The sequence below is a fragment of the Paenibacillus eucommiae genome (genome assembly GCF_017874215.1).
Classification (GTDB): Bacteria; Bacillota; Bacilli; order Paenibacillales; family NBRC-103111; genus Paenibacillus_AI; species Paenibacillus_AI eucommiae.
On the sequence record NZ_JAGGLB010000004.1, the window covers coordinates 57,672 to 115,342 of the forward strand.

The 57,671-nt window shown below is 46.2% G+C and carries 35 protein-coding genes (2 of these 35 cut by a window edge); 4 read left to right on the forward strand and 31 right to left on the reverse strand.

What is annotated here, in order from left to right; all coding sequences use genetic code 11:
- From J2Z66_RS08260 to J2Z66_RS08295, 8 genes are all read right to left on the reverse strand, one after another.
- Positions 1-250 carry the start of a D-2-hydroxyacid dehydrogenase gene (locus J2Z66_RS08260; RefSeq protein WP_209970918.1) on the reverse strand. 761 nt of this gene lie to the left of the window's left edge, so the window shows 250 of its 1,011 coding nt (coding positions 1-250); the start codon lies at positions 248-250; the stop codon falls past the left edge of the window.
- A gap of 30 nt (positions 251-280) precedes the next feature.
- Positions 281-1,495: a mandelate racemase/muconate lactonizing enzyme family protein gene (locus J2Z66_RS08265; RefSeq protein WP_209970919.1), complete on the reverse strand. Its 1,215-nt coding sequence runs from the start codon at positions 1,493-1,495 to the stop codon at positions 281-283.
- Positions 1,496-1,520: 25 nt separating this feature from the next.
- Positions 1,521-2,339, reverse strand: a complete 819-nt coding sequence (locus J2Z66_RS08270) for an alpha/beta hydrolase family protein (RefSeq protein WP_209970920.1) — start codon at positions 2,337-2,339, stop codon at positions 1,521-1,523.
- Positions 2,340-2,353: 14 nt separating this feature from the next.
- Positions 2,354-3,229 carry a carbohydrate ABC transporter permease gene (locus tag J2Z66_RS08275; protein WP_209970921.1) on the reverse strand — a complete coding sequence of 292 codons (876 nt, stop codon included), beginning with the start codon at positions 3,227-3,229 and terminating at the stop codon, positions 2,354-2,356.
- 12 nt (positions 3,230-3,241) lie between these two features.
- Positions 3,242-4,204 carry an ABC transporter permease gene (locus J2Z66_RS08280; protein WP_209970922.1) on the reverse strand — a complete coding sequence of 321 codons (963 nt, stop codon included), beginning with the start codon at positions 4,202-4,204 and terminating at the stop codon, positions 3,242-3,244.
- Positions 4,205-4,455: 251 nt separating this feature from the next.
- On the reverse strand, positions 4,456-6,063 hold the full coding sequence (locus tag J2Z66_RS43765; RefSeq protein ID WP_209970923.1) for a response regulator transcription factor: 1,608 nt from the start codon (positions 6,061-6,063) through the stop codon (positions 4,456-4,458).
- A 3-nt stretch (positions 6,064-6,066) separates the two neighbouring features.
- Complete coding sequence (locus J2Z66_RS08290; protein ID WP_209970924.1) at positions 6,067-7,842, reverse strand: cache domain-containing sensor histidine kinase; 1,776 nt, start codon at positions 7,840-7,842, stop codon at positions 6,067-6,069.
- Positions 7,843-7,952: 110 nt separating this feature from the next.
- Complete coding sequence (locus J2Z66_RS08295) at positions 7,953-8,831, reverse strand: helix-turn-helix transcriptional regulator (protein ID WP_209970925.1); 879 nt, start codon at positions 8,829-8,831, stop codon at positions 7,953-7,955.
- A gap of 221 nt (positions 8,832-9,052) precedes the next feature.
- Between J2Z66_RS08295 and J2Z66_RS08300 the strand changes: the two genes are divergently transcribed.
- Positions 9,053-9,868, forward strand: coding sequence for a phytanoyl-CoA dioxygenase family protein (locus J2Z66_RS08300; RefSeq protein WP_209970926.1), 816 nt, complete (start codon positions 9,053-9,055; stop codon positions 9,866-9,868).
- 157 nt (positions 9,869-10,025) lie between these two features.
- Here J2Z66_RS08300 and J2Z66_RS08305 read toward each other — a convergent pair whose 3' ends face one another.
- The 7 genes from J2Z66_RS08305 to J2Z66_RS08335 all read right to left on the reverse strand — a co-directional run bounded on the left by J2Z66_RS08305 (position 10,026) and on the right by J2Z66_RS08335 (position 25,301).
- On the reverse strand, positions 10,026-12,077 hold the full coding sequence (locus J2Z66_RS08305; RefSeq protein ID WP_209970927.1) for a putative phage tail protein: 2,052 nt from the start codon (positions 12,075-12,077) through the stop codon (positions 10,026-10,028).
- A gap of 155 nt (positions 12,078-12,232) precedes the next feature.
- A complete protein-coding gene (locus J2Z66_RS08310; protein WP_209970928.1) occupies positions 12,233-16,192 on the reverse strand; it encodes a DUF4838 domain-containing protein in 3,960 nt (1,319 codons plus the stop codon).
- 34 nt (positions 16,193-16,226) lie between these two features.
- On the reverse strand, positions 16,227-19,781 hold the full coding sequence (locus tag J2Z66_RS08315; RefSeq protein WP_209970929.1) for a DUF4838 domain-containing protein: 3,555 nt from the start codon (positions 19,779-19,781) through the stop codon (positions 16,227-16,229).
- 235 nt (positions 19,782-20,016) lie between these two features.
- Positions 20,017-21,588, reverse strand: a complete 1,572-nt coding sequence (locus J2Z66_RS08320) for an extracellular solute-binding protein (protein WP_209970930.1) — start codon at positions 21,586-21,588, stop codon at positions 20,017-20,019.
- 52 nt (positions 21,589-21,640) lie between these two features.
- Positions 21,641-22,516 carry a carbohydrate ABC transporter permease gene (locus J2Z66_RS08325; RefSeq protein ID WP_209970931.1) on the reverse strand — a complete coding sequence of 292 codons (876 nt, stop codon included), beginning with the start codon at positions 22,514-22,516 and terminating at the stop codon, positions 21,641-21,643.
- A 13-nt stretch (positions 22,517-22,529) separates the two neighbouring features.
- The gene (locus J2Z66_RS08330; protein WP_245375394.1) at positions 22,530-23,447 is read right to left on the reverse strand and encodes an ABC transporter permease; all 918 of its coding nucleotides are present in this window, start codon (positions 23,445-23,447) and stop codon (positions 22,530-22,532) included.
- 36 nt (positions 23,448-23,483) lie between these two features.
- Positions 23,484-25,301, reverse strand: coding sequence for an FAD-dependent oxidoreductase (locus J2Z66_RS08335; protein ID WP_209970932.1), 1,818 nt, complete (start codon positions 25,299-25,301; stop codon positions 23,484-23,486).
- A gap of 125 nt (positions 25,302-25,426) precedes the next feature.
- Between J2Z66_RS08335 and J2Z66_RS08340 the strand changes: the two genes are divergently transcribed.
- Complete coding sequence (locus J2Z66_RS08340; protein ID WP_209970933.1) at positions 25,427-26,221, forward strand: helix-turn-helix domain-containing protein; 795 nt, start codon at positions 25,427-25,429, stop codon at positions 26,219-26,221.
- Positions 26,222-26,385: 164 nt separating this feature from the next.
- Here J2Z66_RS08340 and J2Z66_RS08345 read toward each other — a convergent pair whose 3' ends face one another.
- Positions 26,386-26,973 (reverse strand): DNA-3-methyladenine glycosylase, encoded by a 588-nt coding sequence (locus J2Z66_RS08345; protein WP_209970934.1) that lies wholly within the window; start codon positions 26,971-26,973, stop codon positions 26,386-26,388.
- Positions 26,974-27,165: 192 nt separating this feature from the next.
- Between J2Z66_RS08345 and J2Z66_RS08350 the strand changes: the two genes are divergently transcribed.
- Entirely contained in the window at positions 27,166-28,284 is a 1,119-nt protein-coding gene (locus tag J2Z66_RS08350) for a mandelate racemase/muconate lactonizing enzyme family protein (protein WP_209970935.1), read from the forward strand.
- A gap of 68 nt (positions 28,285-28,352) precedes the next feature.
- On the opposite strand, the gene J2Z66_RS08355 is transcribed toward J2Z66_RS08350, so the two are convergent.
- From J2Z66_RS08355 to J2Z66_RS08380, 6 genes are all read right to left on the reverse strand, one after another.
- Complete coding sequence (locus J2Z66_RS08355; protein ID WP_209970936.1) at positions 28,353-29,483, reverse strand: ROK family transcriptional regulator; 1,131 nt, start codon at positions 29,481-29,483, stop codon at positions 28,353-28,355.
- Positions 29,484-29,709: 226 nt separating this feature from the next.
- A complete protein-coding gene (locus tag J2Z66_RS08360; RefSeq protein ID WP_209970937.1) occupies positions 29,710-34,971 on the reverse strand; it encodes a DUF4838 domain-containing protein in 5,262 nt (1,753 codons plus the stop codon).
- 100 nt (positions 34,972-35,071) lie between these two features.
- Positions 35,072-35,890 (reverse strand): amidohydrolase family protein, encoded by an 819-nt coding sequence (locus J2Z66_RS08365; protein ID WP_209970938.1) that lies wholly within the window; start codon positions 35,888-35,890, stop codon positions 35,072-35,074.
- 5 nt (positions 35,891-35,895) lie between these two features.
- Positions 35,896-36,642, reverse strand: a complete 747-nt coding sequence (locus tag J2Z66_RS08370) for an amidohydrolase family protein (protein WP_209970939.1) — start codon at positions 36,640-36,642, stop codon at positions 35,896-35,898.
- 26 nt (positions 36,643-36,668) lie between these two features.
- Positions 36,669-38,471, reverse strand: a complete 1,803-nt coding sequence (locus tag J2Z66_RS08375; RefSeq protein ID WP_209970940.1) for a glycoside hydrolase family 2 TIM barrel-domain containing protein — start codon at positions 38,469-38,471, stop codon at positions 36,669-36,671.
- Positions 38,472-39,301: 830 nt separating this feature from the next.
- Positions 39,302-39,661 carry a winged helix-turn-helix transcriptional regulator gene (locus J2Z66_RS08380; RefSeq protein ID WP_209971173.1) on the reverse strand — a complete coding sequence of 120 codons (360 nt, stop codon included), beginning with the start codon at positions 39,659-39,661 and terminating at the stop codon, positions 39,302-39,304.
- Positions 39,662-39,903: 242 nt separating this feature from the next.
- Here J2Z66_RS08380 and J2Z66_RS08385 point away from each other — a divergent pair, with 242 nt between their 5' ends.
- Positions 39,904-40,860, forward strand: a complete 957-nt coding sequence (locus J2Z66_RS08385) for an aldo/keto reductase family protein (protein WP_209970941.1) — start codon at positions 39,904-39,906, stop codon at positions 40,858-40,860.
- A 654-nt stretch (positions 40,861-41,514) separates the two neighbouring features.
- Here J2Z66_RS08385 and J2Z66_RS08390 read toward each other — a convergent pair.
- The 9 genes from J2Z66_RS08390 to J2Z66_RS08430 all read right to left on the reverse strand — a co-directional run.
- Positions 41,515-42,729 (reverse strand): hypothetical protein, encoded by a 1,215-nt coding sequence (locus J2Z66_RS08390; protein ID WP_209970942.1) that lies wholly within the window; start codon positions 42,727-42,729, stop codon positions 41,515-41,517.
- Positions 42,730-42,809: 80 nt separating this feature from the next.
- A complete protein-coding gene (locus J2Z66_RS08395) occupies positions 42,810-43,568 on the reverse strand; it encodes an SDR family NAD(P)-dependent oxidoreductase (protein WP_209970943.1) in 759 nt (252 codons plus the stop codon).
- A 75-nt stretch (positions 43,569-43,643) separates the two neighbouring features.
- Positions 43,644-44,483 (reverse strand): carbohydrate ABC transporter permease, encoded by an 840-nt coding sequence (locus J2Z66_RS08400; RefSeq protein ID WP_209970944.1) that lies wholly within the window; start codon positions 44,481-44,483, stop codon positions 43,644-43,646.
- 30 nt (positions 44,484-44,513) lie between these two features.
- Positions 44,514-45,458: a carbohydrate ABC transporter permease gene (locus tag J2Z66_RS08405; RefSeq protein ID WP_209970945.1), complete on the reverse strand. Its 945-nt coding sequence runs from the start codon at positions 45,456-45,458 to the stop codon at positions 44,514-44,516.
- A gap of 115 nt (positions 45,459-45,573) precedes the next feature.
- Positions 45,574-47,052, reverse strand: a complete 1,479-nt coding sequence (locus J2Z66_RS08410) for an ABC transporter substrate-binding protein (protein WP_209970946.1) — start codon at positions 47,050-47,052, stop codon at positions 45,574-45,576.
- A 267-nt stretch (positions 47,053-47,319) separates the two neighbouring features.
- A complete protein-coding gene (locus J2Z66_RS08415; RefSeq protein ID WP_209970947.1) occupies positions 47,320-52,692 on the reverse strand; it encodes a DUF4838 domain-containing protein in 5,373 nt (1,790 codons plus the stop codon).
- A 49-nt stretch (positions 52,693-52,741) separates the two neighbouring features.
- A complete protein-coding gene (locus tag J2Z66_RS08420) occupies positions 52,742-55,105 on the reverse strand; it encodes a DUF4838 domain-containing protein (protein ID WP_209970948.1) in 2,364 nt (787 codons plus the stop codon).
- A 271-nt stretch (positions 55,106-55,376) separates the two neighbouring features.
- The gene (locus J2Z66_RS08425; protein ID WP_209970949.1) at positions 55,377-56,144 is read right to left on the reverse strand and encodes an IclR family transcriptional regulator; all 768 of its coding nucleotides are present in this window, start codon (positions 56,142-56,144) and stop codon (positions 55,377-55,379) included.
- A 628-nt stretch (positions 56,145-56,772) separates the two neighbouring features.
- Positions 56,773-57,671: the end of a glycoside hydrolase family 95 protein gene (locus J2Z66_RS08430; RefSeq protein ID WP_209970950.1), read on the reverse strand. It continues 1,438 nt past the right edge of the window; 899 of the gene's 2,337 nt are visible here — the last part of the coding sequence; its start codon lies beyond the right edge, outside the window; the stop codon is at positions 56,773-56,775.

Below are 57,671 nucleotides of genomic sequence, written 5' to 3' on the forward strand. Positions count from 1 at the left end.
CAAGCATACCAATGCCGAGGAGCTGATTGTAGCCGACCGAGCTGATCTGGACCCATTGCAACGATTCAAGATCATGAAAATTATCAGGCGGCGTGCTGCAAAATAAAATATGCTGATCCCGCATCATATCCTTCGGGAGGCTGTCCGGGTCTTCACGAAAGGGTACCCATGTAACGTTGATGCCCTGTATGCTTTTCAGCTTTTCCATTCGTTCCGGCTGAGCCGGCATATTGATAAGCACATTGATCATAGCTGCTTCCCCCATTTTGCTTTCAAAGCTTTATGTCATTAATCTTTTACCCGGTACATCATTAAACTCTCCGCTGCCGGGAATGAAAGGATATTTATTTTTGATTGCATCGGTTAATACAATGCCTAAACCCGGACGTTGAGGCGGCAGTACTTTCCCATTCACCATTCGAAATGAATCCTGTACGATCTCACTATGCAAGCCTGCGTAATCGGGTGGGATTTCCAGCAATAACGTATTGCTGCAAGCAAATCCGAAATGAATATTTTGCATCAAGGAGCCTCCGGCCCCCCAGCTGTGGGTAGCGATTGTCCTGTTCTTCGCTTCCAGCATTCCGGCAATTTCCATACAGGTGCCAAGTCCTCCAGTGAAGGAAGCATCGGGCTGACCAATATCAAAGCAATCCTGATCAATGTATGTTTTCCATTCCCCGCTTCCTGTCAGGCACTCTCCTCCAGCTATGGGAACTGAGGTGCTTTTGCAAAGCTCCGTGTAAGAAGCGGCGTCTGTATAATGCAATGGTTCTTCAAAAAACAGCAGATTATAGGGCTCTAACGCCTTCAATACGATTTTGGCCGTATCCAGTCCCCAAGTGTTTGTCGGGCTGTTCCCCATGTGGCCGTCCATCATGATCTGGACTTCACCACCGACATGATTCCGGATATACTCCATTTTTGCCGCTTCAAATGCTGCGATTTCGTGGCTTGACTCAGGCATGAACCATCCCTTGTTAACATCAAAACTGCCAGCCCCTACCTTGATTCCTTTAAAACCTAGAGATAAATAATGATCCAGCTTCGCCCCCAATCTCTCCAGCGGGTAATTGCTTGGCCCTCCCGTGGCATAGCAAGGCAGCTCCTGATGCTTGAGTCCCCCGAGGAGTTCATACACTGGCAGTCCCTTTGCTTTTCCTTGCAAATCCCATAGTGCAGCTTCGATGCCATTGAGAACTGACAAGCCCAGCCCAACCCTGCACCAAAAGTTGCCGCAATGAAACATCCGGCGCCATAACAAGGGTATGTCTTCAATGGACTGCCCAATAAGAATTGGTTTGAAAAATTCGACGATTGACGGTACACTTTCCGGAAAAAAATATCCGATATACGTTTCACCCAAGCCTGTTAGCTCCGTGTTCGTGTGTATTTCAATAAAAGCAGCGCTTCGCAAAGTACGGCATTCCAAAATAAACGGATCATTCGTACATGGCCCTGTCAATAAAATCGTCCGAACATCAGTAATGATCAAATGCTGCTCCCTCCTTGTTCTGATCCTATGATTTTAGCTGCTCACCCTGATCACTCTGAATACTGGACTGCAATAGAAATTCCGCACCCTTTTCATACCACGAGGTTCCCATTGTATGTCCTTCGTCATCTGTGCAGTAGAAATCTATCTGGGCGTCTTTTTGAGTATCCATTTCGCCCGAATGTTGAGTTCGCTCCGCTAGCTGCAGAGCAAATTTACAACAGCTCCATGTATTCACACGTGTATCATGATTTCCTATTGCAATAAATACCGGCTTATTTATCATTCCATCGATATAATGAGACAAGCGCAGCCGATTTACTAATTCTGTACTCTGGATAGCTGAGAATTCAGCAAGATCATTCCAATCGGTCACAGGTGCAAATGCTCCGCCTTTCACAACTCTTGCATCAGCAGCTAATAATCGCAATGCCATATAGCCGCCCCGGGAAGTACCACTGACGATAATATGGCCTGGCTTCACCAGCTTTTCTTCAATGACTTTATCGATAATGGAGCCTGCCTCTTCCAGAAACGAGAGAAACGGATCCCGCTCCTCCTGAACAGCTTGGCTAAAACCGTGAAGCCCTTCTTCTCCAAGCTCGTTCAAGCGTGCGCCATGACCCGGCAAATCAAAGCTAATGGCATAATGACCGTGCTGAACGAATTTTTGGGCAACAAGACAGAAGGGTTCTTGACAAAGAGAAGTGTTCCAGTCCATCGCAAACGTCAGTAATACATATGGATTTTCATGGATACGCTCCTTATCCGGGCTCATCAAATAATAAGGCAGCGTTCGATTTCCCGTTTGTACAGCATGTTCAGTTACAGATTCGGATCTCAAAGCTTTACCGCCTTTCAACCTTTGATCGCACCAACCATAATGCCCTTCACGAAATATTTCTGCGCAAAAGGGTACACGAGCACAATGGGCAGCGTCGTTACAAGCAGTGCAGCGTTCTTAATGGCTTCCGGGGTTAAGGATCGTTCCGTACCAGTTCCCGTCAATTGCCCCATATTTACATTTTCCATAATAAGCCGCCGCAAAAAAAGCTGAAGCGGAAATTTATCCGGGGAGCGCATGTACATAATGGCATCGATCCAAGAATTCCAGTGACCGATCGCATAGAACAAGCCAATTGTAGCCAGTGCCGGCAGCGATAACGGAAGTATAATGCGGAACAGGATGGTCAGGTCGGGTGCCCCGTCAATTCTTGCGGATTCTTCCAAGGACTCTGGAATGGACATGAAGAAGTTTCTCATCAGCAGGATGTACCACGCACTTACAAGGCTAGGCAATATATAGACCCAGTAACTATCAATCAGCTTGAGGGATGCAGTCAGCAGGTAACTGGGAATGAGCCCACCGCTGAACAGTATCGTTATGACAATGTAAAACACCATTTGATTCCGGCCGGGCAAATATTTTTTGGACAACGGATAAGCAATCAGCACCGTTACCAGGAGATTCAAAGCGGTGCCGATCACTGTACGGCCAAAGCTGACCACAAATGCTCTCACAAGTCCGGAGCCTTCAGAAAAAATGCTTCTATAGGCTTCAAATGTGATGGGATTGCCATCAGCAAACATATAGTTGATATTGGTCTGATTAGTGATAGAGACAAGAGCTACGTATATAAAGGGACCTATGATACTGAGCATCAGTATGACCATCAAGCCATAATTAACATAGTCGAATGCCCTTTCCGACGTGCTCATTCGTTGATAACGCATGGTATTCCTCCTCTACCACAAGCTTCCGGAACCGAATCTTCTAGCGATTTTATTGGTAGCAATAATCAAGAGAAGGGCAATTACCGATTTGGTTAATCCTATCGCTGTACCGAAACCATAGTTTAATCGAACTAATCCTTCTCTGAACACATAAGTATCGATAACATCAGACACATCATAAACCACTGGAGAATACAGCAAATAAATTTGTTCGAAGCCTGCGTTCAAAATGCCCGCTATATTAAGAATAAAGACAATGATGATCATATCTTTAATAGACGGTATCGTGATGTACATGATTTTTTGAAATCTGTTCGCCCCGTCTATCGTAGCGGCTTCATACATCTCCTCGTCAACACCAGCGATCGCCGCCAAGAAAATAATGCTGCTGTAACCAACAGTTTTCCAGATTTCGCTGATCACCAATATCGTACGGAAATACGTACTCGATCCCAACACATACACAGGCTCAATATGAAGAAGATTAAAAAACCACTCCAGGAGACCAGTTGACGGTGACAAGATAATGAACATCAAGCTTGATACAACTACCCAAGACAGGAAATGGGGAAGGTACGATACAGTTTGGGCAATTCTTTTAAACACACTGGATCTGATTTCGTTTAGCAATAATGCCAATATAATCGGGGCGGGAAAGCCAAAAAGCAGCTTGTAACCGCTTATAATAAGGGTATTGAAAAATACTCTTGTGAAATAGTAAGATTCAAAAAACTTTTGAAAATGAGCAAAGCCCACCCAATTTCCAAAAAAAATGCCAGCAATGCCTTGGACGGGTTTGTATTCTTTAAAAGCAAGCAGGATGCCGACGAAGGGAATGTAGTGAAAGACAAAAAAGTAAAGGAGTGCGGGAAGCGACATCAAATAAAATACTTTATATTTCAGCAGGTTGTATACAAAGCCTTTTTTCGTTTTAGTACTATAAGGCGGAATCGCCATCGTTTGATTCTTCATCATTGGGTTATCCACCTTTCCCCACCTTTTGTTGATAATAAAACACGATTAGCTCCACACCGATTTTTTCACGTTTTCAGACATCAATTACTCTTGCTACACTTGATACACTCGTTCCACCTCTTCCCCCTGCCATTTTCACAATATCGGGTGCGGGGCGCTGCCTTCCTCATCCATGCTTTTATTGTAATAACCAGGCGGGGGGCATGCCATGAACTGTTTTGTCATTTCTTGAACTGTCTTGTTATTTCCGATTATTTATTCATAAAGCTCTTCGGGCTTTTGCCTGTTACTTCTTTGAAAGAGCGGCTAAAATGCTCTGTGCTTGTGTACCCTACCTTCTCAGCTATCTCATAAATTTTCAAATGGGTTGTATCCAAATATTCCTTGGCTTTTTCAATGCGAACCTTCACCAAAAACCTCATAAACCTTTCACCTGTTTGCTCCGAGAATAAGCGGCTTAAATGACTTTCACTGACTTGCAGACTTTGAGCTACCTTCGATAAAGTAATCTGCTCCCCATAGTTCCCATAAATATACTGCTTCGCCTGTTTGACCAGGTAACTCTCTCCGTTGTTCTCCTCACAAATCATCTGTAAAATCCGTCTTAACCACTCATTCAATTCGTTCAATGTGCCGTAAGTTTGCAATCGTTTATAATACGCTTCGAACACTTCCATCATCTGCATAAGGATTTGCTTCTTCAAGCTATGGTCATAAAGAACGCTGGCATATACGCCGTAAATCAGCTTAATTTGTTTGAAATCATTAGGATCAGACGTAGTGCTGGTAATTAAAAGTTGTTGAAGCATAGCCTCAAGCTGCTCTTCAAGCGGGTTCTCCAGAAAACCCCTTAATATATGGCTTCCCTTCTCCACCTTATCGTCCAGACGATCCATCTGGTGGGTTACGACCTCGTCAAAGAAAGTAATTGTACTCTTTCCCTTCACAAACTTATATTCCACCGCCTGGCTCGCTTGCTTGTACATATGAATCATATGACGGAATCCCCTCAAGGAAACGTCGCTGATTCCACTTGAAACGGTGACATTCAAATATTGCACCAGCACATGATGGATACGCTTATGTAAATGCCACAGCGTTTCTTTGATTAACTTACTGCTTGGTATCTCATTAAATGAAAAAATAATCACATACTCGCCAGGATGATTGGAGAAAACGTCGCCGATTCTATCTTCGTTCAAAATTTCCTCGATAATGTTCAGCATGGAAAATAACAGCAGCTGTAAGCTATCATCGCCATATTTACGCTCCAGAATATCGAAATCCTCAATTTGAAGTATGCTCATATATAAATTTTTTGGCTTCAGCAGCAAGCCCAATTGGTCAATTTCAAAATCAAGCTTCTCATCATTCAGACTTCTCCCCCAAATTAATTCCTTGAAAAAAGCTGCCCGCAAGCTGGCTTTGTTTTGAGTGACCAGCTTTTGCAATTTTACATGCTGATTCGTTTTTATCCGATAGTCTGTAATATGCTCCTTTACCTTGGCAAACAGCTGCTTAAGCTGCTCGGGATTCATTTCTGTCTTCAGGATATAATCATAAATCCCATAGTTATAAGCCTCCTTGACCAAATGAAAATCATCATAGGAGCTCAGAACAACAATCACGATATCGGACTGATCTGCTCTAACTTCTCTAATCAGCTGCAGTCCATCCATAACAGGCATTCGGATATCTGTCACAATAATGTCAGCCTCAAGGCTTTTGATTTGATCCCAGGCATCCTTCCCATTGCTAAACTCACCCACAAATCGAAATCCGTGTGCGTCCCAATCCAGAAACGATTTAAACGCAATCCGCACCAGCGGCTCATCATCTACAAGTATCACATTTAGCACCGGTTATTCCCCTCCCCGCTCTTCTTCACGAAACAAAGGCAGCCGCACTTTGACCTGCGTCCCCTCTCCCATCACACTCTGCACTTCTACTCCATAACCAGCGCCGTAGCTGATCCGGATCCGGTCATTGACGTTCTTAACCCCGATACTGACATACGAGTTTGTATGCTCTTTTTTCGTAAATAGCTGCTGAATGTCCTCCTCAGACATGCCAACACCGTTGTCTTCCAGGCTGAACGTTATATGATCCGGCTCAAGGATGCCTCTAATGACCAGATGGCCTTTGCCGCTTTTGGGTTCAAGTCCATGAAAGATAGAGTTTTCAATTAATGGCTGCAGAATAAAGTTCGGCATCAGGCAATCCATCATCCGCTCATCAACCAAATACTCCACTTCAATGCTATCGTTGTACCTGACCTGTTGAATATGTATATAGTCTTTAATATTTTCAAGCTCAACAGCTACAGCTACCCTATCTCCCTGTTTGCCGATCGTATTACGCAGCAATCTAATCAGTGCTTCAGTCATCATCGTTACATTATTGGCCTTGGAAAGCATCGCCATCAGCCTGATCGTATTTAATGTATTGTATAAAAAGTGCGGGTTAACCTGGTATTGCAATGCCCTCAATTCTTCCTTCTTCTTTTCCCGTTCCTGCTCGATCGTTCGTTCAAACAGTTCCTTGATCCGCTTCACCATTTTATTAAAATGATTTTTTATCTGACTGATTTCATCCTGCGTAGTTACCTGCAAGGCCGTTTCAAAGTTTCCATTCTCTACTTCCTTCATCGCCTTGTTCAACTGCAGCAGCGGCTTCACGAATCTCTTCGAAAGAAACAGGGAAACCGTACAGATGCCAATTAAACAAGCCAGACATACTATGGCGGTCAAAAAAACAATATATTTAATCTGCCCGGTAACATAAGTGTAGGGAACTGATTCTATGACCCACCAGTTTTTATTTTTAATATGATAATAAGAAATCAGCGATTTCTGGTTGTTATAATCTTGTTCCAGGACGCCTTCATCATTTTTCAGCGCTTGCCCGATATAGCTCTCGCCGCTTAAATCCTTGTCTATTAGCGACTTGTCTGTGTGTGAGACAATCCTTCCGTTATCGTCAACAATAAAAATCTCACTGCTTTTATCCGTATGAAAATTGGCGTAGCTATCGGAAAAGATTTCTTCCGAAAAAGTAACGTACAGCTTGCCTATAGAAAGCAACGGCTTCTTATTCCTCAAATCCTTAAGCACCCGGGAAACTGCGAACAAAGACAAATCGCGTCCATTACTATCGCTGATTCTCTTGCTTCCCTCCCACTGCACGGAGCCGTCCATGATCATTGCATTTTCCAGTCCATTTGTTTTTTTGTACAGATCGACATTGTTGGAAGCTTCATTCCGATAAACGTATTCCCCTCCATTCATGGAAAATATGTTGGCAGAAACAAAGTAGCGCTCGCCATAAAAATAATAGGAAAAGATACTGTTCAATTCCTTGTATACCGCATAGAGCTCTGTGCTATCATCCAGCTTCTTCTCTGCCAGCAACTTCTGGATCCTTTCATTGGTGAATATAAGATACGTATATTTATCCAGCTTTTCAATCCTGTTCTCCACGTTATTGCCAATTTGCTTCACGGTGTTGGACATGACGTTGTTGGTGTTTTTTTTAAGCGTTTTCACAGAAAGCATGTAGGAAAACAAACCAAGCACAAGCAAGGAAATGACACTAATCAATAACAAATACATCAGCAATCGAAACCGAATGCTCTTCATATCATTTCCATAACGGCAGTACATTTCCGGCCTGTCCGCATCCCGTTTCCTCCTTAATCGTTCTTCTATATTACCTGTATCATGTCTATAAACGATTGTCCAGCATTTTCCTATTTGGGGTCTATGGATGAGCTGCCCTGCTGTCTGAATTCGCTTGGCGTGAGACCTGTTTCATTTTTGAAATTGTAACTGAAATAATGAATGCTTGTATAACCCAGCCGCTCCGCGATAGCCTCGATCTTGTCTCCCTTCAGAAGCGCCTGCTTGGCCTGCGAAATTCTCTCCATCATCATATACTGTTTGGGCGATCTGCCGATCTCCTCCTTGAAAATTTTACTGAAATGAATAGGATGATAGCCGCATAGCTCTGCAAGCTCAGCTACAGCCCAATTTCTTTCCGGCTGACTGCGCATGGCTTGCAGGGCAGGACCGATTTTATGGACAGATAGGGGCTGCACTTTCCTTAACATACTTCTTACTATGCAGGTAATAATCTCCATTTGTAAGGCTCTCAGCATGACGGTATACCCGGGCTGCTCCATCCTGTATTCTCTAACCAGCTGCATCAGAACAGGCTCCAGTCCCGCTGCTGTGAAATGATGAGGAATACAGACTTCACCATGTCCAGGAATGTCCAGCGAATAAGAGTCTGCCTGCTTAAGCATATCGTCCAGCCCTCCGTACCTAATTCGGTAAGCCGGATGGACCGGTTCCTCTGCTGCTGCATGCCAGTCAAAGTGCACACTGAAATAGTCAGTCTCGTTAATCGTCCGAAGCTGATGAGCACTTTCCGGTCCATATAAAACACATTCCCCAGGCCGGATGCTGTAACTGTCAGGACCAAGCTGCAGGGCTGCCTCACCCGAAACTACATAGAAGAACTGCCAATCCGGGATTAGCCGGATCCCCCAGTCCGTATCCGCCGCGACCGTTGTCCGGCTGGCAAAGTTGATCATCGGGGTTAAACCCGATAGAAGCCCTATTTTCATCTTCGTGCCCCCTATTTAGCTGCTCAAGCTTTTCAAGCTTTTCAAGCTTCTTAAGCTTTCCTTTCTTATCAAGCTTCCGAAGCGTATGGATCTTCTGAATCCTCTGATTCTTGGAAAAGTGCAACCTGTTGTTTGTTTTCTACACATACATAAGTTCAATCCTTGGCTATGATGAGAGTAATTCATTTAATCATAACATTTGAAATGAGAGGTGCAACAATATGTTGAATGCTTCACAGTTAGCGGAGTTTGAGCTGAATGGATTTTTGAAGGGAGACGTAGTGCTTGGGGACGATGAAGTTGCCAGGCTGCAAGAGGAGCTTGAGCTGGTCATGACAGGAAATTCTGTCAAAAAACCTGTGCTCAATCATAATATGGCGGAAGGCAAGCTCTATGATGACATGAAAATGACAGTTAACGAAAAAGTCGTGCAAATCGTCAACATATGGATGGCTAGCGACGTCTATTTCCAGCATGCTTCTCATCCGGTTATTTGTGAAGAAATTGCCCAGCTGTGCAAAACCGATACGGTCCGCATCTGGCATGACCAAATCCAATATAAGCCACCTCTTTCCGGCGGGCCCACGGGCTGGCATCAGGATCATCCGCTCTGGCCGATCATTCAGCCTGCGGACTTGGTCAGTGCATGGGTCGCACTGGATGATGCTGTCATCGAGAATGGATGCATGTGGATGGTGCCCGGCAGCCATAAATGGGGCAATCACCAGAAGTATTTAGGCCAGACCGCAGATTTCAAGCCAGTGCACAAAGATCCTTCCTTATTGCCTGAAGGTGCTGTGGTTGAAGCGATCCCCTTTGAAATCAAAAAAGGCCAGGTCGGTTATCATCACAGTCTGACCTGGCACGGCAGTCCTCATAACCGCTCCGACATGAAGCGGCGGGCGATAGCTGTTCATTATATGCCGGGGCATACGCGTTACGAGCCAGCCGCTGGCCACGCGATGCTCTCCTATGTAGATGTAAATCCGGGAGATATTCTGAGCGGAGTTCATTTCCCTGTTGTTTATTCCAAATAAGCGTGTCGTGAGTAAGTGACCGATCTATCTGTTCGGCAAGTATTTCCTGGGTATAACGCCGAGTTCGCCCGAATACGTTACTCGATTGCTTATCGAAACTGACCGAATACGCAGCCTCCCGGAATTCCTCATTCCGGAAGGCTGCGGCCTGACGGCCTTATGCCATCAATCCTGCATTTCTTAGTTTTGACAGAAGAGCATTGAAGTCATTTTTTAAGGTATCAACATCTGCTGCCGTACTGTCGTTTTGCGCGGCGGCTTTTTGCGAAAGCAGACTAACCATGATATTTTTCGCCGCTATTTCCCAATAGCATAAAAACACTGCCGGTCCGCCAAAACCGCTGAACGATGCGCTGGATGCCCCATTTACTTTCCAGCCAGAAGGCGGGTTAAACGTAAACGCCCCGGTCGGCGCGCCATTCGTGCCGGTTCCTATGAAACCGATCATGGCATCGTCAACACCCTTGTATTTATTTGCAGTTTCTGCATTCAGCAAGTTGATCGTCCAGGCATTTTTCTTATATAACCGGGGCACGACGCTTGTTGGTGAAATCGTTATCGAGGCGCCTCCCAAATCCTGGTTTCTGCTTCTTCCCTTATAGTACGCGCCATCCAGCATATTATCGATAGAGTTTGGCATGTAAAAGCGCTTCCAACCGAGTGTATCCGCAAACGCGCCATAATCGCCGGTTCGATTGTTTGGCGCTATTCGCTCGCAATTGATGAACGGCTCCCCGTTCAACGAACCGTACCGGTTCAAAATCTGGCACGAACCCGACCCTATAAATACGATGTTTCGATAAACCGCTTCTGTGTAAAATCCGATGTAGGCGCTCGTTTGCGGGGACACGGATGAACCCGAATACCCGACAACAGAACCAATACCGCAAAATTGCGTCGTGATGGAAGTCGCATTTATCCCGTATAAAGCGGCATCAAGCACACCCGTACCGCATCGAATGGCGTCAATCAAACCGATTTTGGTCGGTCCGGCATTTGGTCCTACACTGAACAAAGCGCCGCCGAAAATAAATTTAACGGCTCCGCTTGTCGGTTCTGCGGTTTCCATCCACGGGAATAGCGCAACCGTTTTGTTTGTAAAATCAGTTGCTTCGACTTTGTAGGTGATCCCATTAATAACAGCAAAAACAGGATTTGTTATGAGGTTACTATCATACGGAAGCCCGGAAACCGTGATGGTTGTTCGTTGGTTGGCCGTTCCGGACGTACCGGTATGAACAGGATTGGAGTACGTATAGGACGTATTGTTATTCGACCACGGCGCGATTTGACTGCAACCGCAATCCCTCGCCAAAATACTGTCAATCTCGGCGCAAGTGTTGTTGTGATAGGCGGGCGATTGAACCGGAATGCCGATTAAGCCGTTTTCATCCGTTACAATGCCGAAATACTTCATTAGACTTGTTTTTATTTTCGGCAGCTTTGAGCTTTGCACCCCGTTTAGTACAACGCCATACTCAACCGTCATCGTGCTAAACGTACTACTCGTACCCGTCCCGACAACTTCAATCGCTCCCGAGCTGACAACCTTTGAACCTCGCAAAGCGAGCATGTAACGCATAGCATTCAAGGCTTTTAATTTCAGATCCCAATAAATAGACGCTTGTCCGGTACAGTCAAAATCCAGCGGTCTGCTAATCGTAAAGTTGCCGACAACCCGGATTTGCGTCTTGCCATTATCCGTCTTCACAAAATCCGCGAAGCGGTCAAGCGCATCGCTTGCATCCGTGTTATCTACCGCTCCCGCGTGATAAGGAGTAATGACTTCATCAGCCGCCCGCAGCCATCTTCCTGTAATTGCACCCGATGGCGCGAAAACGGTAACACCATTATCTGTCACAGTGCTGGCCGCGTCCCACGCAAACATACCGCCGCCTGCATGATTTCCAGCGTAATAAGACTTTACATAGATACAATCACAATCCTCCGGACTCGCGATCGCTACCATATCCGCGATGCTTTCCAGGCAAGCGGGCTCCCAGCCCGGCTCCCCATAAACCGCTTCCGTAACCGATGGGTGGGAAGACGCTCTTCCCCAAGCGGCAGACCCGGAAAACGCGATTGCGGCGCCCGCTATGCCTAAGGAGGCTAGCAGTTTCCGGCGCGTCATCTTGCCGTTCATTTCCATTGCATCTTCAGAAGAGTGTTCTTGCCCGTTCGCATAGTCTGGTATCCGATTATCCGTCATATCGAAGCCTCCCTAAAAATCCTATAATTTTTCGCCAACCGAAATCGCTTAAAACAGGTCTAACGAGGATAACAACTTTCTTCATAGAAGACCTTCTATATTACAACGGGGCAATAGTCACATGCTTACAAGTGCCCCGTTGTACCTGCTTATTATTATTTACTCATGATGTTGTAGAGGATCTGCACAAATTGCGCTCTGCTTGCCGAATCCTCCGGCAGGATGTTGTCATTGGTCCCGGCGATAATTCCGGCTTTTACAAACAGTTCAATTGCGTCATTTGCATAATCGGCAACCTTCCCTGCGTCATTGAATTCTTCCAGATTTTTGACGTTGCCTGCTGTCGGCAATTCATTGATGTTCTTAAGCGTATTGTATACCAATACGAACAATTCCTGCCGGGTCACCTGTCTGTCGGGGTCGAATTTGTTGTCGCCCACGCCGCTGGAGATTCCCAGCTTCTTTGCCTCCGCAAGGTATCCGGTGTAGTAGGTGTTCCCTGCGTCGCTGAAATTGTTTTCGATGTTTTCGTTCGGACTGATGCCAAAGGCTCTCATAATCATGACCAGGGCTTGTGCTCTGGTTACACTGTCAGCCGAGCCGAAGCTTCCATTGCCCACTCCTGTGGTGATTCCTCTTGCTGCCGCAAAGGTTACTGCATCATAGTACCATACACCCTCTGCCACATCCGCAAAGTCAGCCTTGTTATATGCGACTGCAAACTTCGAGGCTTCTTCTACCTTGAAAGTCAGTGTTCCTGTTGCCGGGTCATATATGCAATTGGTCACTATTTCAAGTTTCCCTGCCGCATTAATGGTATAGGCGACAATTGCATTTGGATTTTCGCCTGCCTTACGTACATAAGGAATGGTTACTTCCGCTTTACCGCCAAAATGTACGATCTCCTTTTCCCTGCCGGCAACATCAAAGCTCACAAACGGTCTGTCTCCGACCTTATTCCGGATTTCAGCCGTCAACTCTGATGTTTCAACCTTCGTGGCAGTCATCGTAATGGTTCCCGCCGACTGCTTTAACATGCCCTCCGCAGCCTTTTTATCAAAGGTCATCGTTCCGAACGGTGTAGAAATGACCAAGGAATCCGCATTGCTATCTACGAATGTTTTCAAAGCTGCATCTGTCAGGCTGACACCTGCGGTCGTGGCATCGGTGCCCGCATTCACTTCGATTTTAACCGTTGTTTTTATCCCTGTACCCTGCTTAGCCGCCTCAGCCGCAGCCTTTGCAATTGCATCCTCCAACTGTTTCTCAGATATTGGTGCTACAGCCTTTGCGGTTGTATCCGTCGCGGGCTTTGCGGGTATCGTCGTTGTTACCTGCCCATCCTCAACCTTCGTTTCAGGCACCGGCGTCGGTGTTGGCGTCGCTGTCGGTGTCGGTGTCCGTGTCGGTGTTGGCGTCGGATTTGGCGTCTCACCCGGTATCTCCGTTCCACCCTGCGATGCCATTTTTATAGTCACTACATCCTTAATCCCGGATATATTTCCGGCAGCATCGATGGCCTTTACCCTATACCTGCGTTCCATACCGGGTTCCAGTCCGGTGTGAATATATGTTGTCGAATCCGTTCTGACCGTTCCGTTAATCCCTCCTATTGATGCAGGGTTCAACACCTCGAGAATATATCCGACAACACCTACGTCATCAGTGGCCGGTGACCAGCTTACACGCACTTCACTCCCGGAAATTTGCTCGGCTTTCAAATTCTCTGGAGCTGTCGGCGGTGTACTATCCAGTTCAGTATTGAGCTGCCAAAGCATTGCAGGCCCCGTTATCCCCCCGGTACCAAGCTCATCCAGACTTTCATTCCCCACATCAACAACAATCAAATTCGATTCACCAAATTTAATGGCCGGCGTAGCGTCAAACTCCCACGGTTTCATCATCGCATTGCCCTTGCCATTCGCTGACAAATTCAGCTCTATACCATTCATCCAGACCCTGGCTGTCTCATCAATACTGCTGAACCAAAGCCGAATCGGATTCCCTGTATGAAACTCTGAGTCAACATCAACCGTTGTTCTGTACCAGGCATGTCCTTTGTAATAACCAATCCCCTGATCGGACCAGGACTCCGAATAGGTTTTCAGTTTCATCCAGGATTCCGTTCCTAACCCGGGTTTCCAGAGCCCCAATTTATCCCCGGATCCATTTGGAAACAGCATAACATTCCATTCGTCCGGCAACTCGGCAACCATTCGGTTTCCATTGCTGAGCCGTTGACTTCCCTGATTGGTGATTTTTTCAAAGAACCAATCCGTATAATTATAGGAGGCAAGGGTGTTGAGCATGACAGGAGAGTGCGTAACAGCCTCTTCTCTTATTTTAGAGATTTGATCAAATGTTTCCTTTGCCTCAACAAACTTAAAGCTGTTAATTAGTTCCTTCATTTGAAGGAAGTTCTCGCCAAAGCTAAAAGCAACACGCACCATATTGACACGTCTGGCATATACCGGATTCGATGTCCCTTGTGCCGCATCCTCAGCTTCCGTTAGCCACTGCTCCATCGCCTGCATGACCGTGTCGGTCAAAATATGTTGAAAATCATTGATACTTCCCGCATAATAATCTGCTTTGGCAAAAGCATTTTCCAAAATTTCGAAATGCCTTTTCATCGGCTCTGCGGCAGGTCCATAAAACGTTGTAAAGTAGTCCTCCAGCAAAGCTTTCACATCCAAATCGGGGTTCCACATCATCTTCGCTGCCAAATAGAGCGCCGGTCCATGATACGCCCACGCCGGCAGAGCCTCACCGCGTATGCCGATAATACCCTGGTCTTTGAAATACTTGTATTCTGTGCCTACTCTTTCTGCCAGTGAAAAAGGCAACCCCGGATCGGCAAGGTTATAAAGATAATCATAGATCATGACGTTAGGACTTACCCTTTTCCAGCCGTCAATAATGTCTTTGATGTGCTGCCTCTCCCACGAAAGCGGATTTTCAATGCTTTTCATCCTATCCGTTCTGATGGAAGCGATGATCGGTATTATCCTGGGGTCCGGCATATGCTTTACTGGCGGATAATAATAGTCGTCATAGGCGAAGAAAGAAATTTTTACATCATGATATCCGGCAGCATCAAGCTTTTCCAAAACAAGATTAAAAAATTTCACATAACGATCCGTTAACGATAATGTTCCTCCATGTATGGCACCCTTAAAATTCCCGTCCCACTCAGGGTTAGGCTGGAGTACCGATACAGGTCCGTCATTGGGTCCCATTCTCAAATATTCAAGCTTGGGGTCTGCATCCAATCTTCTGATTGCCTCTGCCACAACAAGGTTCAGTACCTCCGGCTTGGTCACATCGTATTGTCCGGTCGGATTTCCTTTGGCATCGGGCAGAAATAAATCAGGGCGTTCTTTATTCGTAGGAGATGTAATCAGCAAACCATGATTCCCCAAAGTTTTCTGATTCAGACGCACATGTTCGACCCAGGGCGCACCTTCTGTCAGATTGACACCCACCGGCAAACCGGCGCCCACAACATATGGCGCAACAGCTTGCAAAAAGCGGAAATCAAAGCCCGGGTGCTGGATGGTGTCCTGATAACCGACCGCAATTGTACGCATAGACGGAACTACGGTTCCGATATCACCGGGCATGAACCACCGCACGCCAATTTGCTCGAGGAGCTCGTAAGCGGCATAAAGGCTTCCTTTGTCGTTGTCATCCAATCCTACCAATTGAATGACTCCCTTCTCAACATACAGCCGGAATGAATCGGGTTCATTTCCCTTGGCACGGATTGCAGCCTTAGCTGCTTCAAGGTCTGGAGCGGCACTTCCGATATAGATCTTTGTTCCCTGCACCTCGGCCGAGTCCTCGGCAACAGGCAGTTCCACTCCGGATATTTGCCGAATATAGTCTTTGAGTTCCTGCATCGCCATCTTTTCATATTCGGTTGCACTTTGCGACAAGATGATCGTGGACCGGGATTCTCCGTTCTCGACCAATACGAGCTTAGGACCCGTATCATTCAACACTGTAATTCCCTCAGTTAAACCGGTTGGGCCATTTGCAGCCAAAATCTGGGGCACCGAAGAAAGCAACAGCACAATGATTAATCCCCAGCAAAGAAAAAGTTTTCTTGTCAAAATATTCAACTCCTTTTATCAATAATTTAGGGGATCATTTGGGCTGCATGATGATCTCCACTATGTCACCAGAGCTTACATTCGGAAACGCTGTACTGTAATTATCTATTGCCCTTACCCTGTACCTGAGTGTCTTACCATCAACTGCCAGCCCGGTGTGGGTAAATTCAGTATTTAACGCTCTCATTAGTTCTTTGTTGACTCCTCCCGGGGGGGCCGGATTCAGCAATTCCAAAACATATTCCTTCATTCCGTAAACAGATTCGGATGCAGTCCAGCTTATTGTCACCTCGGTGTCAGAGATTTGCTCAACGGTCAGCGTAGGCTTTGTAGGCGGGATTTTTAGGGTAATGAAAGCACTCATAGCAGATTGACCCCCAGCATGATCTACTGCCAGTACCCTTATCTTGCGTACGATGCCAATTTTAAAATAATCGGTGAAGGTATATTCATTTGTTGGTGCTTCTACCGTCAGGAGTCGTCCTGCACCGCCATCTACATCCCACACCTCCAACATGTATTTGGCGATCCCTACATCAGAAGTCGACGGATTCCAGCTTATTTTCATCCCACCGTTAGCGATCGGCTCAGATTTCAAACCCGTTGGGGCTGCGGGCGGGGCGGCAGGTGTTACATTTTCCGACATGGATACCTGCACTACAGCACTATAGTCAGCAGACATATTTCCGGCAGTATCTATTGCCTTCACCCTGAACCTGCGTATCATACCGGGTTGCAGTCCGCTGAGGGTATACGCATTCGTTGTCGTTTTTATCGTTTCAAGTACTCCACCCGGAGGATTCTGGTTCAGCACTTCCAGGCTATACCCGGCAATTTGGAAATCTTCATAAACGGTAGATGGGTTCCAGCTTATATATACCTTGTCGGCGGAGATTTGCTTAACCTTCAAACCCGTCACCGTTGAGGGCGGATTCATGGTTACGCGTGCGTAAGCACTATAGTTAACCGATTTATTTCCGCCGGCATCGATTGCCCTTACCCTGTATCTGCGTTCCATGCCGGGTTTCATTCCGGTGTCGATATATTCATTTGTCGTAGTTATTACCGATCCAAGTACTCCCCCTACGCTCTCCCGGTTCAGCATTTCCAACTGATATCCTGTAACTCCCATATTATCTGCGGGTATATCCCAGGTTACTTTCACGGTGTCGGTGCCGGGGATGTGCTCGGCTTTCAAGTTCTTCACATCTGCAGGCGGGAGATAATCCAGTTCCGTATTGACCTGCCAGAGAATTGCAGGACCCATGATCCCCCCGGTACCCAGTTCATCTATGTCTTCATTACGCACATCAACAACAATCAAATTGGGCTCGCCAAATTTAACCGCCGGCGTAGCGTCAAATTCCCAAGGTTTTGTCAAACCCGTACCCTTCTGCACCAATGACAGCTCTTCGCCATTCATCCAGACCCTGGCTGTCTCATCGATATTGCTGAACCAAAGCCGAATCGGTTTTCCGGTGTCAAATTCCTGAGCGACATCTACCGTTGTCCGGTACCAGGCATGTCCCTTGTAATAACGAAGCCCTTGAGCGGACCAGGTCTCTGAATAGGTTTTCAGCTTCCTCCAGGATTCCGTCCCCAAGCCGGGTTTCCAAAGCCCCAGGTCAACCCCGGACGCATTTGGGAACAGCTTGACATTCCATTCATCCGGCAGCTCAGCAACCAATTGATTTCCATTGCTGGTCCGTTGTTTTCCCCCATTTACCATTCTGTCAAAAAACCACTCTACATAGGTATAGGCTTTATAGCTGCTTAAAATGGCAGGGGAGTGAAGAGCAGCCTGTTCCCTAAAGTCATAAACGTTATCGAGCTTTTCCTTTGCCGCATCAAAATGAAAACGGTTGAACTGCTCGATCATTTCAAGGAAATTATCACTGAAACCATAAGCGATGCTGATCATATCAATCCGTTTGGCAAATACCGAATCCGATGCCACCCTCGCCTTTGCTTCCCCAAGTGTTCTTGCCATCTCTTGCATGACTTCATCGGTCAAAATGTGTTGAAAATCATAAATGTTTCCGGCAGAATAGTCCGCTTGTGCAAAAGCATGTTCCAAGATGTCAAAATGCTCCTCCATCGGCGCTGCCGCAGGTCCATAAAACTTTGTAAAGTAGTCCTCCCGCAAAGCGTCCACATCCAGATCGGGGTTCCACATCATCTTGGCTGCCAGATAAAGTCCCAGGCCGCCATACCCCCACTCCGGCGTAGTCTCAGCGCGTATCCCTACAACACCATGATCTTTGAAATACTTGTACTCTGTGCCTACTCGTTCTGCCAGTGAAACAGGCAGGCCCGGATCGGCAGGGTTATAAAGATAGTCATAAATCATCACCGTGGGACTTATTTTATTCCAGCCGTCAATAACTTCTTTAAGATAGTTACGCTCCCATGCAAGCGGATTTCCGATGCTGTGTATCCGATCCAGGGTGAGGGAAGCAATCATCGGTACAATTCGTTGATTTGGCGTCCACCGTACCGGCGGATTATAGTAAGTGTTATAGGCGTAGAAAACAATTTTCACATCTTGATAGCCTTCTTTTGCAAGCTCCTCCAAAACAAGATTAAAAAATTTTATATAGCGATCCGTCGTTGATAATGCTCCTGTTAATACATCTCGATCATCCCCATCCCATTCGGGGTCAGGCTTGAGTACCAACACATGTCCATCGCTTGGTCCCATGCTCAGATATTCAAGATTGGGATTTTTCCGCAATTTTGCAAGCGACTCTGCTATAACAAGATCCAGCACCTCCGGTTTCGTCACGTCGAGGTGTATCGACGTTGTTCCGTCGGCGTTGGGCAGATACAGATCCGCGCGCGTTGATCTCGAAGGAGGGGAACTCAACAATTCATGCGCACCTACTGTCTTTTGATTAAGGCGCACATGCTCGACCCAGGGTGCAGCCTCTTCCAGATTGCCCCCCATCGGCATACCGGTAGCCCATAAGTATGGCGCGGCAGCTTGGAAAAAACGGAAAGAAAGACCCGGGTGCTGGATGGTGTCCTGATAACTGACCTCAATGGTTTCCAGATCCGGAACGACAGTTCCGATATCACCGGGCATGAACCACCGTACGCCAATTTGCTCGAGGAGCTCGTAAACGGCATAAAGACTTCCTTTGTCACTATCCTCCAATCCCACCAGTTGGATTGCCTCCTCGGCTACATGCAGCCGGAATGAGTCGGGTTCATCTCCCTCGGCCCGGATTGCCTCCTTATCAGGGCTTGGGGCGGCACTTCCAATATAGATCTTGATTCCGGCCACACCGGCCGGATTGTTGGCAACAGGTAACTCAGCTTCGGATATTTGTTTTACGTAGTCTTTGAGTTCCTGTGCTGCCTTCTGTTCCGGTTCGGTTGCACTTGATGAAAGAATAATGGTTGACTTCGCGATTCCGTTCTCGACCAATACGAGTTTAGGACCCTTATCATTCAGCACTGTTTGAAAAGTTTCCGTGCCAGTCTCCTCGGGCAAACCGGTTGAGTTATTTTCAGCCAAAACCGAGGGAACGAAAGAAAACAACAGCGCAATGATCATTCCCCAGCAAAGAAAACGCTTTATTGTCAAGTTAATCGACTCCTTTTCCTAATGATTCGAGGTTCTTCGCATCGATGCTCGGAGGAGGATGGGTATCCATCGACCAGCACATGTAAGCGATTACATTGGTGACGACAGCCTGCTGAATATCGTTTTGGGTCAGGTTTTGAAGCCTTCCGGAATGAACATCCTAGAGGCTTGGGCCTGATGGCCAGGATTTTTATGGTTTCACCCCGGGAATAGGAGTGCCAACAATCCTTCCGTATTATTTCTTGCTTTCCATTTGACCGATAAAATCGTTCATTTCCTTCAAATACGTTTGGCCGAACTTCGTATTCCACTCCTGGAGTACCTTCTTGTACTCGGATGGCTGCGCATCGCCGATAATGATTTGGGTCGTCACTTCGCTGAACTTTTTGTTAAAGTCCAGGTAAGGCGGCGTCTTCGCGATCACCGGCGTGAAATCGCGGTCTTTGGACAGCACGATCCGTTTGACGGCTTTCTCGATGTTCGGGATAAGCTTCTGCTTCAGGTCATCCGACATAGCCGGGTTGATAAAGAACATGTAATCGTTGGCGCGGCGGACCATGTTTTTGCGGACGAACGTTTCCAACGGCGGCTCCACATACGTGCGCTTGTTGTTTTCCACCTTGTAATCTTGCCCTTCCACGCCGGTGTAGATGGTATCCCAGCCTTTATCCGAAAGCATATAGTCGAAGAGGTCAATAACTCTTTGCGGGTCCTTCGCATTACGCGTTACCGCCCAGAAGCCCCACAATCCCGTTCCTTGCCCCAGTCCCTTCATCTCGCCTTGCTCATTCTTAACGAAAATATAGGCAAGATCGAAATTCGGATTGATCTCTTTACCGGCATTCAGGAAGGTTTCGTAATGACCTGCAAATCCCTCGATGATCCCCGTTTTGCCGCTTTGAAACCGTTCCAGCGTTTTGGCGCCGTCGATCGAAGGCGAATCCGGGTCGATCGACCCTTCTTTGAACAGCTTGGCCGTTAACTCCAACGCTTTCGTATATTTATTCGAGTTCAGATCATATTGCGGATTCATGTACTTGTACTCGCCACCGCCGGACTCCTGCCAGCCGTAAAGCCCGAGCTCGTTCTGGAAAATCGGCTTGAGCGATTTGTCGACGCCTGCGGCCGTTCCATACCCGTACGTATCGTTTTTGCCGTTGCCGTCCGGGTCTTCCTTCGAAAATTTGCGCATGATATCGATCATTTGATCGATTGTAATTTCGTTATTATCCGGCAGCTTGATATTCAATTTATCGAGCCAGTCTTTGCGTAGCCAGTACCCGTCGGAGCGGATAACGGTCGTGCGCGGAAGGCCGTAAACTTTGCCGTCACCGTTCACGCGCAGGGCGTCCCAGGAAACGTCGTAGGAATATTTCTTGACATTGTCGGCCTTCTTCAAATATTCGTCGATCGGAACGACGACGCCGTCCTTGACCGCTTTCAGGAACGCGGCGTCGCTCGGGCTTGGAAACCAGACGACGTCGGGGAAATCGCCGGTTGTCAGCGATAATTGCAGACGTTCGTTGTATCCGGTCGAAGGCGGAATGTCGAACTTAATCTCCGTGTTCGTCGCTTTCTCGATCGATTGAAACAGCAGCTTATCCGTTTCCGACAAATTGGATGAGGCAAAATTGCCTATAATTTTCATGCTAACTTTCGGTTTCGCGGTTTCCGCCGCCGCACCCGACGACAGCGATGGCGAATTCGGATTGCCGCTTTCCGCTGGCTTGTCTTTGCTTCCACATGCTGCAACTCCGGCGAGCAGCACCGCAACACCCACTCCGGCCATTACTTTTTTGAATATCATTCTAGTTCAGCCTCCCTTATGAATGTTTATCTATGACAAGGGTCGAAAGGAGTTACCCTTTGACGGACCCGAGCATGATCCCTTTGACGAAAAACCGCTGCAAGAACGGATACACTGACAAAATCGGAAGGATGACGATCATGATCGTCGCGTATTTCAGCGTCTCCGGCATGACGTTCATATTGCCGATCTCGGCGCTGTTGCCTCCCGCAGAAATTTGCAGCATTTTGGCGCCTTCGATAACCTCCCGCAGAAACAGCATAAGCGGCCAGTTTTCCACGCTGCGGATATAGATGATCGCCGAGAAAAAGCTGTTCCAATAGCCGACCGCAGCGAACATCGTCAAGGTGGCGATAATCGGCATCGAGAGCGGAACGACGATTTTGAACAAAATGTACGGCTCGGAGGCTCCGTCCATTTTCGCGGCTTCCTCCAGCTCCTCCGGAATGTTCTGCATAAAATTGACCATCAGGATCAAGCTGAACGCGGAGAACAAACCGGGAAACACGAGTGCTGCCAGCGTATCCAGCATGCCGAGCGAGCGGATCAAATAAAAATTCGGAATGAGCCCGCCGTTGAACAGCATCGTGAAAATAACCAAATTGATCAGAATCGCTCTGCCTTTCAGATGCAATTTGGAGAGCGGATAAGCCGTAATGATGTACAGAAAGATCCCTAATGCCACACCGCTGACAGTGACAATGATCGTATTGAGATAACTTCTGGCCAGCACGGGATGCGAAAGGATATCCTTATAGGCGTCGAACGTGATGTCGCTCGGCCATATGCGCATCGGGTTTTGCATATACGCGGTGTGCGAACTGATCGAAACCGCAGCGACGTTCAGCAGAGGATACAGCATAACCATACAGATCACGGATACGATCAGATAGATGGCGATGTCAAAAAGCTCGATTCTTTTGCGCAAGTTCCTTCACCTCCTACCATAATGACTTGCCGAACAGGCGCGCAATCCGATTAGCGAACACGATCATGACAAGTCCGACTACCGATTTGAACAAGCCGACCGCAGCCGTGAAAGAGAGCCTTCCTTCCAGCAGTCCCACCCGATACGTGTACGTTTCAAACACATCGGCCACTTTGTACGTAGCGGGATTGTACAACAGGAAAATTTGCTCGAAGCCGATATCCAAAATATTCCCAATCCGTAAAATCAAAATGATGACAATCGTCGTCGCGATGCTGGGAAGCGAAATGTACCATATTTTTTGCAGCCGGTTGGCTCCGTCGATCGTGGCCGATTCGTAAAGCGACGGGTCGACGGACGTAAGCGCGGCCAGGTAAATGATCGTGCCCCAGCCAAGCTCCTTCCATATTTCCGCGGAAACGAGAATCGTCCGGAAATATTCGGGCTTCAGCAGGAAATGAATCGGCTCCCCGCCGAAATCGACGATCAGCCGGTTGACCCAGCCCGATGATGGGGACAGCGTGTTAATCACGATGCCGGCGATGACGACCCACGATATGAAGTGCGGCAAATACAGCACCGTTTGCGCGACTCGTTTGAACAGCAGATTGCGCATTTCGTTGAGCAGAATGGCCAGCACAATCGGCGCGGGAAATCCGAACAACACCTGATAGAAGCTAATAATTAACGAATTTCGCAAAATCGTGAAGAAATCGTCAGACTGGAACAGGTAGCGGAAATTTTCGAAGCCGACCCAATCGCTGCCCGTTATGCCCTTCAGCAAATTGAAATCCTGGAACGCAATGACGATGCCGAACATCGGAACGTATTTGAAAATAAACAGGTAAAGAAACCCCGGTATAAGCAGCAAGTACAGCCATTTGTTTTTTCTCATGTAGAGCCAGACGGGACTGGCTTTGCCGTTATTCATCCTATTCTCCTCCCGAGGACACTGCCGCAAGGCAGGTTATTCACAAACGATTTCGACCACTCGCGCATGGTCCAGCCCGTTCGTCGAAATAACCTCCAGGCGAAGCGTCTTCAGATTTTTCATCGCTGTCGGCAAATGGATCATCCGCTCGTAGTTATCCTTAATATGAGCAATTTCCCTCCTTCCTTGCTTGTCGTGCGCAATTAACTTGAATTCCTTGAGCGTTTCGGCTTGCGGCCGCCCCCACTGCATATGCTTCTGAATCACGTCCAAATGGCACAGCATGAGCAAACGGTGCAGCCCGGTATCGAGCACGATCGAAATCCGCGAAACCGTAACCGGCTCCTCCCATTCCAGCTCCAGCCACGGACTGCCGTCTCCCGGCTCCGACATCCAGCGATGCGTGCCCGCCGTCGTCAGGTCGGGACGAACGCCCTTCTCCCCGTGGACCGCGCGAGTATGCCCGTCCACAACATTACTACATTTTCCTTGCTGTTGCTCAGACGAAGCGGAAATCCGGGCAAGCTTCGCGAGATTCCCTTCCACCATGCGGCCTGGCAAAAACGCCCCCTGCCGCAGCAATTGCTGCTGCGCCTCCTTCACGACGCCGCCGTCGCGCCATGCCTGCTCCAGCGGCAGCTCGCGCTTCACCGCTGTTGCTGCGAACGTGCCAAGCCCTTCGCCCATGACCGCGCAGGTCGCCATCACCCTCGTGCTGGAGAAGGCAATATGGGTAGCCGACAGATTCCGGCCGGCAAACATCAGATTCGCAATATTTCTGCTAATCATCGAACGCAGCGGAATGCCGTACAAATACGGCGTAAACGGCTGATTGCAAGGCTCTTCGTCCTTCGCATCGATGCCCTGGGGCGGATGCGTATCCATCGACCAGCCGCCGTAAGCGATCACATCATCGAAATCGATAGCCTGCTGAATATCGTTTTGGGTCAGCACATGCTCGCCGATAAATCGTCTGGACTCCCTTTTACCTGGCAGAAAACCGAACCAATCCAGCGCCCAGTTTACGGAATCGGGATGATTGCCGCTGTTCTTGATGTGATCCCACACTCCAAGCATGATTGCCAGCAGCTCGTCGCGAATATGCTCGTTATCCTTGATCGTATCCAGCGTACCGCCGAACTCCACCCACCAGTAGCCGAACTCCCAAGCGTCGTGGTTTCTGAACTGCAAATCTTCCTCCGTAAATTTGCGGGCCCATTTCGGCGGGGTAAACGGCATCGGGCGGCCCATATCCTTCGATGTGAACAACAGGGAGGAACCAAGACGATAAGCGTCTCTGTTCAGGTTCGCGCCGGACTCGTTAAATTCATGAGCCGCTTCACGGCCGGTCGTAAACGCGGCGCCCGCTTCAAATCCAAGCCTGCCGTCCCCCGTACAATCCACAAAAATGTCGGCATGAATCGTAAAGCGGTCTTCCGTGGTCTCTCTCACCGCATGGACGGCACGAATCCGGGAGTCCTCGACATCGGCTGCGATTACCGTCGTGTTCAGCAGCAGCGTCAAATTCGGTTCGGCGCGGCATTTCTCATACAAGATCAAATCCAGCATGCTCGCGCTTCGCTGCGGATTGCGCACGGCGCATTCCAGCACGATTTCTTCGATAATGCCGCTTTCCCTGCGTTCCGCCTCCAATTCCGTGCCGATGGTGGATGAGCCGGATATATTCATGCGAATCTCCGACGAGGCGTTTCCACCCAGCACGGAGCGATCCTGACACAAAATAACGCCCGCGCCGTTGCGCGCCGCCGCCAAAGCCGCGGCTACTCCCGTCATCCCGCCTCCGGCGATCAGCACATCCGTTTTCAACATTTGCGTATCGGTTTTCTCCATCATCCATTGACTCCTCTGATTGCATACTATATCTTTAATTGCATAATACTATCTTTCATTTGCACATTTGAATTCATAAAATTTCTTTTACATATCCAAAATTTCAAAAAACCAAGAGGTGACGCGCCATGCCCGCAGGTTTGCCCGAACTCGTTTGGCATAACTACTGGACCCGAAAAGATAAATTTCTGCTGGAAGTGGACACGTATGTGACCTGGGTGCTTTTCGCGGTGGAGGAAGGGAATTTCGAATACCAGATCGGAGAAGATTACGGAGTGGCCGAGTTCGGAGACGTGGTCGTATGTCCGCCCCAACTCGCGTTTCATCGGAACGTGCTGTCTCCCTTAAGCTTTCATTCCCTTACGTTCCTGCTCTCCGAAGGAGAAGCGCAGCCGCTTCAGCTCCTTCTGGCGCAGCGAAAAATACGATTGCCGCAAATCCGGAGATTGTCCGAAAATTACGGTGGCTTACGACAGGCGGATCAGCAGTTGTCCTACAATCCGGAAAATCAAAAGCTGCGGCAGCATTATTTAGCCGACATTTGGCTGATGATCGCGCGGCAGGCGCTGGAATCCTCTGAGACTGAGCCGTTGGCGGGGCATGAAGACTTCATTCGCGATGTCGCGGTCTTTTTGCATAACCATGCCCATGAAGCGCTTGAAATCCGCGATGTTGCGGACCGATTCAGCATGACGCCCGTGCAGCTGATCCGCAAATTCAAAGCCGGCTACGGCGTCAACCCTCTGCAATACTTAACCTCGCTCCGGGTCAAGCACGCGTGCAAGCTGCTATTGAGCACGGAGTGGACGCTCGACGTCATTGCCGGAAATTGCGGCTACGAGAACGGCTTCTACCTCAGCCGCGTGTTCCGCAAGGCGATGGGCGTAAGCCCGTCGGAGTTCCGTAAGCAGAATCGGTATTGAAAAGGGGTACAGCCTTACTCCCACCTTATACTTTCTAATATTAAAAGAAAAACCGTCCGGAAGTTCACCGGACGGTCTTTTTTGTGCGTGGCATCACGTTCGCGCATGTGGGAGGGAAGGGGGAGCGGCTAGGGCAAGTCGGCCATTCGCCCCTGCCCTTCCCGCTACTTAGACACAAATGGGCTGCCCTCTTCCCAAAAACGCCAAGGATAATGTTTGGCTTCGCCGCTATTCCCAATACCAATTCTTGGGCCGGCCTTCACAGATTGTATAGCTCTTCCCTCTGCAATAAATAGTGGACCTTCAAAAAAAGGCCTGCCGTAATCCTCCTTGACAATGCCAAGGGATTTTGTTAGTTTTCCTGGGCCGTTTGCAAGCTCTTGCTTCTTTTTATCAGCCCCGCGGCGTTCATACATAAGTTCAATTCCCGTGAAAGGTTCGATGGCTCTAATCAAAACCGCCTCCGGATTACCAACCATCCCTCTGACCACATTAACGAGACAATGCCGATGCATCTCATACGTGTAGACATAACCCGGGGGACCAAACATCACTTCCGTTCTTGGGGTCCTTCGATTTCCAAAGCTATGTGCGGCACGATCCTCCGGCCCTATATAAGCTTCTGTTTCTACAATCCATCCGGAAGCCGTGCCTAGCTCTGTTTCCTTCACGAGCAGCATTCCCAGCAAAGAACGCGCCAAATCAAGTGTAGGCTTTTGAAAAAACTGAGCATCTACAGGTAAAAATGTCACACGTTTCCCCTCTTTTTTTGATCCATTTATCCTATACCGGATTGAAATAAATTTATAAATTTGATTTTTCTATAATCATGCATAAAATAAACTATTATATACCATATTATCCAAATTAACTCATAAATTGACGAATACTCGACATAATAATAGCACATAGATCAGCATAGAGAAAATGCAGGAGGCAGCCAATTGTACATTCATCATATCGACGCTTTCCCCCTCTTCTACCAGCTTCCCAAGCCATATGGGGACGCCAATGGAATCAAATCGTACCGCACAAGTTACATGATTCGGATTACAACCGATACGGGCATTGAAGGCTGGGGTGAATGCGCCGATTGGCTGCCTACCCTGCACAAGGGCTTTCAGGAAAGAATCATTCCCTATTTAATCGGCAAGCCGGCAGCCGGGTCTAACAAACTGGTTCATACGATAAAAAAATGGCATGCCCGCGCGGCTTCGGCGGTTAGCATGGCGTTAACAGAAATCATGGCTAAAGCATGCGGACTATCCATCACTGATCTTTGGGGAGGAAAATTTCGGACAAAGGTCCCCGTATATGCTTCCTTCCAATCCTACACCGAAGGGCCTGATTGGCAGCAGTATTCCCTGCAAACCATAGAAACAGCGATCAACGAAGGCTTTAGCAAAATCAAGCTGAAAATTGGCGGAAAATCAATCGCCGAAGATCAGCACCATATTCTCAGCGTTCAAGCCTTGCTGCAGGGACAAATTGAACTTGCGCTGGACGCCAACGAAAGTTATGACATGCCGGCTGCACTCAAGTGGCAGTACTTGCTCTCAGCATGGTCCAATCTCATGTGGGTTGAAGAGCCGATACCGATCAAGCATACTGCCGAGTATGCTTTGTTAAGAACGCGTTTGTCCGCACCTTTGGCTGGTGGTGAAAATTTCAAGACAGCATCGGACTTCATTCCCCTGCTTACCGGGCACGCCCTCGATTTCATAACTCCTGATCCCATGCACATAGATGGGATCAGTGGTTACAGGGAAACACTAAAGCTTGCCAGAAGCTTCGGCATCAGCGTAACTCCACATACTTATGATGGTGCTCTGTCGCGCTTATATGCTATTTTTGCACAAGCCTGTCTGGAACCGTTCAGCAAAATGGGGGCAGACTCGATCGAGCCTGTAGAATGGGATATTATGGATAATCCATTTACGAAGATGTTCCCGCTGCAGCCCCGGCAAGGGGAAATAACGCTCCCGCAAGGGCATGGGATTGGCTTGCAAATCGACTTAGAGCTGCTTCAGCATTATCACTGGGACGGAAGCAGCTATGTTTAAATTTACGACGAATACGCTTGGATCGAGATGTGATCCAAACGTATTGTATTATTTTATGCCATTAAGCATTACAGTGCTTCTATAAAGCTTTGTTTGGCTAAAGCTAATGCGCCGTACAAGCCCTGCTTACTTCCAAAGGAAGTGTTCTGCAGCTTTAAGTTTAAAGTCGAGAAGCGGTTTGCGCGTAAAAGCAGGGTTCTCTTCGTTTCATCCAACAAAAGAGGCATTTCCTCAAACATTAATCCACCGATAAAAATGGTGTTAGGGTTAAATAAGTTAACTACATTGCTCAAGGCAATGCCGAATGCCTTGCCCCCAGCCAGACAAACATCCATGGCTATTTTATCATTTTTTTGGTAAGCCACCGCTATAGAGCCGATTCCGCTCCGATTATTAAATTCATAATTCAGCATGGGAAACGTGATAATATTCTCCAGACAGCCATAGTTGCCACAGAAGCATCGAATTCCATTCGGATCTGCTGTAGTATGTCCCAGAAGCCCCGCGGTATTATTATCCCCCCTTAACAGCTGTCCATTAATCATTATTCCAGAGACGACTCCTAAACGCCCAACATGAACGACAATGAAATTGGAGAGAGTCTCTGCCATGCCTAGCATCTGCTCAGCAAGCGCCATCGTTCGGCCTCCCTCATTCAGATAAACCGGGCAGCCTATCCGTTCGCTGATTGCATCTACAAGATTAATTTCATCCCATTGAGGAATATTCGGTATAGAAAGGATACTTTTATTATCTCCACTAACGATTCCTGTGACGCCAATTCCAATGGCATCAATGGATTCCACTTTTATTTTATGTGTTTCAAAGAAATCCATCATGATCTGCATGAACAACTCAGCTCGATTTTCTATAGGAACTAATTCCGACATCAAAAATTGGGACTCGTGCAATATCTCCAGCTTATTGTCACTAAGCGCAAACCTTACAAAATGTCCACCAATGTCAATCCCTAGATATCTAAATTTATCGGGATGGGCATATAATTGTACTTCCTTTCTTCCCATACCGGTTCCGATGCGTTCCCCTTCCATGATAAGCCCTTGCTCAAGAAACTGCTTTGTTATTTTAGTCGTTGTTGCTTGAGTCACTCGCAGCATTTCTGCAATTTTCTTCCGAGAAACCCCACGCCCAAAGCTGATTAATTCTAAAATCTGTTTTTCTGTCAGAATTAACTTCATTATTGGCAACCTTCCCATCATATTCATGTTTACCCATTGGAATAAGAAAATGACTATTCATATATTAAACCCCTCAGAGCAAGCATTTGAGGGGTTTCTATGCGAAATTATGCAATATATTAAATTATATTAATGTTATTACCATTTGTAAATCATTGAATACTAAATAAGATTTTGATCAGACAAAGGCAAGTCGAATATCATTCGACTGCCCTGTCTATTTTTATTAATCTAGTTTGTAAATAGAGACATCATCAATGTATACATACTCACCCTGCTTGAATCCTTTGAAGTAGATGACTGGCTGTAAGCGAGCTGGCGCTTCACCGTAATAACTTGGGTTCACCACAAAATTAATTGTGACCTTTGACCATCGGCCTTTAGAATTAATAACAGACTCCTCGGAAGAGGTTATCGTATTAAGTAAGCCATATCCAGCGTTTTTCACAGCAACCTCCCAGAAGAGACTGCCTACCGCCTCGGAATCTTCAGGTAAGAAATAATAAAAGGTCGCTCTGTATTCACCGGGTGTGATGGGCAAATCTTGAAAGGCCGCTCCGATGCCTCTCTCGTACACATTAACAGCAAGACTCTGATCACCTGTTAGCGAAAATTCGTTGGTACGTTTCAATACTTCTCCCGGAAATCCATCTATATACCAAGGCGGTGCTGCATCAGGATTCTCCGGTCCGCCGATTTCAAACGATCCATTCATAATTATATTCTCTTTTTCGACAAGATCTAAAGGTTCCAGTTTGTAAATAGAGACATCATCGATGTATACGAACTCACCAGGCTTAAACCCGCTAAAGTAGATGATGGGTTGCAAGCGACTTGGTGTTTCTCCGAAAATAATTGGATCTATCTCAAATTCTACTGTGACTTTTGTCCATCGACCTTTTGTGTACGCAATAGGCGAGCTTGGAAAATTTAGCGCTCTGAGTTGGACATAAGCTGCATTTTTTACATTAGCTTCCCAAAATACAGTACCCACTGTCTCGGAATCTTCAGGTAAATAGTAGTGAAAGGTCGCTCTGTATTTACCAGGTGTGATGGGTATATCTTGGAAAGCGGCTCCGATGCCTCTCTCATACACATTAACAGCAAGACTCTGATCACCTGTTCGCGAAAACTCGCTCGTACGTTTTAATACTTCTCCCGGAAACCCATCTATATACCATGGCGGTGCTGCATCAGGATTTCCTTGGCCACCAATTTCAAAAGATCCGTTCTTAATTAAATTTTCCCCATCGATAAGATTTATTAGTTTTAAAGTGTCTGAATTCCAGGGTGCTCCGCCTGCCCAACCCAAAAACTTGGAATGACCATGATAATTTCGGAAGAAAAGCCCCTCCATCGTATTTGTTTTACTCAGATCAACTCCGATGCTGGAGAACGGAATCACTTGAACTGTATTCCAGCGGTCGCTCTTTATTAGCGAATTGCTTTCCCATACATGATCTGTACCTGGTTCAGGCTCCGAACCGGGAACCCAATTATAGATGAACTTCACGGCCTTCGGATTAGTGAAAAAGCCTTTAATAGTTCCACCTGATTGACTTATAAAAGTTTCAACCGAATCATCCCCTCCAACCAAAGGATCCGATCCGCTCGCCCACCATCCCCCTGGCGCAGTATCACTCACTACCATGGCTCCAGGATTGTCGTCAAAATTCTCATAGCCAACATAGAGGTTATCGAGATCCCACAACAGGTAAACTTTCGTTTTCGGACCTTCACTTCTTGTATTCATAATGAAAAAATCGCTAAACGGTTCAGCATCCGTCCACGGCCCCTTACTGAAATCGAGAGACTGTAATATTTGAGCTTTGCTTGTAGTCGTTCTGATAGCATTCGCTGAATAGTTTGAGTTAATAGAATCTAAAAACTGGTTCAACTGTGCACGTACGACTCCGTTTTCACCTTCGGTTGCCACGTAGCTTTTCAGTGCAGACATAAGCTCGTTTTGCACACCATCCCAATTCCCCATAATACTTGGATATCCCGGTAACTCCAGTATCGGATCACCCTTGTATTGTTTCACTAAATTCGTCCGTTTTTTTGCCATCTGCAGGCTTATTTGAATGTCGCTTAACAGTTCCAGCGCTTCTTGTTCATTCACTGGTGTGGCTATAGGGCCGCTTTGAGGATAGCTGAGAGCCGAAGCTTCATAAAATTCGAAAGCTTGAAGGAGCTTCTGGGCCCGAGTCTTCTGCTTGCTTGTTTGCGCTTTGACAACAACCTGTTCTAGCAGAAGGCGGCTATCGGTAATGTCTTTCTTCGTTACAGCTTCTAAATAATCAGGTAGATCGAATCGAAGATAGTAGCGCTCCGTCTTCCATCTCAAATACCAGTCCGTATCGAGAACACGCCGGGTCCAGAAGTCTTCCCATAATTGGTAGTATTCCTTCAAATAGGGAGCAGCATCCGTACCAACTGCACGCTCGTACCATTCGTTCAGCAGATCTTCTACGTCCTGATCTGCATTCCATTGAAGCTTAGCGGAGAGCCATGGCTTCGGTCCTTCACCAAAGTTAGGAAACAATTCCGCAACATGGGCGATAACGCCTTGATCCTGGGCAAATTTGTAGTTCTCCGCCATCTGATGCGGGTACACGCGTGGTATATTGTATGGCCAGCCATATAAATACTCATACCACGCCAGATTCGTCGCCACCTGTTCCCAACGCTCCAATGCCTCTTTTGATATATCAGCATTAGACTGATCAATCCAGGTCATACGATCTTCCGTAATATAGGGAATAACATGAGAGTTCAGTGTTACATTAGTTGGAGGATCAAACATATTTGAGTACGCCAACAGCCCGAAATATTTATCCTTATAAAGATCATTTGCCATTACACCTTCTACGACTTTATTGACCCATGGATAATACACATCTGACATATTCATAAGACCCACAGAATTCATTACGCCAGTATCTTCGCAGAATCTGTGACTATCATTCATCCCAAGAGAGTATGACATTTCTTCGGGATGTTGTTCAAAATACGAGATAATACGCTCAGTCGCCACCTCGGCTGTCGTGTCGTTGAAACATGGCTGCCAATCGTAATCATGAGTAGGCACAACCCCGCCCACATAATATTCAGGATGCTCTTTCAACTTCGAATCTTTCGGATCAAATAATTTCGCCATGTTATGATGGAACCGGACATTATCAAACATTTTGTTTTTCCGAGCCCATTCTGCATTTGTTACCGACATTGTAGTTTCCGTGCCGAAAAAATGGCGGGATATCGTTGCAGGATCGTTACGAACTATTTCTTGAGAAATGATAATTGTACTTCGCTGCGGTACATCCTCTCCCTCCGGCCCCGGCATCAGCCAACGCACGCCGACATAACGCTCGAGAAACTCGTATACGCCAAATTCAGTCCCCCGTGATGTAGGTCCAATTATCGTAATATTTTCCTCTTGCGAATCGATAATAAATCCATCATCCTTCATATCCAGTAGTATTTCATTATGATGTGCCTCATCTTCCGTCCGGCTAACACCGATGTAAATACTCACCATATCGTTACTGGCTGGTTCAATTTCAGCCCATTCATCTGTAGTTTTCGTCGATAACTCTGCCCCTGTCGACTTCTTCACGTATTCCCTCAGCGTTTCAGCAGCTTCAAGTATTTGCTGGCTGGAATCTGTCTCAATAACAATTAAAGCGTTTGCTATTCCATTCTCGACAATCAAATTACTATCAACAACTTCTGCTGACACAACAAATGCCGCAGACTCGACTGCTGCCGCACCTTTATAACGTACTCGATCAACAACAGACTGATCTATTCCTATCATTGAAACAGTCGGAACCGTTAAAGTAGCTATACTCGATGCGGAATCCCATGCAACAAGGCTTGGTGTCACGGATATCGCAGTTGCATCATTAATGACTCGCTGTACCGTAAAATCATTAACTTCGGGTATGATATTCGCAGCCGCATTGAAAGTAACAGTAATCGTCCCATTAACTGCAGATACGGATACAATGCTCGCAGGTGTTGACGTTCCACCGTCAATCACGCCCCCGCCTGGTACGGGCGTTCCCGTAATGGGATCAGTTTGTCCTTGAGATTCATCCGCCGGACCTTCCAACAGCAGCGGTTTTGTCTCAAACGTTGTCCCTTTCGCTTTTTCGCTAAGCGTTGCCTTTTCGATCACTCCAAGCCCTGTCACCTTAGCAATCGCATCCAGAATCATCAAAATGATCTTGGCATCCTTACCCACGTTAATACTTACGCCCGTCGCTTGCTGGGAGACTGATAACTTTTTGATCGTCCCTTTGGTGAAATCAATAGCTATGCCCTTGGCTGCAGCATCAACATGTTCAAAATAACCGATTAACTTAATTTTGGAATTTATTGAAATTCCATCTAAGAGTTTAACTAATTTAATTACTGAAGAGCCATCCGAATCCGCTTGTTCTAAAATAACGGCAGACTTTACGATGACTTCAGCTATCGTTGTTTTATCCTTAACAACGATCCGTACCGTTCCGGCTGCTTTATCCACAATCACCGCTGCCAGCACACTATTAGCGACATGGATGCTGTTGATGCCTCCGCCTTTAACCGTTGTCGTTCCTTGTACAGTTACATGGTTAAGGAATACATCACCTTCAGCAATACCTTCGGCTAACAATAAATCCCCCGTAATCTTCATGTTCTGCAGCGTTACTCCGGAAGTACTAACAACGACATTTCCGTTAATTTGTTCAACGCCCTCTGCAGGGCCGTAAGTGCCTGCTTTGTTATATTCGGTCTTTGGTCTCAAGCGTAGAGCACGCTCCAGAGTCACAACAACCTCCGCACGCGTTATGAAAGCCAACGGCTTGAAGCTGCCGTCCTCGTAGCCCTCCATTATTTTAGCCGCTGCTACTGCTGCTACTGCCCCTTTACTCCACTCGGGGATGTGTGTGTAGTCGGTGAAACCGCTTGCAGACTCGCTAGCAGCTTGCACATCCAAGTCCAGCAAACGAGCTATCATGACTGCCGCTTCCTGCCTGCTGATCGTTCTTTTGGCGCCAATAGTCCCATCGGCATAACCTTCGATAAACCCTGCCTGTACCGCTTTCGCCACATCTTCATATTCCCAGTCGGAAACCGCCAGATCGGAAAAATCAATTTGTGCCCGTTCACTAAATCCAAAAGAGCGATTCACAAGTGCAATGGCTTCACCCCGATTGACCGTACGATTCGGTTTGAAAGTACCATCAGCATAACCCTGAATCAGGCCTGCTTCCATCCATGCCGTTAGCTGCTTCTCAGCCCAATGCCCCTTCAAATCGGAGAAAGGGCTGGAGGATGTAGGTGATGAGGAGGAAGCTGGATCTCCAAGCGGGTCAGATGCTGCACGAATAACCGTTGTCATCGCTGAACCGAAAGAAGTATAAATAAGACAGCTCATTAAAAATAACATACATACCTTTTTGATATTTCTTCTGATATTTCTTTTGAACGATACCATGTCAGGCCTCCAATTTTTTCAAAATAATAAGCAGGCGAATATAAGCCACTTTCGAGGTCTATCGCAGATAAGCGACGCATGATCAACTCCTTTCATAGAATCAAATGAAATCTTTCAACAGCCGCTGTGCATTCAATCCCAGCACCTTGGCTTTGATCTCTTCAGACACACGCGCATAAAGAATCTCACCCAAATCATAGGTCAGATTATTGAAAACTGCATCACTGGAAAATAGCAGCTTATCCGAATCCGCTCTTCTGACAAAATGCTCAAGAGTCCTCTTGGAGCATATGAAAGCACCGGTCAAATCCAGGAACATGTTGTCATAAGTATTGGATAGCTCGATCGCTGTCGTTGTGCCAGGCTCTTCTCCCCCGGAATGGCCAATCAGAACCGTGAGGTTTCTGTACTTCTTGGCAATACCTCTCAGACGCTCCGGATCCGAGTATGGACAACGTCCCCAGATATGGACAAGCACAAGCAGACCTTTGGCGTCCGCGTACTCCCACATAGGCTCATAGCCCGCGCCATCTATAGGATGCATGTTGAATTCAGGATGAATTTTAATCCCGACAAAACGGTTGGAAATCGAGAAGCACTGCTCAGCCATTTCTAAGCTTTTTTGCTGTAAGGAAGGAATATAGGTAATCCATCCTAAAATTTTGCGATTCGTCTCCATCATTTTCGCTAAATCAAGATTGGCTTCCAATTCATGCGTATGCAAGCCTCTCAGCATGGAAACAATGGCATAATCCACGCCCACCCGATCCAAATTTTTCGTAAATTGAAGCATCTGCGCTTCTTCGTCATGGGAATAAGGAACATAATTGCCAGCATAGGGGCCTATATGGCTATGCACATCTATGACACTAACATCCTTTAATGGAATGCCTTGCTCCGCATATTCCTTAAGTAGCATTTTCATCACCCTTTCATCAGCTTCAGGATATTTTTATAGGCAATATTTTCTTTGTCTTCCATCGCTATATCCGCATAAGACAGCATCGCAACGGCAGGGCCCGGCATATTGAAAGGCATATTAGAGCCCCACAGGATATGTTCAGAACCAAATCTTTTGACAGCTTCTTCGTACACTAACCAATGATTAAACAGCGAAAACTCCACAAAAAAGTTAGGAAAATGCTCCAAATAACTGTATACGGCCAAATTGCGCCGATGGCTGACGGCAGTAAGAATCACATTGACTCCAGGAAATTCCGCCAGCAAGATTTGAAAACCCTCCAACTCTATGCCACGGCTGTCTTCGATTTCAAAATGGTCAATCAATAAATGGATGTGCAGCCTGGAAGCAAGGTCGAATATTTCGCGGATCTGTGTTCCATGCAGATTGAATCCATGCTGCCTTGGATATATTTTGGCGAATCGGATGTTTTCCTTTTGCAGCAGCTTTTCCGTCTCAGCCCAGCCTAGTGCATATTTATAATGGGGTGAAAGAACAAAGCAGGGAATCAGCTTGGATTCCTGCCGGGTCCATTCGAGCAGCCTTTGATTTCCTGCGATCGGATCTGAATAACGCGCTAACGAGTAGATAATAATCGCCTGGTCGATATCGAAATGATCCAGACTGGAAATAAACGCTTGTTCACTGCGTATCTCCACCTCCTGATTAACCAAGGGGCCCATCACCCCATTCACATCTATTCTTCTCATAACTAACGCCGCCTTCCTTTATTTATCTAGACTATATCTTGAAAAAGCCGGGTCAACGTGTGCAGCGCTTCTTTATCCTGACGGTCTATCGTTACGACCCCATAAGAGCCATAGGCCGCTGACCATGCACCAGCCAGCGTTCTGCGATGATAGTAATCTGCCCAGCACCATAACAGCCCGCCTTGTACACCATCTACACTGGTGATAGCTTGCCAGACCGATTCGATATAGGCTGCCTGGAACGCCTCCGAATAACGGTGATCTCCGTGAATACCTGTTATCGCCTGCATCCCGAACTCCGTTACTACAACTGGCTTCCCTTGAAACTCTGCTACTGTATCTCTTAAATGGTTGGCTGTTGGAGCAGTGGCAAATTCATTCAATTGATCGATATGATAAGCGAATGGCTCGATAACAGAACCGTAATATAAATTGATAAAGACAATATCCGCTTCATCAAATGCCTGATGTCCAGAAGTATGCCCAACTGCTACAAAGGAAACAAGCCTGGTGCTGTCGAGCTCTCTGGCCTTGCGCATTAACCGCCGCATCGCGTTGATACCATAAGGTTTATTCGTGCCTGATTCATTACACATACTCCAGACAATGATACAAGGGTGGTTACGCCCTCGTTCGATCATTTCCTGCAGAGCACTCTCCGCTCTGTCGATAATCTCATTATTTTCTGCTTCGTCTACTTCCGCGTCAATTTCCCACGGCTTCAGCCACCAATTTAACGGAATCTCCTCCATAAGCAAGAGACCGATTTCATCCATAATATCCATATGCAGCGGATCCATCGGGTAATGAGTACGGATACAATTCACTCCTGCTTGCTTTATTTTTAATAAATCAGCGCGAATGACTTCCTCAGGAACCGTCTGTCCATAGCCGTCTACTTCGTCATAGCGGTTAACGCCTTTAATAATGATTGGCTCGCCGTTCAGACATATTTGCGTACCCTGCACCTCGATCGTCCTAACCCCAAAGCGCTCTTGCTTCTCATCCACAGCTTCACCGCCACGGCCGAGCAGTTGCACCATCACATCATAAAGCTGGGGGGACTCCAGCGTCCAAAGCTGAGCCTTTGACATATCAATTGTTGTTGTAAAAAAAGCCTTTTGTCCCGCAGGACACACTACATCTATGGAAGCCGTATATGTATGGACTGCATTATCAGCTTCAGCATTGCCAATATTACTGCCCGCAGGAATCTTCAACCTAATAATTCCCTCAAATGAAGCTGCTTCAGTATTCGTTAATGCCACCTTGCAGGTTACTTTGGCACCTCCCTGATCAGGCGAAGCTTCAATAGCCGCGCTAGATATAAAACAAGTTGAACTTGTGACCAGCTTCACTGGCTGCAGAATTCCCCCATATTGAATCCATTCAATGAGCGTAGTCCCCGGCAGCCAATTGCTGCGCGGTACATTATCTACCCGGACGACCACCTGATTAGTCCCGTTTGTATGTAAAAAGGAGGTGATGTCATATTCAAAAGGCAAATAACCGCCAATATGCTCACCTGCCAACTCACCGTTGATCCAAACTTTCGCTTGACCGCTGACTCTCCCAAACTGAAGACGCTGGTTATAACCAGGCTGCACCCGGGCTCCCTCGATCTCCAGACAATACCAGCCTATTCCCTCATATCCCCAAAAAGCATGGCTATAAAAATCCCAGGCACCTGGAACGGCCACTCCCATCCAATTCGACTTGTCGTAATCCAGAGAAAACCACTCCTGTTGTTCTCCCCTATTGTCAATATCGGTAAAAAAAGTACCCTTATTGAAAATCATTGTTTGTGGTACTGCTTCAGCCAACGTCATCCCGCACCTCTTCATGATTTCATTTATTTGTTCATACTTGTTTATTTAAGCGCGGTCAATTACTTTTTTCTATATGTTTAACCTACTTAAATAAATATAAGGAATCCCAAGCTTACTAATTACGAAACATGTCGACTTATATATAATAATTACATATATACATCAATATTCAGTTAATATAATTATTAAAATGAATTATATCACACGTTAAAAATTGTGTAAACCATTATAAATGAGGAAAACTTCTTGCGCCGTTCCTTTGAGGTGCGTGTTCGTTACGCTAGTGCTTGGTGGAGGTAAGGGGTATGGGCTCCAGCCGCTGTTAAAGATTTGTTCCATTGAATGGACGAACGAGGAGGTTGGAACAAATCTTTAAAGGCGGGCGCTAGCGCTCTTCCACCCATACCCCTTTACCTCTTTCAGCTACAATCGTACGAACACCATGCTCAAACGGACAGCCAGCAAGAGTTTTCTCTTGGTTGGAGGAGATTTCTTAGCGGGGAAGAACGCTGGGATGAAGAAATGAGAGGAGCCGCTACTTTAGCGATGTTTTTCATCGTTAAAGTAGCAGCTCCTCTCCATAACCTCACTTTAACGATGAAAAACATCGTTAAAATCCCTTTTAATCCCCCAATTAGGCCATCCGTCCTCTTTTAGCGATGAAAAACATCATTAAAGTGACAGGCTGACCTGGAAACACTTACTTTAACGATGAAAAACATCGTTAAGTCAAGCACACGCTTCATTTGGGGGAGACGAGCTGCTACAAAATAAAAAATGACTCCTATTTAATACAGGAATCATCCTTGAAGGTATCTTAATTCTTTTTTTCAAGTCCACTTAGCCGCCCAAAGCTTCATTTGCTTCAAGATCATATGCAGATCCTCACCTTTGGGTGTCAACGTATACTCCACTTTCACTGGCACGGTCGGAAACACCTGGCGTTCCAAAATACCTTGTTCTTCTAAATGGCGCAGCGTATTGGTGAGTGCTGTTGGACTGATCGAATGAATAGCTCTTTGCAGCTCTCCAAAACGTTTAGTCCCGCAAAAAAGCTCACGAAGCACGAGAAACGACCATTTCCCGCCTATCACATCCAATGTTTTTTCGACTGAGCATTCAATATAAACAGGATTTTTGGGCGTATAATTCGAACCTGACGCTGCCGTTTTTCCCTGCTCATCCTCCATGTTTGTTCCTTTGCCCGTTTCCGCCCCTTGTTCCATCTCTATGTTCGTTTCCATATCAGCTGACATAAGTCCTCCCCTTAAATAGTACTAAAATAAAGTGTAGTAACAACATAAAAATTAATAACATCATAAAAAATTCACTACTATTCATTCTATTGAAACTTTACTACAATAACAATAGAACAACGATACCATTCATTATTAATTCCCTTAAATACATCAAACAACGGAGGTTTCTTATTATGAAATATCGTAAATTAGGAAATACGGGTTTGAAAGTAAGTGAAATAAGCTTGGGCAGCTGGTTAACCTATGGCGGGTATGTCGAGCAGGAAAATGCAGCGCAATCAATACGTACCGCATATGATCTTGGTATTAATTTTTTTGATACTGCAAATGTGTATGAACGCGGTGAAGCGGAGAAGGTTGTGGGAGCTACCTTGAAGGACTTTCCCCGTGAATCCTATGTTCTGGCTACTAAAGTCTTTGGGGAGATGGGCGATGGGCCTAATGATCGCGGTTTATCCCGGAAGCATATTAAAGAGCAGTGCGATGCGAGCTTGAAGAGGCTTGGCCTCGACTATATAGACGTCTACTATTGTCATCGCTACGATCCACATACCCCTGTTGAGGAAACACTTCGCGCATTGGATGATCTGGTATCTCAAGGAAAAGTGCTGTACATCGGAGTAAGTGAATGGACACCTTCACAGATGGCGTTGGCGCATGCGCTTGCTGATAAATATTTGTTAGACCGCATCGTAGTGAACCAACCGGTATACAACATGTTCAACCGCTATATCGAAAAAGAAGTGATTCCGCTAGGTGAGCAAATCGGCATTGGTCAGGTCGTCTTCTCACCACTTGCGCAAGGTTTATTAACCGGTAAATACAAATCGATCCAAGACATTCCCGAGGGCAGCCGGGCTGCTAAATTGGATTGGGTACGCAAAGGCATTACGGAAGAAAAGATTGCCCAGGTCAATCAACTGGACCTAGTCGCCCAGGACTTAAATATAACCGTGGGGCAGCTGGCCCTTGCCTGGATTTTGCGTCAACCGAATGTATCAAGCGCATTGGTAGGAGCTAGCAGTCCTCAGCAAATCGAGGAGAACGCCAAAGCGTCCGAGGTTGAATTGACTCCGGAAGTGCTTGAACAAATTGAACAAATTCTCACAGATAAAACAACTGTACTGTAAAAAAGGATAACATCGAATGCCAAATAGAACTCATTTATGAATTCATTAGTGAGTTCTTGAGTGAGTTCTTGAGTGAGTTCTTGAGTGAGTTCTTGAGTCAGTTCATTAGTGAGTTCTTGAGTGAATCCATAAGAGCGCATAAACTGACTGTACGAAAGAGGATAAAATGCGGACAAAAAAATTGTAGTAACAGGCGGCAGTGGCCATTTGGGTAAATGGGTTGTCAAAGAAATGATAGAGCATGGCTATTAGGTGGTCAATGCCGATACTAAGTTCCTGGCGTCAACATATTTGAGTCGAGTTGAACAGGCTCAATCTTCGCCCGAAATAAGTGTGTACTCCACTTAAGACGATGTTTTTCATCGTTAAAACAAGTGTTCCAGGTCAATCCATTACGTTAATGATGATTTTCATCGTTAAAACCGATCGGATGGACTCTCAGGGTGGTTAAACGGGATTTTAACAATGTTTTTCATCGTTAAAGTAAGGATGTGGAGGGGATCTGGTGCTTTTAACGATGAAAAACATCGTTAAAGTAGCAGGCCCTTCTCAGCTGTACCCGCACCTCAGTCCCAGCGGCTGGAGCCCACATCCATTCCCTCCCTCCATGCACCCAAGTCACGAACACGCCCATCAAGGGACGCCGCAACACGTTTATTTTATAATCAATTCAGCAGTCTCCAAACGTTTCCTTTGGTACAAAGATTCCATCCCATAATTAATCAAACCGCTGGATAGAAAGGTCCGCTCCATCGGGAACGGTTCTACACCTGTAATTATAAAATCCTCAATTATTCTCGTTAACGTTTCGAAATGTGTGAACGGACGGTCCAAATCGCTATGACATATTGCAGCATCCAGTTCACCTGTGCTTTTACGGAAAGAGAATCCCCAACGATCAATCCAATTATGCTGTTGAATGACATACCCTTTCGTTCCATTTACGTAATGGACAATAAACAATACTGTCTTTTCACTCGAAAACCTTGGATGCGTCGAATCAACCAGTTCATTGAGTTCATTGAGTTCATTCGGATCATTCATATCCCTCAGATCCGTTGAAACCAGATCATCTACCGAATCATTTTTATTAAATAATGCCATCGCCTTCAGCAACAGATCCTCCGGCCATTCCTTCCTGTCCATAGCCTGCCATACCTCTTCCCCTTGCAGGGCTAGAATGGAGCTCACGCCACGAGCGCTGCCCACTCTTTTTTCGGCAAGAGATTGCAGCACGTCTAAAGCGTGATAACCATAGGCTTCAGTCTGGCTTGAGAAGCTTACAACTAACCACTCCACAGCATCTGCCAGATGGATCGGGTCCATAACCGGAACATGCGGGGCATGAGGAATGGACGAGCCTCCCATGAAAGGAAGGTCGCGCTCCCGAAGCTCGTTATACATCCATACTGTATGGTCTATATCGTAGGATAGGTGTTTGTCTGAAAATATCGGAAGCTTCACTTGTATACGGTCTAGTACCTGAAGCACTTCCTCCAGAAAACGGCGGCGCGGATACCACTTCCTGCCTCGTTCGTCCTCTGGATAGTCCCCATGCTCTCCGATAAGGATGATGCCGTCCAAGCCACCATTTACGTGCGCCATTTTCAGCGTTTCTTCTATTGTCGCATAAATGGGCACCCCGCTCACGGCTGCCTTTTCTCTGCTCATATCGCCCGCAGGAACTTGATCCGTGTAAATCGCTGCCACTTCAATTCTTGGCTTATAATCGAATTCTCCAAGCAGCCTTCCGAGTATTACGTCCGCATGGGAATTAAACGAATACTCCGTGACTATAACGGCCACCCGCTTTGAATTTCCCTTTGGAATCGAGTGCTTCGAGTGCTCCATGTGTTTTATGTGTTCCATGTGCTCCATATGCTCCATATGCTCCATGTGCTCCATGTGCTCCATGTGCTCCATGTGTTTGTGTTCCCTATGTTCCTCTGTCACACCCACAGCCCTCCATTCACAGGATAGCTGGATCCCGTTACATACGAGGAAGCATCAGACAATAAAAAAGCAGCCACTTCATTGATTTCCTCCGGGGTGCCGCTCCTGCCGATTAACGACTCAACCTTCATTCCCTCCATATGCTCGCGAGGCAGACTCAATAATTGCTGCTCTGATTTAAAATCGCCAGGAACAATAGTATTTGCCCTGATCCCATAAGCAGCATATTCGTATGCAATGGCTCGGGTCAGCTGCTCTAAACCAGCTTTTCCTGTACCATATACAGCCGTATTAGGTCTGACCCTAGAGCCCAATATCGAAGAATTATTAACGATAGCGCCTCCTCCGGAAGCCATCATAAGCGGTGCTGCATGCTTGCAAATGAGGAACCCACTAGTCAACGTTCCCCGCAGCGAGTGCTCCCATTCTGACAAAGACATATCAGCTATAGCAAGCGAAGGATTGACATATACATTATGATAGTAACCGTTTAATCGGCCAAAGCTGCTATCAATTTGTATGATGGCGCTCTTGATCTGCTCTTCCTGCGTGCAATCAGCTTTGATGTAAATGAGCCGCTCCGCTCCATACTTCTGCTGGAGATCACTTAATTCTGCAAAGTCGTCTGTCTCTTTAATGTCCATGGCTGCAATTGCTGCTCCTTTGGACAAAAACTGCTCTATAGCCGCTTTTCCCGCTAACCCCAAAGCTCCCGTTATAAGAATCACCTTATTTTGTAATTGCAATGCACACACACGATCCCACTCCTCGCCCCGGTTAACTTTCGCCTTCCCTGTATCCCTGCATTTCCCCCGATTTCCTGTATCGGCCTAACCCTTAACAGCTCCCAATGTCGCCCCTTCAACTATCTTCCTTTGGAATAAGATATAAATAATTAGGGTGGGAAGCATGGCAATCGTCACACCGGCAAATAATGTGACCATATCGGATTTGTATTGCATAATTTGGTTGGCATGATACATTTTTACACCGATGGTATGTTTACTGGCGTCACTTAAATAAATAAACGGCCCCAGGAAATTATTATATAATCCTAGAAATTTAAATATCGCAACCGTAACAATGCCCGGCATAGACAATGGGACAATAATTTTAAGGAAGGTTTGGAACAGCGAAGCTCCATCCATATATGCACTTTCTTCCAGCTCTTTGGGAAGGGATTGCATAAATCCTCCTAGCAGCATCAGGAAAAACACACTTTCGCCTAAGCTGTCCAAAATAATTAGCCCTGTTAAGCTATTGAGCAAATGTAAATCACGCATCAATATGTATTGAGGCACCAACGCATTAATTCCCGGTAGAAACAAGGAAAGCATAATCATGGACCAGATCAGCTTGCGCCCTGAAAATTGCAGCCGCACCAAGGCGTAGGCATTAATTGTTGTAAGAAACGTTCCTAGCAGCAGACTGACGCCAACATAGTACAAAGTGTTCAACATCGTGGAGCCAAGCTCATAAGAAACCCAAGCATTTTTATAATTTTCCCAAGCCCAAATTTTCGGAAGCGCCCATACGTCTGCGAAAAACTCCTGATTTGTTTTTAAAGACTCATAGATCACCCACAATAGCGGGACAATAATGGTAAGTGCCCATCCAAACAAAACAATTCTCCAGATCCAATCCACTATCGTGTTCTCGTTTGTCTTCAATTTTCTTCCCTGCTTTCAGTATAAAATCAATTAATACTCCAGATTGTCTTTGGGTCCAAACCGGTCAATAATCCACTTCACAGCAATTAGAATCACAAACAGGAACATCCCTATAGCCGAAGCATATCCGTAATTATGGGAGGTGCTGCCAAAGGCCATGCTGAACATATACAGACCTATCACTTCAGTTGCCCCAGACGGACCGCCGTTCGTTAAAATGAGCATAAATTCGAAGCCTTTGAACACACCAAGTGCAAGAAACAAAAAACCAATGCGTATAATCGGGCTAAGAAGCGGAATCGTGATCTTGAATAGCCTTGTTGTATGGCTGGCGCCTTCCAATATAGCAGCCTCATATAAAGAAGAAGGAATAGTCTTCATCGCGTTCATAAAAATAATGACATACAGTCCAACACCACTCCAAATCATCGGAGGCAGTAGTGCCCAAAGAGCTGTACTCTTCTCGGCAAGCCAGTAATATTCGTTCATATCTATACCGATCACTTTTAACAAAGCATTCAGCATCCCGTAACTTCCGTCATAGATAAATGCCCATAACAAGGCAATGACGACGATGGCCAAAATATTGGGAACAAAGAAAAGCACCCTGTATACTTTGGCTTCAAAGTAGTGCTTGTTCGTAAGCAGGTAAGATAAAATGAGTGAAATATATACGGTTAGAAAAGGAACAGTGACTATAAGCAACAAATTGTGGTAAAGAGCCCTCCATACATATTTATCCTGAAACATATAAACGAAATTATCGAGCCCTACAAATTTGGGTTCGCTAATTCCGTTCCATTCCAGGAAAGAATAATACACAGATACGATATTTGGATATAAATTAAATAACAAATACCCGAGAAAACAGGGCCAAACTGCCAACAATACGAATAATCGCTTTTGTGTGTTGCTTTTGCTCATTAATGACCCTTTGCGGGCTGTATGTGCTTGAACTGCTTCTGGCACTCCCATAATTCATTCTCCTTTCACATTGCTTCAGACGTTGAAGGGAGGGGAAACTTATAAGGCTCCCCCTCCTCCTCATCCTGCTGTCCTTTATGAATCGCTTTTTTTTATGTAGTGCTTTTTACTTGCTGTTTTCTTTAATCGCCTTCTCGATCAGCTTCTCTGCCTCTTCCAGGACAGGAATGGGATCCTTCTTGCCTATGGTTACCTCATTGATCATTTCCGTAGTCAGCTTATCCGCTTGAGCAGCTGTTGCCCCTCCGATAATGACTTCTTTGGAGGTTAAGCCAAGCTTCATCTTGTTCTGCTTCGCGAACTCCATAATGGCTCTTGGTGCATCCTGCATTTCCTTGATATTCTCGGGATTGTCAAGGAAGTCCTTACGAATAGGATAAATGCCGGCAAATTTATTGTTATAGGCTTGAACGTCATTCGTCAGCAGAAACATGTTAAATTCTTTGGCCCAGTTCTTAACGAGATCACTTTTATTTTTCCAGATCATGATACCGCCTGCGCCAATATAATTTTCTACCCACACGTTATCGCCTGCCTTGCTGCTGAAGGGAATCGCCATAAAGCCCCATTTAAAGCCGTCGGGAATGGAATCCTTCATCTCGTTCTGCACCCAGTCACCTGTTGCAGCAAGTGCTGCCTTATGCTGAAGCAATTGCATTTGTGATTGTGTGTGGTTCAACGCAGCTACTCCGGCAGGAAAATATCCCTTTTTCCCTAGCTCATAAATGCGTGTCCATACTTCCTTGGACTCATCTGAGGTATAGATGGGCAATTGACTTTGACGGAATCTTTGCGTGAAGCCTTCCAAATCTCCGTTTTTCTCTGCCAGCTCAAACTGTTTAATTCCAAAGGCAAAGGATAGATAGGAAGGATGCACGCCTGGATAGGTAATAGGTATAATCCCTTTGGATTTAATAGCTTCCAATAGCTCAAGGAACTCTTCCCACGTTTTCGGGTTCTCATTCCAGCCATTTTGTTCAAAAAGTGCTTTATCATAAAACAAACCAACTGTCGAGCCGCCCATCGGAATCTCATAGAACTTGTTGTCATACTGCTCTGCAAATTCAAACGTGCCTTCTGGCACCAGATCGCGAAGCTTTAACCCATTAGCATCAGGTAGAACACGATCCCATAAATCCGTCAAATCTTCGAACATACCCGCTTTAATAACTTGTACCTTCTCATCTTTGGAATTAAAGGCCGGTGAAATGATATCAAACATATCTTTATCATTTTTGGCGGCAATTTTTGTGCTGATTAAATCCATAATTTTAGGTGAATAGGCTACATCAAATTTTACATTCGGATATGTTTCGGTAAATTTGGCTATGGCATTGTCGATCCACTCACGCCCGTATCCGTTTTCCCAGAACCCGAATTTAATCGTTACCTGTTCGGACTTTGACAATCCGTTCGGATACACATCTGAGCCTTCAGGAGAAGGTGATGTTCCGGCAGCAGCCGTATTCGCCGGCGAAGCTGATGGTTTCTCTCCTTCATTTTTACTGCTGCAGCCTGCTGCAAGTGCTAGCAATATAAACACACTCAGCACGATGACTAACCATTTCTTTGTTAATCCTTTCATTTTGACGCCTCCCATTTGTATGCTCTTCGAACAACGCGTTTTGCAATTCCATTCATGCTTCTCCATAACTGCTCAGTAAAGCAATCTTTTTTTCATAAATGTGAATCGTTTTCACGTATTGCCAAATCGATAATAACCCTTGCAATTACACATTGTCAATAACTTTTTTATATATCAAAATATCATTTATATATGTGAATTTCACATTAATTTTATAACGCACATATAGCGGGTGATCAGCGATCACCCGCTTGCACAACGTATGAGTTAGTTTACCTGTACTCCTGACAACTTATAAAGAGCTACATCGTCAATGTAAAGCTTCTCTCCAGCCTGTAAATCCCACGCCGGGAAAATAAGCTGAACCTGATTTACCGGCTCCTTCACTTCAAAAACAATCTCCATCATTTTCCAACTTCCATTGCTTGAATCTACCCGTTCCTTATCTGTAACTACACTGCTGACAATAACACCACCCTGATCTCTCAGGTTCATTCCCCACTGCATTGTCGCTCCTGATACTAACCCTGGAGGTGTATAGTAATAGACCACAGCTTCATAGAAGCCTGGATCGACAACCACTGTCTGAACGGGCCCGCCTACCGAGGAAACCCCATTAAGCTCAAGGCTGTAATCATCCGTTCTGGTAACAAGGTCGCTCCGGCTCATCGTACCGTTCGGGCCTTCCTTCCAGTACCACCAAGGAGCGTCTCCCGCCTCAAAGGAACCGTTCTGCAGCAAGTTTACTAAATTTTCAGCAGCAGCTACAAGGTAAGGACTCGACTCTATATAGGCCCCACTCTCATAGGAAACACTGTAAACTATATTTTGCTCCACATATGCAGCATAGTGCGAAGGAATCGTTAAGGTAGCTATGCGGGCGGCTTCATCCCACGACACTGCTGTCGGTGTCACCACTATCGCTGCACCATTGTTAATTCGCTGTTTAACCGCGAAACTGGACAATTCAGGTGCCTCAGCGGGTGCATGTTTAAAAACAACATCCACAGTGCCTTGCTGAGCCTCAACGGATTCTATTTCCACTTGTTCAACCACAGGTGCATCTAACCGGTACAAGGCCACATCGTCGAGATACACTTTCTCTCCAGGCTGCAAATCCCATACGGGGAAAATAAGCTGAACTTGGTTTGTTGGTGCTGTAACCTCAAACATCGTTTCAATCATCTTCCAGGTGCCATTGCTTGCAGCTACATTCTCTTTTTGTGTAATGACACTGCTGGTAATCACATTATTGGAATCCCTCAAGTTCATCCCCCACTGAATGGATGCACCTGTTGCTGAGCCTGGTGGCGTATAATAATAGACCACGGCTTCATATAAACCGGGCTCAACAGTCATCGTCTGGATCGGCCCGCCTACAAAGGAAACCCCGTCCAGCTCCAGACTGTGACTCCCTGTTTTAAATACACTGCTGCTTCTACTTAGCGTGCCTGCGCCCTCTTTCCAGTACCACCACGGGGCATCCCCATCCTCAAAGGAGGCATTCTGCACCAAATTCGTTAAATTCGCAGCACCTGCCAAGCTAAGCGGGTTGGAGGATACAGCCGTGCGATTTTGATAAGACACACTGTATATAATACTTTGCTCCAAAAAGGCCGCATACGGATCAGGGATCGTCAATACCGCAGTTCGAGTTGCTTCATCCCATGAAACGGCTGTTGGACTTATTTCTTTTACCGAAGATAGTGCAGTCTTCCCATCATTAATGGTTTGCTGCTGCTGAACAATGGAAAAGTCCGCTAACGCAGGCTCAGCATTAAGAGGCCTGTCAAATACAACTTCAATAGTACCTTGCTGCGCTGCTACAGAGGTCACTTGCACCGGCTCAACAGCGGAAGGATCCAACCAATATAGCGCCATATCATCCATGTATAGTTTATCACCAGGTCCATAGCTCCATATAGGCGCTCCATATTCTGCCGTAACTGCAGAAGCAGGAACATTAAATATCGCCTCCATGGTCACCCATTTCCCCTTATTCGCATTAGCCGGCATATACACCGTAATGACACTATCAACAATATTGTTATTGCTATCGCGTAAATTGATATACCACTGAACCGTTCCTTTGGTCTCAGAATCTTCCGGCACATAGAAACGAATAAGCGCTCCATACTTACCTGGATTAGTTAGAGGTACATTCTGAGCAAGTCCGCCTACAGGCGAGACGCCGCTTGCTTCAATACTATAGCCGCCTGAATAACTGACAGCTGAACTTCTTTTGAACGAGCCTGCTTCGTTCTGCCAATGAGACCACTTCCAGGCCTCTTCCGGATTGCCTGCTTCGCCCAGTTCAAATGAAGGATTCTTCACCAGATTCGGAGCGTCATTGATAATGGACAGCAGAAGCAGGGCATATGACTTCAGATAGGGATGTTCAGCAGGTTGTTCAGCCTCCTGTGCCATTGCCGCAAGCTGCGTTTTGAAGGACTCTGCTTCACCTGATGGTGCAGTCTTCAGCCATTGCAGCAAGGAGGATAACAGCCCAGGCTGGGTTCCGTTCCAGCCGAAAGTTCCCTTAATGGGATTGCTCGTCAGATAAAGAATCGGATCTGATTTCGATTCGAGATTCAGAGCGGTTTGCTTGTCTGCCATTTCCATGGCAATACTTAATTCAGTCACCATATCCAGCGCTTCTGCTAATGATGCCGGGGCATCTATCTTCGATTTACGCATGTAACCAAGCGAAGAAGCCTCGTAGTATTCGAATGCACGCAGCAGCAGCCCGGCACGTGTGACCTGTTCATCTGTTTGCGCATGCTGGACTACCTGCTCCATAAGTGATCGGCTCAGTGACAAGTCTTCGTCCGTAACCTCTGCTAAATAGCTGTAGTCATACAGATTCATAAAATTATTACGGTTCGGAGAATCCGCCCAGTTCAAATACCATTCCGAAGAAAAAATGCGATCTGTCCAAAATTGTTCCCAATGATCATAATAGCTCTTCAAGTAGGGAGCTGCTTCCTCGCCCACTGCCCGCACATACCATTCATTCAGCAGTGCATCCACATCCTGGTTTGGATCCCACTGCAGCTTTGCAGATAACCAGGGCTTGGGTCCTTCACCGAAATTCGGGAACAATTCAGCCACATGGGCAATAACTCCATTGGTTTCAGAATAAGCATAATTCTCCGCCATTCTGTGGAAATAGACACGGGGTACACTGTAGGGAAAGCCGTATAAATATTCATAGAAGGCCAGGTTAGTTGCTTTTTCCTGCCAAAGATCGGTCTGCTGATGTCCTGCTGCTCCCTTAACCGGATCGGTCCAGGACATACGGTCATCCGTAATATAGGGAATAACCCGGGAGTTCAATGTAACTGCCGTCGGTGGATCAAATACGTTCCAGTATGCCAAAAGTCCGAAATATTTATCGGGGTAATCCTCAAGAACACCTTCCACGATTGCATTCACCCAGGCGTAGTAAACGTTGGACATATCCAAATAACCAACCGAATTTAAAAGAGGCGGATTGGGATAACTGGCATTTGCCGGATTGGCTTCACAGAAATTGCTGTTATCATTAATGCCTAATGAATAAGAGATTTCATCGGGATGCTGGAGGAAGTACGCCTTAATCCTCTCAATTGCTGCCTCCGCAGTAACTTCATTCATGCAAGGCTGCCAGCCGTGAATGCTCGCCGGTACGACTCCACCCGGATAATATTCAGGATGATTAGCAAAAACTTGCGGATCAAATAAGGAAGACAGATTGTGATGGAAATGTATCTTATCGTTCATGCGATTACGTCTTGACCATTCCACATTCGTGGCCACAGTCTCAATCCCGAAAAATTTGCGCGAAATAAACGCCGGTTCCTCCCGGACACTTCCTGGAGCTACTACAAGCGTTGAGACCTGAGGTACATCTTCCCCGTCCGGTCCAGGAAGCAGCCAACGTACGCCTACATACCGTTCCAGAAATTCATCAACACCGTATTCCGTGCCCCAAGAGGTTGGGCCAATAATGCTAATGCTGTTGCTCGCCAGCTTTGGAAAGATTACAAACCCGTCCTCATCCAGATTTTGCAGCAGTCCGTTCACGTCAGCTTCACTGCCTGGAGCTATGCTGTCGATATAAACGCGTGTGCCACCACTTGGTATATTTGTATCGCCAACCGTATAAACCGCAAGCTGTACGCCTGTTGATTTTTCGATATAACTCACTAATAATTGTGCAGCGTCCTGGATTTGCGTACTAGCTCCAGGGCTGACGAGTACAACAGCATTAGGTTGGTTGCTGCCCACAATCGTTAAAGAATCAGGATCTGGCGGGTTGCTGCCAGGATTATTGGTTAGAGTCCCGACAGCGGTTCCACTGCTTTTGTGATTTTCAGGCTGGCGCTCAAAAGTTGAACCCTTTGCCGCTTCTCTGATTTCTGCTGTTTGAATCGTACCTTGACCCAGAAATTTAGCCACAGCGTTTAAGATGAGCTTGTGGATCAAAGATCCTTTCTGCAGGTGAACCTCACTATTCCTGGAATCGATCTGAACGTCATTAAATTCTCCAATGAGAGTGATTAAGGAATTAACAGCGAGCTTATCGCTGAACAATACCTTTATGAAGCCCTGACCTGTAAGGTCTGTCTCTTCCAGGATAGCAGCAGATAGCAGAGTTACTCGTTCAACACTTGTAGTGCCTTCTGCTACCACACGTACAGAGCCTGCTTTTTTATCAATGATGACATGGAGGAGTGTGCTATCCACTAGATGAATACTATTCACTCCGCCCCCTTGAACATTCGTATTCCCTTTGACTGAAACACGGCGCAGCGAAACTTCCCCTTCACCGATGCCAGCAGCCAATGTTAGATCGCCTAGAATTACATAATTGTCTAAAACAACTCCCGGTTTGCTAATGACCACATCGCCATTAATTGTCGTTACCTTATCGGCAGTTCCATAAACACCAGGCTCATCATACTTCGTTGCTTGTGTAAGCTTCGCAGCCGTTAGGGCACGCTCAAGCATGGCAACGGTTTCAGCTCGGGTCAATGCAGCCGCTGGCCTGAAGCTTCCGTCCGGATATCCATTGATTACACTCTGGCTCACCAGTGCATGAATGGAAGCTTTACTCCAGACGGAAAGCTTGCTTTCATCCGTGAATGCGCTTGCGTTAACCTCAGCTGTCTGATCCCCGATATGCAGCACTCTGGCAATCATCACAGCCGCTTCTTCTCTGTTCACAATGCTTTTGCTGCGGATCGTATTGTTTTCATAGCCTTCTACATAGCCGGCTTGTATCGCCTTAGCTACGTCATCATGCTCCCAATCCTTGATGGAGAGATCCTCAAAGTGAACTTCCGCCTTCTCCTCAAATCCGAAGGAACGGTTGATAAGAGCAAGCATCTCGCCCCTTGTCACATTGCGGTTCGGCTCGAATTTCCCATTCGCATAGCCGGAAACCCATCCGCTATCCAGCCATTTCTGGATAGAAGCTTCTGCCCAGTGCCCTTTAATATCCGATACGGATTTGGAGGCGGAAGAAACGGTAGATGAATCAGCGTCAACATTCGCAGCCGACGCTGTACTTACTGGACTCACGAAGGAATTAAAACTGAGACCAAGCAAGCAAATAATAAGTAAAATAGATAGCTGCGCCCTCTTTTTGAGCCTCATTGGATCATCTCCTCTATAAATTTAACATCATTAACTTCATAAACTTCATTCAAGCTAATTTAAGATTTAAGCTGTAAAGCGCCACATCTTGTATAGCCAAATCCAGCTGCTCTCCGGGTTTAATCTCGTATACACGAAAAGCTAACGAAGCCTTACAGTTCTCCACCCCAACCTCAAAAATAGTTTCCAAAGTTATTAGATCTCCTTTTGTTGTTGCCAGTGGTATTCTGCCGGTTATCACGCTATCGACTATTTCTCCAGCCTCATTCGTGAGATGAAAATACCAGTTTACCGTAGCGTTTACGTCCATCTCTTCCGTTACGTTCAATCTGATTATCGCCCCATACCATCCAGGCTCAAGATGAGCTTCTTCAATCAGGCAGGCCCCGGTGCGAATTTGGGTTAGCGGGTTTTCTGTCCAGTGCCACGTTATATTTTCGGTATAATTGGATCCCTCCTTGATTAGATTCAACCCGCCATTACATTGGGCAGCAATAAGCCGAGCATAATTCCGTACAGCTATGGGCTCTTCATCCCCTCCATACATGTTCAACTGGCTAAGAAAAGAACCAGGATCGGGTGAATGATCAAGCCATTCTGCCATTGAGGAAGCTATCGCCCTCTCCGTACCTCTCCATATCCAGACACCTTCAAAGGAAAAAAGATCATTTGGTGACATAAGCTGCATAGCTTCTGGCGGATTCTTCAACCATTGCAAGCGCTTCTCGGCTATTTCCGCTGTACGGCTGTTTTCTAACAAAATCGCCAACGCTTCTTCATTGCTTGCCGGGCGAGGCGTCTGTGTATCGCGCATATAGCTAAGCGTGGACGCTTCATAGTATTCGAAAGTGCTCATAAGCAGAAGAGCCCGCTTCTTCTGACCTTCTGTCTCTGCATGAAAGACCACTTGCTCCATGAAAAGACGACATGCTGCCAAATCTTCATCACTAACAGCTTGCAAATAACTGGAGTCAAATAAATCAAGAAAATTGAACCTTACAGCAGAATCTGCCCATTTCCGGTACCACTCTGTCACAAAAACACGTGTATTCCAAAAATATTCCCAGAAATTATAATATTCAAGCAAGTAGGGAGCTGCCTTCCACCCAACCGCCCGCACAACCCATTCATTCAGTAAATCCTCGACCCGCTGCTCTGGATTCCATTGCAATTTGGCTGATATCCAGGGCTTCGGCCCCTCACCAAAGTTAGGAAACAACTCGGCAACATGCGCGATTACGTTAGCATCCTTGGCGTATTTGTAATTCTCAGCCATCCTATAGTTGTATATTCGGGGAACACAATAAGGAGAGCCATACAAATATTCATAAAAAGCCAGATGCTCTGCTGCTTGTTTCCATCGTTCTGTGTGCTTGTGCCCTTCCAATCTTTTGACTGGATCTATCCAGGACATTCTATCATCCGTAATATAGGGTATTATTCGTGGATGCAGCTTGACTTTCGTCGGTGGATCATAGACATTCCAGTAGGCTAGAAGGCCAAAGTACTTGTCAGGATAAATTTCGGAAACGCTCTCAACAATTTTATTAATCCAGGGATAATATACATCTGACAAATCCAAATAACCAATTGAATTTATTTTTCCTGTGTACAAAGGATGATCAGGATTGGCTTCACAATAAATCTGGCTATCATTAATTCCAAGAGAGTAAGAAATAGCGTCTGGATTCTGCTCGAAAAAGGTAATGATGCGCTGGGCCGCCACACGGGCCGTTATGTCATTCATACAAGGCTGCCAATTATCAGGATGACTTGGAAGAACTCCATCCGGGTAATATTCTGGATGCTCCTGAAACACTTGCGGATTAAAAAGCTCCGACATATTATGATGAAAATGAATCGTATCCTGCATCCGGTTATGCCTTGCCCATTCGATGCTCGTATCCGCGCTCTCTGTACCAAAGAAGTGTCTTGAAAGAGAGGCCGGTTCGTCGCATATGGGGACCAGCGGGATCGTAATATCGGTATGATAGGGCACATCCGCTCCATCAGGTCCAGGCATTAGCCAGCGCACACCCACATAGCGTTCCAGAAATTCAAGCACTCCGAATTCTGTTCCCCCTGAAGTGTTACCGACAATTGCTATACTATTTTCATATGGAAAAATAATAAAGCCGTCACTACCCAATCCATCCAGCCTGCTCCTTATTTCCGTTTGTATGGCCGGGTCATAAGTTCCGATGTAAATACGATGAATATCAGATGGGATATCCGGGTCCGATGTGGATAGACAAAACAGCTGTCCTCCTGTAGATTTATTTATATAGGTAACCAGTAATGCTGCTGCATAGCGGATTTGATCATTTGCATCAGGGGCGGTCAACGCCACCGCAGTGATTTGTGCTCCTTCGCAAATTTTGATCCCGTCAGCTTGCATGTTAGTGAGCTTCAATATTCATCCTCCTTTGTCGCTATTCGACATCCAATTTGCCCTATATTCATCTGTATTCTAAGTGACTAAGACAGCACTGTCAATCATTTTTTCTCAAATATAAATGGTTTTCACATATGAGAATTTATAGAGTGGATTTTTTATAAAAATTAGGTGTTTCATCTATATAACATCCAGCTGGAGTAAGAAAATAGACTTAAAGCGTATACACATTTGTATACGCCTCAATGTTTGTTCAGATCACCCTCTAATGGGTTATATTGGAACTTATTTATATACTAATAAACTTTTTGCTCAGTGCAGTAGTGGCCAGATTAATCCAGTAATGGATCCTTTCCCACACTTCATCCGTAATGCGCACAGTTGGTATGGACATGCTAATCGCTGCAATAATCTTATTATTCTGATCCAATATTCCGCCTGCCACACAATGAACGCCGCTTACCGTCTCGCCTAAATTGTATCCAATTCCTGTACTTCTAACTTTATCCAAAACGATTACTAACTCGTCAAAATGGTTGATCGTCTTATCCGTAATTTGTTCCAGCTCATTCGTTGGATAAAGGGCCCGCAGCTCCTCCATCGTAAATTGGGTAAGCAGAATTTTACCAGCAGCTGTTGCATGCAGTGAAATCGGATCACCCTGATTAGGTGTATAACGCAATCCGTGCGTGCTTACCTTATCCCGGATGTAATACAGCTTGTTTTCCCTCAAAATGGATAAGCTCACACTTTCATTAAGGTCATTAACTATTTTCTCGGCAAATTGATTAAACTCTTCGCTTAGGCTGGTACCTTGAATGTACCTGTTCCTGATAGCAAACAGCTTATATCCAATTCTGAACTGCTTCCCCGATTTGTCAGCCTCTAAATAACCACGACTCAGCATATTCTGCAATATATTATAGGTGCTGCTGGGAGGCATGTTCAGCTTTTTGGATATTTCCGTTAAATTGTAAGAATCTGCTCCATTTGCGAAGAGCTCAAAAATATCTAGAACACGATCAGCAGACTTCACTTTTTTTATTTGCTTTTCCATCCCGATTAACCCCCATTTTCTCCATACTAGAATTCGTTTCACTATTGTGAATTTACATTGTACCTATTTTCAGCATAAAAGTCTATAAGGCAATCAGACTAATTAAAGAAAAGACGCCTTGCCGCGTCCTTTGATGGGCATGTTCATGACTTGGATGCGTTGCGGAGGGAATGGCTGTGGGCTCCAGCCGCTGTTAAAGATTTGTTCCTTTGAGTGGAATGGTTGAGGAGGTAGGAACAAATCTTTAAAGGCGGATGCTACCGCTCTTCCTCCCACAGCCATTCCCTCTCTTTAGCTACAATCGCACGAATCGCATGAACACCAAGCTCAAACGAACAGCCAGCAAGGGTTTTTCTCTTGGCTGGAGGGGGGTTTCTATCGGGCGAAGCGCTAGGGGGTGAAGATTGTGCGCAGCCGAGAAGGATCTTCTACTTTAACGATGTTTTTCATCGTTAAAGCATCAGGTCTGTATAACATTAATAAGCCCTCCAGATTAATTTCTCTGAAGAGCTTAAAAAATGATATGGACCTTTTATTTACACAGGACCCATAAGGATTTACACTTGCAGATTATTTTGGGCTGTGCATCTCGGATTGGATTTCGAATCTCCATTTTCCGATTTATTACTTACCAAATAACCAACTCATCGTTAATCTGATATGTCACACCTGATTTAAGAACCAACGTCCGCTGCACTGCTTGATAACACAAGGTGATTGCACCATCGGAAAAAGCCCGAATACAAGCTTCTTTCAATCGCCCTTGTTTCCAATATATATCCACTTCCATATTTCCTTTGGCACGCAGACCTTTCACATATCCCTGTGACCAAGCCTGTGGCAGAGCGGGAAGCAGACGAATTTCCCCGGCATGGCTCTGAAGAAGCATCTCGGCCACTGCCGCCACTCCGCCAAAATTACCATCCACTACAAAAATATTCGTTTCCGCCCCAGCAACTCCAGGCTTGGAATAAGTAAACAGATTATCAAAGCACAATTGACTAATAAGATGCGATAGCTGCTCAAGAGCACTTTCTCCATCCTCCAGCCTGGCATAGAAGGCAGCCATACCTGCTCTGGTAAATTCAATATCTTCCAAATCATCCCCAAGCTTTCGGGATTCAAGCGTTTTCCTTGCGGCAGCCGATAGCTCCGGCGTTGTCCTTGGACTGACCTGATGACTTGGATGGACACTGACCAAATGTGACAGATGCCTGTGATAAGGCATCGCCTCCTCATAATCCTCCAGCCACTCCTGCAGCTGCCCCCATTCCCCCACCTTTAATGGCGGCAGCAGAGAAATCGCTTCACTTAAAGCAGCCTGCAGCTCACTATCTACCTTCAGCCCTTCAGCCGCTTCCAGACAAAATACAAATAAGTCGCGAACCAAAATTTGATCCAGCGTTGATCCCATCGATAAGTGATAGGGATGGTCCTTATCAGCTCCAACATAAAAGCTGTTTTCCGGAGAGTTCGATGGCCCTGTAACTAACCAACCATTGTCCGGATGTATGACCATATAGTCAA

Bases quoted from the DNA above. Each gene is read 5' to 3' on its own strand.
- J2Z66_RS08275 (WP_209970921.1), bottom strand. From the start codon at position 3,229: ATGCGTTATCAACGAATGAGCACGTCGGAAAGGGCATTCGACTATGTT.
- J2Z66_RS08280 (WP_209970922.1), bottom strand. From the start codon at position 4,204: ATGATGAAGAATCAAACGATGGCGATTCCGCCTTATAGTACTAAAACG.
- J2Z66_RS08290 (WP_209970924.1), bottom strand. From the start codon at position 7,842: ATGAAGAGCATTCGGTTTCGATTGCTGATGTATTTGTTATTGATTAGT.
- J2Z66_RS08295 (WP_209970925.1), bottom strand. From the start codon at position 8,831: ATGAAAATAGGGCTTCTATCGGGTTTAACCCCGATGATCAACTTTGCC.
- J2Z66_RS08300 (WP_209970926.1), top strand. From the start codon at position 9,053: ATGTTGAATGCTTCACAGTTAGCGGAGTTTGAGCTGAATGGATTTTTG.
- J2Z66_RS08305 (WP_209970927.1), bottom strand. From the start codon at position 12,077: ATGACGGATAATCGGATACCAGACTATGCGAACGGGCAAGAACACTCT.
- J2Z66_RS08320 (WP_209970930.1), bottom strand. From the start codon at position 21,588: ATGATATTCAAAAAAGTAATGGCCGGAGTGGGTGTTGCGGTGCTGCTC.
- J2Z66_RS08330 (WP_245375394.1), bottom strand. From the start codon at position 23,447: ATGAATAACGGCAAAGCCAGTCCCGTCTGGCTCTACATGAGAAAAAAC.
- J2Z66_RS08335 (WP_209970932.1), bottom strand. From the start codon at position 25,301: ATGATGGAGAAAACCGATACGCAAATGTTGAAAACGGATGTGCTGATC.
- J2Z66_RS08340 (WP_209970933.1), top strand. From the start codon at position 25,427: ATGCCCGCAGGTTTGCCCGAACTCGTTTGGCATAACTACTGGACCCGA.
- J2Z66_RS08355 (WP_209970936.1), bottom strand. From the start codon at position 29,483: ATGAAGTTAATTCTGACAGAAAAACAGATTTTAGAATTAATCAGCTTT.
- J2Z66_RS08360 (WP_209970937.1), bottom strand. From the start codon at position 34,971: ATGGTATCGTTCAAAAGAAATATCAGAAGAAATATCAAAAAGGTATGT.
- J2Z66_RS08365 (WP_209970938.1), bottom strand. From the start codon at position 35,890: ATGCTACTTAAGGAATATGCGGAGCAAGGCATTCCATTAAAGGATGTT.
- J2Z66_RS08370 (WP_209970939.1), bottom strand. From the start codon at position 36,642: ATGAGAAGAATAGATGTGAATGGGGTGATGGGCCCCTTGGTTAATCAG.
- J2Z66_RS08375 (WP_209970940.1), bottom strand. From the start codon at position 38,471: ATGACGTTGGCTGAAGCAGTACCACAAACAATGATTTTCAATAAGGGT.
- J2Z66_RS08380 (WP_209971173.1), bottom strand. From the start codon at position 39,661: ATGGAGGATGAGCAGGGAAAAACGGCAGCGTCAGGTTCGAATTATACG.
- J2Z66_RS08385 (WP_209970941.1), top strand. From the start codon at position 39,904: ATGAAATATCGTAAATTAGGAAATACGGGTTTGAAAGTAAGTGAAATA.
- J2Z66_RS08390 (WP_209970942.1), bottom strand. From the start codon at position 42,729: ATGGAACACATAAAACACATGGAGCACTCGAAGCACTCGATTCCAAAG.
- J2Z66_RS08405 (WP_209970945.1), bottom strand. From the start codon at position 45,458: ATGGGAGTGCCAGAAGCAGTTCAAGCACATACAGCCCGCAAAGGGTCA.
- J2Z66_RS08410 (WP_209970946.1), bottom strand. From the start codon at position 47,052: ATGAAAGGATTAACAAAGAAATGGTTAGTCATCGTGCTGAGTGTGTTT.
- J2Z66_RS08415 (WP_209970947.1), bottom strand. From the start codon at position 52,692: ATGAGGCTCAAAAAGAGGGCGCAGCTATCTATTTTACTTATTATTTGC.
- J2Z66_RS08425 (WP_209970949.1), bottom strand. From the start codon at position 56,144: ATGGAAAAGCAAATAAAAAAAGTGAAGTCTGCTGATCGTGTTCTAGAT.